The organism is Pseudomonas fluorescens (assembly GCF_902497775.2).
GTDB classification, from domain to species: domain Bacteria; phylum Pseudomonadota; class Gammaproteobacteria; order Pseudomonadales; family Pseudomonadaceae; genus Aquipseudomonas; species Aquipseudomonas putida_F.
This window is the reverse complement of the sequence record NZ_OZ024668.1, coordinates 3,907,520-3,961,571: the sequence shown is the minus strand read 5'-3', so window position 1 is coordinate 3,961,571 and position 54,052 is coordinate 3,907,520. Positions and strand designations below refer to the sequence as shown.

Annotated in this window: 58 protein-coding genes (2 of these 58 cut by a window edge); 25 read left to right on the top strand and 33 right to left on the bottom strand. The window is 62.5% G+C overall.

The window, feature by feature from the left end; genetic code table 11:
• Together F8N82_RS18180 and F8N82_RS18175 are read left to right on the top strand one after the other, a co-directional pair.
• Positions 1-531, top strand: the 3' portion of a protein-coding gene (locus F8N82_RS18180; protein ID WP_038996590.1) for a class II glutamine amidotransferase. 246 nt of this gene lie to the left of the window's left edge; the window shows 531 of its 777 coding nt (coding positions 247-777); the start codon falls outside the window, past its left edge; it ends in the stop codon at positions 529-531.
• 11 nt (positions 532-542) lie between these two features.
• Entirely contained in the window at positions 543-1,064 is a 522-nt protein-coding gene (locus tag F8N82_RS18175; RefSeq protein ID WP_038996588.1) for a DUF2937 family protein, read from the top strand.
• Here F8N82_RS18175 and F8N82_RS18170 read toward each other — a convergent pair.
• Positions 1,061-1,972, bottom strand: a complete 912-nt coding sequence (locus F8N82_RS18170) for a LysR family transcriptional regulator (protein ID WP_038996587.1) — start codon at positions 1,970-1,972, stop codon at positions 1,061-1,063. The genes F8N82_RS18175 and F8N82_RS18170 overlap by 4 nt on opposite strands.
• Before the next feature lie 142 nt (positions 1,973-2,114).
• Here F8N82_RS18170 and F8N82_RS18165 point away from each other — a divergent pair, with 142 nt between their 5' ends.
• From F8N82_RS18165 to F8N82_RS18150, 4 genes are read left to right on the top strand one after another with little or no spacing between them, the layout of a single operon-like run.
• Positions 2,115-3,401 (top strand): MFS transporter, encoded by a 1,287-nt coding sequence (locus F8N82_RS18165; protein ID WP_038996586.1) that lies wholly within the window; start codon positions 2,115-2,117, stop codon positions 3,399-3,401.
• A gap of 25 nt (positions 3,402-3,426) precedes the next feature.
• Positions 3,427-4,179 carry a 5-oxoprolinase subunit PxpA gene (locus F8N82_RS18160; protein WP_038996585.1) on the top strand — a complete coding sequence of 251 codons (753 nt, stop codon included), beginning with the start codon at positions 3,427-3,429 and terminating at the stop codon, positions 4,177-4,179.
• Positions 4,176-4,880 carry a 5-oxoprolinase subunit PxpB gene (gene pxpB / locus F8N82_RS18155; RefSeq protein ID WP_038996584.1) on the top strand — a complete coding sequence of 235 codons (705 nt, stop codon included), beginning with the start codon at positions 4,176-4,178 and terminating at the stop codon, positions 4,878-4,880. Before F8N82_RS18160 ends, pxpB begins: the two co-directional genes overlap by 4 nt.
• Positions 4,877-5,797 (top strand): biotin-dependent carboxyltransferase family protein, encoded by a 921-nt coding sequence (locus F8N82_RS18150; protein WP_038996583.1) that lies wholly within the window; start codon positions 4,877-4,879, stop codon positions 5,795-5,797. Before pxpB ends, F8N82_RS18150 begins: the two co-directional genes overlap by 4 nt.
• Positions 5,798-5,852: 55 nt before the next feature.
• Here the strand turns inward: F8N82_RS18150 and F8N82_RS18145 are convergent, their stop codons facing one another.
• The 3 genes from F8N82_RS18145 to F8N82_RS18135 all read right to left on the bottom strand — a co-directional run bounded on the left by F8N82_RS18145 (position 5,853) and on the right by F8N82_RS18135 (position 9,105).
• The gene (locus F8N82_RS18145) at positions 5,853-7,031 is read right to left on the bottom strand and encodes a vWA domain-containing protein (RefSeq protein ID WP_038996582.1); all 1,179 of its coding nucleotides are present in this window, start codon (positions 7,029-7,031) and stop codon (positions 5,853-5,855) included.
• A 16-nt stretch (positions 7,032-7,047) separates the two neighbouring features.
• Positions 7,048-7,893, bottom strand: a complete 846-nt coding sequence (locus tag F8N82_RS18140) for an AAA family ATPase (RefSeq protein WP_038996581.1) — start codon at positions 7,891-7,893, stop codon at positions 7,048-7,050.
• Between the two features lie 138 nt (positions 7,894-8,031).
• On the bottom strand, positions 8,032-9,105 hold the full coding sequence (locus F8N82_RS18135; RefSeq protein ID WP_038996580.1) for a DUF748 domain-containing protein: 1,074 nt from the start codon (positions 9,103-9,105) through the stop codon (positions 8,032-8,034).
• Positions 9,106-9,237: 132 nt separating this feature from the next.
• Between F8N82_RS18135 and cysK the strand changes: the two genes are divergently transcribed.
• The 3 genes from cysK (at position 9,238) to F8N82_RS18120 (ending at position 12,570) form a co-directional block, all read left to right on the top strand.
• Positions 9,238-10,212 carry a cysteine synthase A gene (cysK, locus tag F8N82_RS18130; RefSeq protein ID WP_038996579.1) on the top strand — a complete coding sequence of 325 codons (975 nt, stop codon included), beginning with the start codon at positions 9,238-9,240 and terminating at the stop codon, positions 10,210-10,212.
• A 162-nt stretch (positions 10,213-10,374) separates the two neighbouring features.
• Entirely contained in the window at positions 10,375-11,310 is a 936-nt protein-coding gene (locus tag F8N82_RS18125; protein ID WP_038996578.1) for an aspartyl/asparaginyl beta-hydroxylase domain-containing protein, read from the top strand.
• 369 nt (positions 11,311-11,679) lie between these two features.
• Positions 11,680-12,570: a DMT family transporter gene (locus F8N82_RS18120; RefSeq protein ID WP_038996576.1), complete on the top strand. Its 891-nt coding sequence runs from the start codon at positions 11,680-11,682 to the stop codon at positions 12,568-12,570.
• 39 nt (positions 12,571-12,609) lie between these two features.
• On the opposite strand, the gene F8N82_RS18115 is transcribed toward F8N82_RS18120, so the two are convergent.
• From F8N82_RS18115 to F8N82_RS18020, 20 genes are all read right to left on the bottom strand, one after another.
• On the bottom strand, positions 12,610-13,839 hold the full coding sequence (locus tag F8N82_RS18115; protein ID WP_038996575.1) for a hypothetical protein: 1,230 nt from the start codon (positions 13,837-13,839) through the stop codon (positions 12,610-12,612).
• A gap of 490 nt (positions 13,840-14,329) precedes the next feature.
• The gene (locus F8N82_RS18110) at positions 14,330-15,289 is read right to left on the bottom strand and encodes a PDR/VanB family oxidoreductase (protein WP_038996574.1); all 960 of its coding nucleotides are present in this window, start codon (positions 15,287-15,289) and stop codon (positions 14,330-14,332) included.
• Positions 15,290-15,292: 3 nt separating this feature from the next.
• Complete coding sequence (locus F8N82_RS18105; protein WP_038996573.1) at positions 15,293-15,730, bottom strand: Rid family hydrolase; 438 nt, start codon at positions 15,728-15,730, stop codon at positions 15,293-15,295.
• Positions 15,730-16,761, bottom strand: coding sequence for an aromatic ring-hydroxylating oxygenase subunit alpha (locus tag F8N82_RS18100; RefSeq protein WP_080764789.1), 1,032 nt, complete (start codon positions 16,759-16,761; stop codon positions 15,730-15,732). Before F8N82_RS18100 ends, F8N82_RS18105 begins: the two co-directional genes overlap by 1 nt.
• A 20-nt stretch (positions 16,762-16,781) precedes the next feature.
• On the bottom strand, positions 16,782-17,009 hold the full coding sequence (locus tag F8N82_RS18095; RefSeq protein WP_038996572.1) for a recombinase-like helix-turn-helix domain-containing protein: 228 nt from the start codon (positions 17,007-17,009) through the stop codon (positions 16,782-16,784).
• A 1-nt stretch (position 17,010) separates the two neighbouring features.
• On the bottom strand, positions 17,011-17,328 hold the full coding sequence (locus F8N82_RS18090) for a hypothetical protein (protein ID WP_038996571.1): 318 nt from the start codon (positions 17,326-17,328) through the stop codon (positions 17,011-17,013).
• A gap of 9 nt (positions 17,329-17,337) precedes the next feature.
• Positions 17,338-18,480 (bottom strand): FAD-dependent monooxygenase, encoded by a 1,143-nt coding sequence (locus F8N82_RS18085; protein ID WP_038996570.1) that lies wholly within the window; start codon positions 18,478-18,480, stop codon positions 17,338-17,340.
• 13 nt (positions 18,481-18,493) lie between these two features.
• A complete protein-coding gene (locus F8N82_RS18080; RefSeq protein ID WP_038996568.1) occupies positions 18,494-19,459 on the bottom strand; it encodes a VOC family protein in 966 nt (321 codons plus the stop codon).
• The gene (locus tag F8N82_RS18075; RefSeq protein WP_038996566.1) at positions 19,456-20,946 is read right to left on the bottom strand and encodes an aldehyde dehydrogenase; all 1,491 of its coding nucleotides are present in this window, start codon (positions 20,944-20,946) and stop codon (positions 19,456-19,458) included. The genes F8N82_RS18080 and F8N82_RS18075 overlap by 4 nt, the downstream gene beginning before the upstream one ends.
• A 10-nt stretch (positions 20,947-20,956) precedes the next feature.
• On the bottom strand, positions 20,957-21,760 hold the full coding sequence (locus tag F8N82_RS18070; RefSeq protein WP_038996565.1) for an aspartate dehydrogenase: 804 nt from the start codon (positions 21,758-21,760) through the stop codon (positions 20,957-20,959).
• Positions 21,761-21,770: 10 nt separating this feature from the next.
• On the bottom strand, positions 21,771-23,453 hold the full coding sequence (locus F8N82_RS18065) for a thiamine pyrophosphate-binding protein (protein ID WP_038996564.1): 1,683 nt from the start codon (positions 23,451-23,453) through the stop codon (positions 21,771-21,773).
• Positions 23,446-24,246 (bottom strand): SDR family oxidoreductase, encoded by an 801-nt coding sequence (locus F8N82_RS18060; RefSeq protein WP_038996563.1) that lies wholly within the window; start codon positions 24,244-24,246, stop codon positions 23,446-23,448. The genes F8N82_RS18065 and F8N82_RS18060 overlap by 8 nt, the downstream gene beginning before the upstream one ends.
• Before the next feature lies 1 nt (position 24,247).
• Positions 24,248-25,075, bottom strand: a complete 828-nt coding sequence (locus F8N82_RS18055; RefSeq protein ID WP_038996562.1) for an IclR family transcriptional regulator — start codon at positions 25,073-25,075, stop codon at positions 24,248-24,250.
• A complete protein-coding gene (locus F8N82_RS18050) occupies positions 25,072-25,941 on the bottom strand; it encodes an alpha/beta fold hydrolase (protein ID WP_038996561.1) in 870 nt (289 codons plus the stop codon). The genes F8N82_RS18055 and F8N82_RS18050 overlap by 4 nt, the downstream gene beginning before the upstream one ends.
• A gap of 4 nt (positions 25,942-25,945) precedes the next feature.
• Positions 25,946-26,485 carry a cupin domain-containing protein gene (locus tag F8N82_RS18045; RefSeq protein ID WP_038996560.1) on the bottom strand — a complete coding sequence of 180 codons (540 nt, stop codon included), beginning with the start codon at positions 26,483-26,485 and terminating at the stop codon, positions 25,946-25,948.
• Between the two features lie 14 nt (positions 26,486-26,499).
• The gene (locus F8N82_RS18040) at positions 26,500-27,264 is read right to left on the bottom strand and encodes an SDR family oxidoreductase (RefSeq protein ID WP_038999552.1); all 765 of its coding nucleotides are present in this window, start codon (positions 27,262-27,264) and stop codon (positions 26,500-26,502) included.
• Entirely contained in the window at positions 27,264-28,040 is a 777-nt protein-coding gene (locus tag F8N82_RS18035; RefSeq protein ID WP_038996559.1) for an ABC transporter permease, read from the bottom strand. Before F8N82_RS18035 ends, F8N82_RS18040 begins: the two co-directional genes overlap by 1 nt.
• Before the next feature lie 29 nt (positions 28,041-28,069).
• Positions 28,070-29,068 (bottom strand): ABC transporter substrate-binding protein, encoded by a 999-nt coding sequence (locus F8N82_RS18030; protein WP_038996557.1) that lies wholly within the window; start codon positions 29,066-29,068, stop codon positions 28,070-28,072.
• 39 nt (positions 29,069-29,107) lie between these two features.
• Positions 29,108-29,944 (bottom strand): ABC transporter ATP-binding protein, encoded by an 837-nt coding sequence (locus F8N82_RS18025; RefSeq protein ID WP_052251664.1) that lies wholly within the window; start codon positions 29,942-29,944, stop codon positions 29,108-29,110.
• 306 nt (positions 29,945-30,250) lie between these two features.
• Positions 30,251-31,135 carry a DMT family transporter gene (locus tag F8N82_RS18020; RefSeq protein ID WP_038996555.1) on the bottom strand — a complete coding sequence of 295 codons (885 nt, stop codon included), beginning with the start codon at positions 31,133-31,135 and terminating at the stop codon, positions 30,251-30,253.
• A gap of 188 nt (positions 31,136-31,323) precedes the next feature.
• Here F8N82_RS18020 and aceK point away from each other — a divergent pair, with 188 nt between their 5' ends.
• On the top strand, positions 31,324-33,045 hold the full coding sequence (aceK, locus tag F8N82_RS18015) for a bifunctional isocitrate dehydrogenase kinase/phosphatase (RefSeq protein ID WP_038996554.1): 1,722 nt from the start codon (positions 31,324-31,326) through the stop codon (positions 33,043-33,045).
• Positions 33,046-33,071: 26 nt separating this feature from the next.
• Here the strand turns inward: aceK and F8N82_RS18010 are convergent, their stop codons facing one another.
• Both F8N82_RS18010 and F8N82_RS18005 read right to left on the bottom strand, forming a co-directional pair.
• Positions 33,072-35,504: a hypothetical protein gene (locus F8N82_RS18010; protein ID WP_338918804.1), complete on the bottom strand. Its 2,433-nt coding sequence runs from the start codon at positions 35,502-35,504 to the stop codon at positions 33,072-33,074.
• A 75-nt stretch (positions 35,505-35,579) separates the two neighbouring features.
• Positions 35,580-36,449, bottom strand: coding sequence for a DUF6279 family lipoprotein (locus tag F8N82_RS18005; protein ID WP_038996552.1), 870 nt, complete (start codon positions 36,447-36,449; stop codon positions 35,580-35,582).
• Positions 36,450-36,594: 145 nt separating this feature from the next.
• Between F8N82_RS18005 and F8N82_RS18000 the strand changes: the two genes are divergently transcribed.
• On the top strand, positions 36,595-37,431 hold the full coding sequence (locus F8N82_RS18000) for a CvfB family protein (RefSeq protein ID WP_095161886.1): 837 nt from the start codon (positions 36,595-36,597) through the stop codon (positions 37,429-37,431).
• Here F8N82_RS18000 and F8N82_RS17995 read toward each other — a convergent pair whose 3' ends face one another.
• On the bottom strand, positions 37,432-37,812 hold the full coding sequence (locus tag F8N82_RS17995; protein WP_038996550.1) for a hypothetical protein: 381 nt from the start codon (positions 37,810-37,812) through the stop codon (positions 37,432-37,434).
• 436 nt (positions 37,813-38,248) lie between these two features.
• On the opposite strand from F8N82_RS17995, the gene F8N82_RS17990 reads away from it, so the two are divergent.
• From F8N82_RS17990 to def, 3 genes are all read left to right on the top strand, one after another.
• Complete coding sequence (locus F8N82_RS17990) at positions 38,249-38,428, top strand: CsbD family protein (RefSeq protein WP_038996549.1); 180 nt, start codon at positions 38,249-38,251, stop codon at positions 38,426-38,428.
• 167 nt (positions 38,429-38,595) lie between these two features.
• Entirely contained in the window at positions 38,596-39,582 is a 987-nt protein-coding gene (locus tag F8N82_RS17985; protein WP_038996548.1) for a YihY/virulence factor BrkB family protein, read from the top strand.
• On the top strand, positions 39,572-40,111 hold the full coding sequence (def, locus tag F8N82_RS17980) for a peptide deformylase (RefSeq protein WP_038996547.1): 540 nt from the start codon (positions 39,572-39,574) through the stop codon (positions 40,109-40,111). Before F8N82_RS17985 ends, def begins: the two co-directional genes overlap by 11 nt.
• Here the strand turns inward: def and F8N82_RS17975 are convergent.
• Positions 40,063-40,434, bottom strand: a complete 372-nt coding sequence (locus F8N82_RS17975; protein ID WP_095161888.1) for a GNAT family N-acetyltransferase — start codon at positions 40,432-40,434, stop codon at positions 40,063-40,065. The two genes, def and F8N82_RS17975, sit on opposite strands and share 49 nt — an antisense overlap.
• A gap of 365 nt (positions 40,435-40,799) precedes the next feature.
• On the opposite strand from F8N82_RS17975, the gene F8N82_RS17970 reads away from it, so the two are divergent.
• Together F8N82_RS17970 and F8N82_RS17965 are read left to right on the top strand one after the other, a co-directional pair.
• Positions 40,800-41,057 carry a DUF2790 domain-containing protein gene (locus tag F8N82_RS17970; protein ID WP_038996545.1) on the top strand — a complete coding sequence of 86 codons (258 nt, stop codon included), beginning with the start codon at positions 40,800-40,802 and terminating at the stop codon, positions 41,055-41,057.
• A 99-nt stretch (positions 41,058-41,156) separates the two neighbouring features.
• Positions 41,157-41,786 carry a lytic polysaccharide monooxygenase auxiliary activity family 9 protein gene (locus F8N82_RS17965; protein WP_038996544.1) on the top strand — a complete coding sequence of 210 codons (630 nt, stop codon included), beginning with the start codon at positions 41,157-41,159 and terminating at the stop codon, positions 41,784-41,786.
• Positions 41,787-41,792: 6 nt separating this feature from the next.
• Here the strand turns inward: F8N82_RS17965 and ada are convergent, their stop codons facing one another.
• From ada to F8N82_RS17950, 3 genes are all read right to left on the bottom strand, one after another.
• Complete coding sequence (gene ada / locus F8N82_RS17960; protein WP_038996543.1) at positions 41,793-42,854, bottom strand: bifunctional DNA-binding transcriptional regulator/O6-methylguanine-DNA methyltransferase Ada; 1,062 nt, start codon at positions 42,852-42,854, stop codon at positions 41,793-41,795.
• A gap of 76 nt (positions 42,855-42,930) precedes the next feature.
• Positions 42,931-43,560 (bottom strand): DNA-3-methyladenine glycosylase family protein, encoded by a 630-nt coding sequence (locus F8N82_RS17955; protein ID WP_052251566.1) that lies wholly within the window; start codon positions 43,558-43,560, stop codon positions 42,931-42,933.
• Positions 43,560-44,903 (bottom strand): PLP-dependent aminotransferase family protein, encoded by a 1,344-nt coding sequence (locus F8N82_RS17950; RefSeq protein ID WP_038996542.1) that lies wholly within the window; start codon positions 44,901-44,903, stop codon positions 43,560-43,562. The genes F8N82_RS17955 and F8N82_RS17950 overlap by 1 nt, the downstream gene beginning before the upstream one ends.
• A gap of 87 nt (positions 44,904-44,990) precedes the next feature.
• On the opposite strand from F8N82_RS17950, the gene F8N82_RS17945 reads away from it, so the two are divergent.
• The 8 genes from F8N82_RS17945 to F8N82_RS17910 all read left to right on the top strand — a co-directional run bounded on the left by F8N82_RS17945 (position 44,991) and on the right by F8N82_RS17910 (position 50,769).
• Entirely contained in the window at positions 44,991-45,947 is a 957-nt protein-coding gene (locus F8N82_RS17945) for a threonine dehydratase (protein WP_038996541.1), read from the top strand.
• Between the two features lie 122 nt (positions 45,948-46,069).
• The gene (locus tag F8N82_RS17940) at positions 46,070-46,729 is read left to right on the top strand and encodes a LysE family translocator (RefSeq protein WP_038996540.1); all 660 of its coding nucleotides are present in this window, start codon (positions 46,070-46,072) and stop codon (positions 46,727-46,729) included.
• Positions 46,730-47,027: 298 nt separating this feature from the next.
• Complete coding sequence (locus F8N82_RS17935) at positions 47,028-47,513, top strand: GyrI-like domain-containing protein (protein ID WP_038996539.1); 486 nt, start codon at positions 47,028-47,030, stop codon at positions 47,511-47,513.
• The gene (aac(6'), locus tag F8N82_RS17930; RefSeq protein ID WP_038996538.1) at positions 47,510-47,959 is read left to right on the top strand and encodes an aminoglycoside 6'-N-acetyltransferase; all 450 of its coding nucleotides are present in this window, start codon (positions 47,510-47,512) and stop codon (positions 47,957-47,959) included. The genes F8N82_RS17935 and aac(6') overlap by 4 nt, the downstream gene beginning before the upstream one ends.
• A gap of 213 nt (positions 47,960-48,172) precedes the next feature.
• Entirely contained in the window at positions 48,173-48,592 is a 420-nt protein-coding gene (locus F8N82_RS17925; RefSeq protein WP_038996537.1) for a YybH family protein, read from the top strand.
• A gap of 86 nt (positions 48,593-48,678) precedes the next feature.
• Positions 48,679-49,023, top strand: a complete 345-nt coding sequence (locus tag F8N82_RS17920) for a YciI family protein (RefSeq protein WP_038996536.1) — start codon at positions 48,679-48,681, stop codon at positions 49,021-49,023.
• Between the two features lie 19 nt (positions 49,024-49,042).
• Complete coding sequence (locus F8N82_RS17915; protein WP_038996535.1) at positions 49,043-49,534, top strand: SRPBCC family protein; 492 nt, start codon at positions 49,043-49,045, stop codon at positions 49,532-49,534.
• Positions 49,534-50,769 (top strand): RNA polymerase sigma factor, encoded by a 1,236-nt coding sequence (locus tag F8N82_RS17910; RefSeq protein WP_038996534.1) that lies wholly within the window; start codon positions 49,534-49,536, stop codon positions 50,767-50,769. Before F8N82_RS17915 ends, F8N82_RS17910 begins: the two co-directional genes overlap by 1 nt.
• 3 nt (positions 50,770-50,772) lie before the next feature.
• Here the strand turns inward: F8N82_RS17910 and F8N82_RS17905 are convergent, their stop codons facing one another.
• Both F8N82_RS17905 and F8N82_RS17900 read right to left on the bottom strand, forming a co-directional pair.
• Positions 50,773-51,243 carry a MaoC family dehydratase gene (locus F8N82_RS17905; RefSeq protein ID WP_038996533.1) on the bottom strand — a complete coding sequence of 157 codons (471 nt, stop codon included), beginning with the start codon at positions 51,241-51,243 and terminating at the stop codon, positions 50,773-50,775.
• 34 nt (positions 51,244-51,277) lie between these two features.
• Positions 51,278-52,222, bottom strand: a complete 945-nt coding sequence (locus tag F8N82_RS17900) for an alpha/beta hydrolase (RefSeq protein WP_038996532.1) — start codon at positions 52,220-52,222, stop codon at positions 51,278-51,280.
• 209 nt (positions 52,223-52,431) lie between these two features.
• On the opposite strand from F8N82_RS17900, the gene fadD2 reads away from it, so the two are divergent.
• A protein-coding gene (gene fadD2 / locus F8N82_RS17895) for a long-chain-fatty-acid--CoA ligase FadD2 (RefSeq protein ID WP_150776990.1) crosses the window boundary here: on the top strand, positions 52,432-54,052 show its 5' portion. The gene runs 68 nt beyond the window's last position; only the first 1,621 of its 1,689 coding nucleotides appear in the window; it begins with the start codon at positions 52,432-52,434; its stop codon lies beyond the right edge, outside the window.

The following is a 54,052-nucleotide window of genomic DNA, read 5'->3' as shown; positions in this document are numbered from 1 at the left end:
GTCGGCAAGGTCTGCCTGTCCAACACCCATCCGTTTGTGCGCGAGCTGTGGGGCCGCAACTGGTGCTTTGCGCACAACGGTCAGCTCGGCGAGTTCAAGGGCCAGGCGACGTTCTATCGGCCGATTGGCGACACCGACAGCGAAGCGGCCTTCTGCGACCTGCTCAACCGCGTGCGCGAAGCCTTCCCCGAGCCGGTGGAGGTCGAGCAGTTACTGCCGGTGCTGGTCGAGGCTTGCGCCGAATACCGTGGCAAGGGCGTGTTCAACTGCCTGTTCAGCGATGGCGACTGGCTGTTCTGCTTCTGTTCGACCAAGCTGGTTCACATTACCCGGCGGGCGCCGTTCGGCCCGGCACGGCTGAAGGACGTCGACATGATCGTCGACTTCCAGGCCGAAACCACCCCTAACGATGTGGTCACGGTGATCGCCACCGAGGCCCTCACCGAGAACGAAACCTGGCACCGCTACGCGCCTGGCCAGTGGGCCCTGTGGCGCCGTGGCGAATGCATCGCCGAAGGTCAGGCCAGCTAAGGATCAGCCCCATGTTCAGAAGTTACCTGCGCTTGCTGTTGTTTACCTGCGGTTTGCTGGTTGGGCTACAGGTACCGGGCTATATCGTCGATTATGGCCAGCGGGTCGAGGCGCACCTGCTCGAATCGCGCGAAGGCCTCAAGGGCTTTGAAGACACCGCCAAGCGCTTTTTCAATGGCGACCTGCAGGCCTTGGTGCGCCATTACCGCAGCAGCGACGATCCGGTGTTCACCAGCGATGCCAACAGCATCGAAAGCCTGTTGATCCGCAACCGTCAGTTCGAGCAGGAATGGCAGATTCTGCAAGGCCCGTGGCTGGCGAAAACCTGGCATGTGCTGGTGACCGCCAACCCGCAACTGCGCGAAGAAACCCTCAACGGCTACCGCTACCAGATCCTGCTCAACCCCGAGGCCCTGGCCTGGGGCCTGAGCTGCGCGCTGCTGCTGGCGCTGCTGGTCGAAAGCCTGCTGCTGTTGCTCGGCTGGGCGGCCCTCGGCGGGCGACGCAAGGCGGTGCAGGAGAGCTGGCGTTAAACCAGCACGATGCGCTGCGGCCCGGCATCGCGGGCGTAGCGCTCCAATACGTTGCGGCACAACTGCACCACTTCATCGACCAGCTCGACGCCGGTCTGCCAGGCCACCACCAGCTCCAGGCTCGGTGGTTGCCGGGCCAGCGGCAACAGAATCAGTTCGCCACGGGCCAGTTCCTCGCTGACCAGCGCCGGCGGCAGGGCGCCGATGCCAAAACCATCACGCAACAAGCGGGTGATCGCCGCCACCGAGTTCACGCAGTTCAGCCGTGGCGCGCCGACCCCTTCGGCCTGCAGCAGGCTGAGCACTTCCTGATGCGGCCGCGAGTTCTTCGAGAAGGTGACGATACGCTCGCGGGCCAGGTCCGCCAGCGAGGCGTAATCGCGGTTGTAGATCGACTGGCTGGCGACGATCCAGCCCATGGGGTAGCGCGCCAGGTCCAGGCTGCGGATGCTTTCCTGGCGCAACAGGTCGGTTTGCAGAATCACATCGAGAAAGCCTTTTTGCAGCTGTTCGCGCAAGTTCAGAGCAGTATCGGCGACCAGCTCGATTTCTACCTGCGGATAGCGCTCCATCAACTCCGACACCAGCGGGCTCATCCAGGTGTGGATCACCGTGTCCATCACGCCGATGCGAATGCGCCCGACCTTGGCCCGGTCGCTGTCCAGCGATTGCTTGAGGGCCTTGGCGGTGTCGAGCATCTGCTCGGCGTATTCCAGCACCTTGCTGCCTTCCGGGGTGAGGCTCACGCCCCGTGAGTCGCGCAGCAGCAACCTGACCCCGAGATCGGCCTCCAGCGCGGCGATGCGGCTGGAGATCGAGGCCTGAGTGGTGAAGAGTTTTTCGGCGGTCAGGCGAAAGCTCTTGAGCCGGGCGACCCAGACGAAGGTTTCGAGGAATTTGAGGTTCATGGCGCGCTCACTGATCAAGTTTTTCTTATGCCAGACAGCTGGTTTTTCTCGTTGGACGACAACCTGCGCCCGTCAAAAAATGATCCTCAGGCCGCGACACATGCTGTCGTCGTTAAAACAATACCAACAAGCTGAGGCAACCATGAACCCATCGGGCGTGCAGCACCAGGTCAAAGCCAGGTCAGTGGCGGGGCCATTCGACTGGTACCGCAACATTAACAAGCAGGAACGCCGGACCTTCTGGAGCTGCAAGATCGGCTATGGCCTGGATGGCATGGACACGCAGATGCTCAGCTTCGTCATCCCCACCCTGATCGCCCTGTGGGGCATCACCACCGCCGAGGCCGGGCTGATCCACACCAGCACCCTGATCGCCTCGGCCCTCGGTGGCTGGATCGCCGGTATCCTCTGCGACCGTATCGGCCGCGTGCGTACCCTGCAACTGACGGTGCTGTGGTTTGCCTTTTTCACCTTCCTCTGCGGCTTTGCCCAGAACTACGAACAGTTGCTGATCGCCCGCACCCTGATGGGCTTCGGCTTTGGCGGCGAATGGACCGCCGGCGCAGTGCTGATCGGCGAGGTGATCCGCGCCCAGGACCGTGGCAAGGCGGTGGGCATGGTGCAGTCCGGCTGGGCCATTGGCTGGGGCCTGACGGCGATCCTGTATGCCGTGCTGTTCTCGCTGTTGCCGCCGGAAGACGCCTGGCGCGCGCTGTTCCTGCTGGGCATCGTGCCGGCGGTGTTTGTGATTTTCGTCCGGCGCCTGGTCAAGGACCCGGAAATCTACCAGCAGGCCAAGGCCGCGGAAAAAACCGAAGCGCCGTCGCACTTCTATGAAATCTTCGCTCCGGGCATGCTCTTCACCACTATTCGCGCTTCGTTGCTGACCACCGGCGCCCTGGGCGGTTACTACGCCATCACCTCGTGGCTGCCGACCTTCCTCAAGAACGAGCGAGGCTTAAGCGTGCTGGGCACTGGCGGCTACCTGGCGATGGTGATCTTCGGCTCCTACATCGGCTATGTAATCAGCGCCTACCTGACCGACCTGCTGGGGCGCAAAAAGAACTTCATCCTGTTCGCCGTCGGCTCGTTCATCATTGTCCTGCTCTACACCCAACTGCCGGTCAGCGACGGCGTGATGCTCTGGCTGGGCTTCCCCCTGGGCTTCTTCGCCTCGGGGATCTTCAGCGGCATGGGCGCGTTTCTCACCGAACTGTTCCCCACCCGCATCCGCGGCTCGGGCCAGGGTTTTTGCTACAACATCGGCCGCGCCCTGGCGGCATTCTTCCCGCTGCTGATCGGTATGCTCAGCCAGAAGATTCCCCTGGGCCTGGGCATCGGCGGATTTGCCGCGGTGTCTTACGGAGTGGTAATTCTGGCAGCCCTGAGCCTGCCGGAAACCCGCGGCAAACAATTACAAGCCCATTGAGGCCGAGCCTGAAGGAGTGTCACTCGTGAGCCGCCTGTTATTGAATTGCGATATGGGTGAAAGTTTTGGCAGCTGGACCATGGGCCTGGATGCCCAGGTGATGCCCTATGTCGATTGCGCCAACATTGCCTGCGGCTTTCATGCCGGCGACCCGGGGATCATGCGCAAGACCGTGGCCCTGGCCGTGGCCAACCAGGTGCGCATCGGCGCCCACCCGGCCTACCAGGACCTGGCCGGCTTCGGCCGCCGCTCCATGGCCTGTAGCGCCGAAGAGATCCGCGACCTGCTGCATTACCAGATCGGCGCCCTGGACGGCATTTGCCGTACCCAGGGGACTCGCGTGGCCTACGTCAAACCCCACGGCGCGCTGTACAACGACATGATGGCCGACCCGCTCAAGCTGCGTGCCGTGCTTGAAGCCGTGGCCGCCTATGACCGGCAGTTGCCGCTGATGCTGATGGCCACCGCCGACAACAGCGCGGCCCAGGCCCTGGGCGATGAATATGGCGTGGCCCTGTGGTTCGAGGCCTTTGCCGACCGTGCCTATGACGCCAGCGGCCACCTGTTGTCGCGGCGCTTGCCGGGGGCGGTGCACCACGACCCGGCAGTCATTGTCGAGCAGGCCCTGCGCCTGGCCCGGGGCGAACCGCTGACCGCCAGCGATGGCAGCCCGTTGCTGCTGCAGGCCGATACCTTGTGTGTGCATGGCGACAACCACAGCTCGATCGCTGCGGTGCGGCAGATCCGTCAGGCCCTCGATGCCCAGGCGGTGCCATGAACTACCGCATTGAAGTGGTGGCCATCGACTGCCTGATGGTACGGCTGTTTGACCATATCGACGAAAGCAACATGCCGTGGCTGCTCGCCGCCAGCCAGCGCCTGCGCAGTGCGTTTGCCGGGCGCCTGGTTGACCTGGTGCCGTCCTATACCACGCTGATGGTGCATTTCGACTTGCTTGAGGTTTCACCAGCCGAGGCCCAGGCCTGCATCCGTGAAGCGCTCAGCGAGTTGCAGCCGGATGCCGGTAATGGCGGGCGCCAGCATGAGATCCCGGTATGGTACGACCTGAGCGTCGGCCCGGAGCTGAAACTGCTGGCCGAGCGTTGCAACACAACGGTGGCAGACATCATTCGCCGCCATAGCGAGCGTGAATATCAGGTGTTCGCCCTTGGCTTTGCCCCCGGCTTTGCCTTCATGGGCCTGGTCGAAGAGGCATTGGCCGCGCCGCGCCTGGCGACCCCGCGCAAACGCGTGGCGGCCGGTAGCGTGGGGATTGCCGAGCGCCAGACTGCCGCTTATCCGGCGGTTTCACCTGGCGGCTGGAACCTGATCGGGCGCACCCCGAGCAAACTCTTTGACCGTCAGCGCGAGGGCTACAGCCTGTTGCAACCGGGCGATCGGGTGCGCTTCGTGGCGGTTGAACGCGCCACTTTCATCAACCTGGGCGGCGACGATACCCCGCTGGAGGCACAGGCATGAGCCGCTTGTCGATCGAGGCCAGCACGCCGCTGTGCCTGTTGCAGGATGCCGGACGTTTTGGCGTGCGCCACCTGGGCGTGACCCAGGGCGGGGCGCTGGACTGGGTGTCGATGCGCTGGGCCAACTGGCTGCTGGGCAACTCGCCCGAGGCCGCCGTGGTTGAGGTCACCCTCGGTGGTTTCAGCCTGATTGCCGAGCAGGATTGCTGCCTGGCCCTGGCCGGCGCCGACCTCGACGCACGGCTCGATGGCCAGCCGCTCAAGCCCTGGCGCAGTTTCAGCATGAGCAAGGGCCAGCGCCTGCGCTTGAACTCGCCGTTGCATGGCGCCCGTGTGTACCTCGCAGTGCCGGGCGGCTTCAAGGCGCCGCAGGTACTGGGCAGTTGTGCCAGTGTGGTGCGCGAGGAGCTCGGCGGGCTGGATGGCCTGGGCTCGCCCCTGGCCAAGGGGCAGCAGCTGGAATATGCAGGCTCGGCACCTGCGCACAAAGAAGTACCGGAGGCGTTCTGGCCAGACTTTACCGATAGGTCGCCGCTTGATCTGCTACTGGGCGCGCAGATCGGCGATTTTAGTGGGCTTAGTCTTTTCGACGCCTTCAACCGCGACTGGACCCTCGACAGCCGCGCCGATCGCATGGGCATTCGCCTGTTGGGACCGGTATTGCAGTACCAGGGCCCGGCGATGATCTCCGAGGGGATTCCGTTGGGCGCGGTGCAGGTGCCGCCGGACGGGCAGCCGATTGTGCTGCTCAATGACCGCCAGACCATTGGTGGTTATCCGCGCCTGGGGGCGTTGACGCCGCTGGCGCTGGCGCGGATGGCGCAGCTGCTGCCGGGGAGTGTGGTGCGCTTCAGGCCGGTGGTGCAGGAGATGGCGTGGCTTGAGCAGCGGGCGTTTCTGCGGCGGTTTGGTGAATGATCGCGGGGCAAGCCCGCTCCTACAGGGGGTAGGAGCGGGCTTGCCCCACGATGCTTCACTTGGACAAAAACCGCATCCCTTCTTCCAACCCGCGCAAGGTCAGCGGAAACATCCGGTCCTCGACCAGCTCGCGAACGATATTGGTCGACGCCGTATAGCCCCAGGTGTCCTTGGGGTACGGGTTGATCCAGATGAGCTTCTTGTACTTCTCCATGAAGCGCTGCATCCACACGTATCCGGCTTCCTCGTTCCAGTGCTCGACGCTGCCGCCCGGCTGGGTAATCTCGTAGGGCGCCATGGCCGCGTCACCGACGAACACTACCTTGTAGTCGGCGCCGTACTTGTGCAGCAGGTCCAGGGTCGAGGTGCGCTCGCCGGTGCGGCGCAGGTTGTTCTTCCACACCGACTCGTAGACGAAGTTGTGGAAGTAGTAGTACTCCAGGTGCTTGAACTCGGTCTTGCAGGCCGAGAACAGCTCTTCGCAGGTCTTCACGTGGGCGTCCATCGAGCCGCCGATGTCGAACAACAGCAGCAACTTGACGTTGTTGCGCCGCTCCGGGCGCATCTGGATGTTGAGCAGACCGGCATCGCGCGCGGTGTGGTCGATGGTGCCGTCGATGTCCAGCTCTTCGGCCGCACCCTGACGGGCAAACTTGCGCAGCCGGCGCAGGGCCAGCTTGATGTTGCGTGTGCCCAGCTCGACCTGATCGTCGAGGTTCTTGTACTCGCGTTGGTCCCAGACCTTGACCGCCTTGCCCTGGCGCTTGCCGGCATCGCCGACGCGGATGCCCTCGGGGTTGAAGCCGCCCGAGCCGAATGGGCTGGTGCCGCCGGTGCCGATCCATCGGTTGCCACCGGCATGGCGTTCCTTTTGCTCTTCCAGGCGTTTCTTGAACTCTTCGATCAGCTTGTCGAGCCCGCCCAGGGACTGGATCTGTGCGCGCTCTTCGTCGCTCAGCGAACGCTCGAACTCCTTGCGCAGCCAGTCTTCGGGAATCAAGGCTTCCAGGTGCCGGTCGAGGTTTTCCAGGCCCTTGAAGTAGGCCGAAAACGCCCGGTCGAACTTGTCGAAATGGCGCTCGTCCTTGACCAGGATGGCCCGCGACAAGTAGTAGAACTCGTCCATGTCGGCAAAGGTCACGCGCTGCTTGAGGGCATTGAGCAAATCAAGCAGTTCGCGTACTGACACCGGCACCTTGGCCGCGCGCATTTCATTGAACAGATTGAGCAGCATGGCTATTGCTCCCGGCTCAGCGGTTACCGCGACGGCTCATGAAGGCCAGGCGCTCGAGCAACTGCACGTCCTGTTCGTTCTTGACCAAGGCCCCGGCCAGCGGCGGGATGGCCTTGGTTGGATCGCGCTCGCGCAGCACCGCTTCGCCGATGTTGTCGGCCATCAGCAGCTTGAGCCAGTCGACCAGCTCGGAGGTGGACGGCTTTTTCTTCAGGCCCGGTACTTTGCGCACGTCGAAGAACACGTCGAGCGCTTCGCTGACCAGGTCTTTCTTGATGTTCGGGTAATGCACATCGACGATCTGCTGCAGGGTGGTGCGGTCAGGGAAGGCAATGTAGTGGAAGAAGCAGCGGCGCAGGAAGGCGTCGGGCAGTTCCTTTTCGTTGTTCGAGGTAATGATGATGATCGGGCGCTGCTTGGCCTTGATCGTCTCGTCGGTCTCGTAAACGTAGAACTCCATCTTGTCCAGTTCCTGCAACAGGTCGTTGGGGAACTCGATGTCGGCCTTGTCGATTTCGTCGATCAGCAGAATGACCCGCTCTTCGGACTCGAAAGCCTCCCAGAGCTTGCCTTTCTTCAGGTAGTTGCGCACGTCATGCACTTTGTCGACACCCAGTTGCGAGTCGCGCAGGCGGCTGACCGCATCGTACTCGTAGAGGCCCTGGTGGGCCTTGGTGGTCGACTTGATGTGCCAGGTGATCAGCTTGGCGCCAAAGGATTCAGCCAGCTGTTCGGCGAGCATGGTCTTGCCGGTGCCCGGCTCGCCCTTGACCAGCAGCGGCCGCTCCAGGGTGATCGCCGCGTTGACCGCCAGTTTCAGGTCGTCTGTAGCGACATAAGCGCTGGTGCCTTCGAACTTCATGAACCGATCCTCTAACGTAGCGCCGGGGGTACATGGCCCCTGGCGGAAAAATTGTCATGCACGACTATAACGCGGGCTTCGGGCGAGTGGGAACGCAGACGGCCCATTCAGTCTCTGAATGGACCGTCACTCGGTGACTCAGTCAGCCTTGGGCGGCGTTTGCTCGTAACGTGCGTTGAAGGCCTGGACGAAGCCATTGCGCAGAATCTGCAAAAACGCCTCGAAGGCGCTGATATTGCTTTTGCGCACGCTGCCGCTGAGTTCCACGCGGGTGGCAAACTGGTTCTTGCCCTGGTTTTTCAGCACGGTTTCACTGCCGCCGACCAGCGCTTCCCAGATCGAGCGGAAAAAGCCCTTGTCCTGGCTTTCCACGTCTTGCTGCCAGTTGAACACATCGACATCGCGCAGTAGCGGTTTGATGTAGCCGGTAAGCCTGCCTTGTTGCGCTTGGGCCTCAATCACCAGGTCGCCGTGGCCGGCATTGAAGTCGAACTTGCCGTAGGCGCTGGCAAAGTCGTTGAGCCGGCGCAGTTCGATGCCGGTGGCGCGCAGGCGGAACTTGAAGTCGTCGAAGTCGCTGAAAGGGTCGAAGGTGGCACTGCTTTCGACGCTGGCATCGCCCAACAGGCGGGCCTTGCCGTCGAAGGTGGCATCGCGCCGGCCCTTGCGATCCTCGACGTTGGTCAGGTTGCGGATACTGGCGTTGAGTTGGGTAGCCTTGAGGTTGACCGGCGGCTTGGAGTTGAAGTTGCGAAAGCTCAAGGTGCCGTCGTCGATGCGCACTTCGTTGAGGGTAATCGGCAGCAGTTTTTCCAGCTGCTGGCGCCAGTCGGTGCCTTGACCTGTTTGCGAGGTCTGCTTGCTGGCGCCGTCGACGAAGTTCAGCTGTGGCTTGAGGAAGGTCACCTCGGCGACCACCGCCTGGTCATGCCACAGCGAATGCCAGCTGACCGACAGGTCGATCAACGGCGCTTCGAGAAAAGGTACCGGTACCTTGCCGGTGGTCTTGATGATGTTCAGGCCGTTGATCTTGTAGGCGCCGCGCCACAGCGCCAGGTCGACATCGGTGATCTGCCCGCGGTAGTCGCCCATGTCGGCCAGCTTGTCGTTGAGGTAGTTGCGCACGAGCACCGGTAGGGTCAGGTGCAGGGCCAGCAGTAACAGGGCGACAGTCAAAAGCCCCCACAAGGGCCAGCGGTAGCGGCGTTTCATCGGCGGCGGTTCCCGGCTAGGTAGTGATCGGTTGACCCCTGTCAGCCCCAGGGGTTCGCCGGTTGTGGACGCACTGGCATTGCAGGCTTACCCTTGAAGTTTTCCGCCTCGGTGCATAAAAGGACCCTCGCCATGAGCCGTATCTTTGCTGACAACGCGCATTCCATCGGCAATACGCCGCTGGTGCAGATCAACCGCATCGCCCCCCGCGGCGTCACCGTGCTGGCCAAGATCGAGGGGCGCAACCCCGGTTACTCGGTCAAGTGCCGGATCGGCGCAAACATGATCTGGGACGCCGAAAGCAGTGGCAAACTCAAACCGGGCATGACCATCGTCGAACCGACCTCGGGCAACACCGGCATCGGCCTGGCCTTCGTCGCCGCTGCCCGTGGTTACAAGCTGCTGCTGACCATGCCGGCGTCGATGAGCATCGAACGGCGCAAAGTACTCAAGGCCTTGGGCGCGGAACTGGTGCTTACCGAGCCTGCCAAAGGCATGAAAGGCGCGATCGAAAAGGCCAGTGAGATTGTTGCCAGCGACCCTTCGGCGTACTTCCTGCCCGGCCAGTTCGAGAACCCGGCCAACCCGGCGATCCACGAGAAAACCACCGGCCCGGAAATCTGGAATGACACCGACGGCGCAGTCGATGTGCTGGTGGCCGGTGTCGGCACCGGCGGCACCATTACCGGGGTGTCGCGCTACATCAAGCAGACCCAGGGCAAGGCGATCCTCTCGGTTGCAGTCGAGCCTATCGGCTCGCCAGTCATTACCCAGGCCCGTGCCGGTGAAGAGATCAAGCCCAGCCCGCACAAGATCCAGGGTATTGGCGCCGGTTTCGTGCCGAAGAACCTCGATATGTCGATGGTCGACCAGGTCGAGTTGGTCAGCGACGAGGAGTCCAAGGCCATGGCCCTGCGCCTGATGCAGGAGGAGGGCATCCTCTGCGGGATTTCCTCCGGCGCCGCCATGGCAGCGGCGGTGCGCCTGGCCGAGAAACCGGAGATGCAGGGCAAGACCATCGTCGTGATCCTGCCGGATTCCGGCGAGCGTTACCTGTCGAGCATGCTCTTCGCCGACCTGTTCACCGAGCAGGAAAACCAGCAGTAAACCACGGCGGCGCTGATCCGGCGCAATGTTCGGCGCCGCTGTTTGTTGCACAATCCTTAACACTGATTACCGGCCCCACAGGTTTTTACCGGGGCCGCTTCGGTTTATCATGCTCGATTAATCTGGCAGCGATAGCCTGATCGAAATTCCAAGGAGTGTTGCATGACCTTTTCCTTTGTCGCCAAGGCAGGTGTACTGCTGCTGTTTTTCGGCAGCACGCTGTATGTGCACCTGCGCGGCAAGGCGCGTTTGCCAATGTTGCGCCAGTTCGTCAACCATTCGGCGCTGTTCGCCCCTTATAACGCCCTGATGTATCTGTTTTCCGGTGTGCCGTCCAAGCCGTACCTGGACCGCAGCCGTTTCCCCGAGCTCGACGTGCTCAAGGACAACTGGGAGGTGATCCGCGAAGAGGCCATGCACCTGTTCGACGAGGGTTACATCCGCGCCGCCGAAAAAGACAACGACGCCGGTTTCGGTTCGTTCTTCAAGAAGGGCTGGAAGCGTTTTTACCTGAAGTGGTACGACAAGCCGCTGCCTTCGGCCGAGGCGCTGTGCCCCAAGACCGTCGAGCTGGTCAACAGCATCCCCAACGTCAAGGGCGCGATGTTCGCCTTGCTGCCCGGTGGCAGCCACCTGAACCCGCACCGTGACCCGTTCGCCGGTTCCCTGCGCTATCACCTGGGGCTGTCTACGCCCAACTCCGACGACTGCCGGATCTACGTCGATGGCCAGGTCTATGCCTGGCGTGACGGTGAAGACGTGATGTTCGACGAGACCTACGTGCACTGGGTCAAGAACGAAACCGAAACCACCCGGGTGATCCTCTTCTGCGACGTCGAGCGACCGCTCAACAGCCCGCTGATGACCCGCATCAACCGCAAGGTCAGTGCCTTCCTCGGCCGCGCTACCGCGCCGCAGAACACTGACGACGAGCGCGTCGGCGGGATCAACCAGGCCTATGCCTGGAGCAAGCGTTTCAGCAATGTCATCAGCAGCCGGGTCAAGCAGTTCAAGCGTGCCAATCCCAAGGCCTACCGGGTGTTGCGTCCGGTGCTGGCGGTGGTGGTTGCCTACCTGCTGTATCGCTGGTTGTTCTGACTGTTTGGGGCCGCTTTGCGGCCCATCGCCGGCACCGACTTGCCAGCCTGAAACAGGCTGGTCTATAGTCACCCCCACTTCACCTCACCGAAGACCTGCTCATGCCAGCTTCCTGCCCATCCACCGTATTCGCTACCGCGCCTGACGCGGTTGTCGTTGTGCGCGGGAGCCAGCAGCCGGCCATGATCAGTCACTACCCACCACCTGTCAGTAGCGTGGTCGTGTGCGTCGTCGCACCGCCAGCGGTGGTAGTGCTGGGCTAAGCGGTCAATCGCTGCGTCCCCACACACCTGCACCCTACTGAATACGGTTGGCTGCCCCTCGCGGGTAGCACCGTTCGGCTTATCTGCCCGAATACAGGTGGCATTCATGTCTGTTCTATCGAAACAATCCGTGGCCTCGGCGGCCACTACCAGCCTGTTCGTCCTGCTCTGGAGTAGCGGGGCGATCGTCTCCAAGCTGGGCCTGGCCCACGCCAGCCCGTTTGCCTTCCTGTTGCTGCGTTCGGCCCTGGCCCTGGCCGGCTTGCTGTTGCTCAGCCCGTTGCTCAAGCTGCACTGGCCGCGCACGCGCCCGGCGGTGCTGCAAGCCCTGGCTACCGGTTGCGTGCTGCTGGGCGCCTATCAGATTTTCTACCTGCTGGCGCTCAACACTCACGTTACCCCCGGGGTCATGGCCACGGTCATGGGCGTGCAACCGATCCTCACCGTGGTGCTGATGGAGCGCCAGCGTTCCTGGAGCCGGCTGTTCGGCCTGGGCCTGGGCTTGAGCGGTTTGATCATGGTGGTCTACCAGGGCATCAACCTCGGCGGTGTATCGCTGGCCGGGATGCTGTTTGCCTTGCTGGCGCTGATGAGCATGACCTTCGGTTCGATCATGCAAAAGCGCATCACCAGCAACCCCATGGGCACCCTGCCGCTGCAATACCTGGCCGGGCTGTTGATGTGTGCGGTGTTCGCGCCGTTTCAGCCGCTGCAGGTGGAGCTGACCGACAGCTTCATCGGCGCCTTGCTGTGGATGGGCCTGGTGGTGTCGTTGCTGGCGACCTTGCTGCTGTACCGGCTGATTGCCAAGGGCAACCTGGTCAATGTCACCAGCCTGTTCTACCTGGTGCCGGCGGTTACTGCGGTGATGGACTACCTGATCTTCGGCAACCGCCTGGCGGCACTGAGCCTGTTGGGCATGGGCCTGATCGTCGTTGGCCTGCTGTTCGTGTTCCGCAAGCCCGCTGCCGTGCAGGCGCAGCTGCAAGCTGACTAGCTGTACAAACCGCCCGGCAGCACGCCGGGCGGTTTGACCTCAGAAGTAGTAGCCGATGTTGATGTTGGTCCGGTAGTACCAGTCGTTGCTGCCGACCGAATTGGTGTTGGTCCAGCCTGTGCCGTTCTCGGCGCCGCCGAAGGGGTTGGCGTTCTTTGCCCAGGTAAAGTCGACCCAGGCCATGATCGGCATGGCCAGGAACTGCGCGCCCACGGTAAACATCTGCGAGTCATCCCAGCCGCTTTTGTCTTTCATCATGCGGCTGTAGTCGTTGTACACCTTGATCTTTTTCAACTGACCAAGGCCCGGGGTGAAGATGTCGTAGCCGACGTTGATCGAGCCGATGGTCGCCTTGGAGGCGATCAGGTAGGCCGGGGTCAGGCCGTTGCCGCCCATCAGTACCGAGTCGTTGCTGACGCCGTCGGGGTTCTTTGGATCGTACTCGTAACGAATCGCCTGACTGGTGACAGTCCAGTTGCCGGCGTTGACGATCGCATGCACGCCGCCTGCCCAGTAGTCGCCTTCGTCACGGGTGGTGGCGTTGTACAGCTCGGCCGCCGCCAGCGAGGCGCCTATTTCAGTCTTCCAGCCGTCACCGGTAAACGTGCGCGCTACCCGGGCGTTGACCTGGTTGCGCTTCTCGTTGTCCTGGCGCGACTGGGTGAAGGCCACGGCGTTATCGTCGAGATCGCTATAACGGCCGACTTCCGGCGAGTAGCGAATGCCGCTGGGCAGCATGCGCGGGAAGTAACCCAGTTGCAGGTCCCAGTCCTTGTCCTTGTAGCTGTATTTCAGGCCCGTGCCGGCGCTGACGCCATAGCCCATGAAAAACGGGATGTGGTAGCTCCAGCCAAACTGCGGGTAGGGTTCAAGACCAAAGGGTTTGAACGGCGCGCCCAGTTGCACGTTGGAATTGGCATTGAAGCGATAGCCGACATAACCACGGTCGATCGAGCGCTTGCCGTCGTCCTGGAACCAATAGCCGATGTCGCTGAACAGCTGCTTATGGGTGGCCTGGACATCCAGGCGGAAGGTATCGAACAGGAAGCGGCCGTTATTCTCGGTAGTATCCCAGTGTTCATCGCGGTAGTTGACCCGCAGTGCGCCGCCGATATCCAGCGAACTCTGGCCGTCGTCACTGCGCCAGGCAATGTGCGGGAAGGTTTTTTTCACCGCTGGCGTCTGGTCCGGTGCCGCAGGGCCGGGCTCGGAAGCGAAGCTTGTGGCGCTGCCGAGGATCAGGCCAAGGCTTATCACGTATTTGTTCATATCAATGCCCCGCAAGGTTGAGCAGTTTCTGTGGGCAACAGCTGTCCGCCGCCTTGAACAAGGCGTGAAGCGAAAGTCAGCGGTGGCGCATCGGTGGGTTTGTTATTGTTTTATAGGTGGTACGTTGTTTTTATATTTGAACTCGAGAGGAAAAAGCAGGAACTGTGCCAGTGCGGATAAACGGTTTGTTGTCAGATAAATATCATGCAAAACAATTATTTATATCTGAAACACATGAAGTTGTGCCGTGGGTGGAACAGGCCGGGATTTAAGTAACAGCAGTGGGCAATGGCAGTGCGGTTTAACTGCACAGCGCGCGTTGACAGTGCGTTGATTGTTTTATCAATGAATAAGTAATCGACTGTTTTGCCGCCGCCGGACCTGTGAGAGCGGCGGTGCGGCGGTCCGACTTGACCTGCGATGAGGCCCGGCAGCGGAGCAAAAAAAAGCCGGCACACCCGGTGCCGGCCAATTGCGCGTGTTGCAACAGTTACAGGTCCAGCACCATGCGCCGGCTCTTGCAGCCCGACACACAGACCATCATCGATGCGTTCGCCGCCCGTTCGGCCTTGGTCAGTACGCCATCGCGGTGGTCGATATCACCCTCCAGCACCCGGGTCTCGCACGAGCCGCACACGCCCTCGCGGCAGCTATATTCGATATCGCAGCCAGCTTCGAGCAGCACATCGAGCAGGTTCAAACCGGGCTCTACGTTCAGCGTCTTGCCGGACTTTTTCAGCTCGACGCTGTAGCTGTCCTGGGCATCTTGCGAAGGCGGCAATTCGGCGGCGGTGAAGCGTTCGATATGGGCATGGGGATAGCCCAGGCTTTGGCAGGTGCTTTCGAACGCATCGAGCATCGGCGTCGGGCCGCAGCAGTAGAAGTGCGTATCGCTGGGCTGCCCGGCTAGGTAGTGCGCCAGGTCCGGGACCGCGTTCTTCTCGTCGTTGAAGTGATACAGCACCTTGGCATCGACTCCGCTGAGCGCCTCCAGCAGCGCCGCTTCCTTGCGCGAGCGGGCGCAGTAGATCAACTCGGCGGATTTGCCCAGGGCCAGCAACTGGCGAAACATGCAGTAGATCGGCGTGATGCCGATGCCGCCGGCCACCAGCACGTTGTGGCTGGCGTGCGGGTCGAGGGCGAAGTTGTTGCGTGGCTGCGAGATGCTCAGTTGCGTGCCAACGCGCAGTTGCTCATGGACGAACGCCGAGCCGCCGCGGCTGTTGCGATCGCGCAGGATACCGACCACATAACGGCCCTGGTCGCTCGGCGAGTTGAGCAGCGAATAGCTGCGCACCAGGCCGTTGGGCAGGTGCAGGTCGATGTGCGAGCCGGCTTCGAACGGCGCGAATACGGTATCGCCCCAGGGGCGCAGTTCGACGCTGATGATGCCTTCGGCTTCGTGGCGCAGGGTGTGCACCAGCGCGGTGATGGTAGAGGAGTTGGACATCGGTCACCTCAATGGCGCAGTGCGCAAGTCAATGTCGAGCCGGGCGCTGGCTTCGATTTCCACCACCAGTTCCGGGAACACCAGGGCGCTCACTTGAACCAGAGTGGAGGTGGGGTAGCAGGCGAAACCTGCGAAGAAGTCGCGGCGGGCGCGACCGACTTCGTCCTTGTCGGCAATGTCGGTGAGGTACACCGTCAAGCGGTAGATATTGCCGATGTGCCCGCCTGCCGCTTCAACCAGGGCCCGGGCTTTGTTCAGCACTACCAGGGTCTGCGCGTAGGCATCCAGTGGCGCGCCGCGCTCGGCGGCCTGGCGGGTGGCGGGATGGCCGGTCATGCCGGACATTACCAGTTCGGTGCCAAGCAGCAGGGCGTTGGACCAACTGGCAGTGGCCAGTTCGGTCAACGCCTGGGCCTGGATACGTTGCACTGGCAGGCTCATCACAGCTGCTTCGCTTCGATCAGCGCCAGTTGCTCCTTGGCCTGGCCCTTGAGGTAGCGGCGCAGGCGCACCACACCCAGGTCATGCTGATAGAGGTTCTCACGCTGGTTGGCGTCGTATTCCATGAACTCCAGCAGTACCCGGTCCTGCTCCAGTACTGCCCAGTGGCGGGCTTCCAGGCGGTTCTTGTAGAGGAAGCGCCAGGTGTCGCGCTGCCAGCCGGTCAGCGGTCGCGCGCGCCAGTGGAACACCGCCGACAGGCTGCGGCTGCTCGGGGTGTAGCTGCCGATGATGGTGAAGTTGCCGCCCGGGCCGCCGGTCTTCGGGTAGGGGATTTCCAGGCGCAGCCAGTGGCAGCCGTTGTCGAGGAATTCGGTCCAGTCGAAGTTGACCCCGCGCTGGCCTTCCTTCTCGAAGAAGAAGCCCTGCTCGGTGTCGCGGGTGACGAATTTGGCGGTGGCTTCGCCTTCGCTCATCGAGTGCGACATCTTGTGCAGGTAGGTGCCGTGCATCGGGTCCATGACGTTGTCGAGCACGTAACGGTAGTCGCCTTGCCACTCGGTGTAGCAGAGGAAGCTGCTCCACTCGGGCGAAGTCAGCTGCTCGGGCAGCACCAGCTCCGGCGGGGTGTCCAGGTGCGGGTCGGTGGCGTTGAACAAAAAGATCGCCCCGGCCGCTTCGCGGGTGTGGAACATGCGCGTCGGGCGGCTGCCTTCGAGCTTGCAGCCCGGGCTGCCGGGGACCTTGGTCACGGTGCCGTCGCAGCGCACTTCGACGCCGTGGTACGGGCACTGCAGGCGGTCGCCCAGCACCGGGCCCTGGGACAGCGGCGCGCCACGGTGCGGGCAGTGGTCTTCCAGAGCATGCACGCTGCCATCGTTGTCGCGCCACAGGGCGATCTTGTAGCCCAGGCGGCGCACCGACACCGGCTTCTCGCCAAGCAGCTCCGAGGGCAATACAGGAAACCAGAGGTCTTTGAGGCCGTTGGCCAGGTGGTTCTCAACAGGATCGACGGTGAATTGCATATTCATCTTGTTTTACCTCCGGCGGGTCATGCGCCCAGCCGCGCCATCAGGGTTTTATAGGAGTCTTCGGTCCACTCGCCGCCGGTCAAGGGGCAGGGCGGCCCGGCCAGGTTCAGGTGCGCCAGCAGCTCGGGCAGCTGGGTCACGCCGTTGCCGTAGGCGCGTTCGATAGAATCGCCGAGCAACTCCTCGAACGGAGTGTTGGGCCGTTTGCGCGCCTGATGGGGCTCCAGGTACGGTTGCTTGTTGCTCATGTCATTGACCTCCATTGCGGACCCGTTCGCGGATCATTTCGCGGACCGGGACAAAGTCGTACGTCGGATAGCATTCGGTGCGGAACACGCCCCAGGCGGCGCGCTCCAGTTCCACATTGACCTTGCCGAGCAGGCTCGGCGGCAGGCGCAGGGTGACGATCTGGCCCAGGCCCATGGCCACGGTCCAGGACACCAGCTCAACGCCGGCGGGGGGGAAGCTGTCCCACCAGCCCATCGCTTTCATGTGCGCCTGGATCTGTTCCAGATTCTTTGACTGGTCGTGCTTGAGCACCACGGTCAGTTGCATCGTCTCGTTCATGGTCGGGCCTCAGGCGGCGCTGGCCGTGGGCACGGTCCAGGCGTCGTAGCCGTAGACCCAGTCGGCGTTGCCGCCGGCCTTGAGCCACTGGTTGCCGCGTGAGCCGATCTGGATCTGGCTGGTGCGCTCCAGGCGCGCCAGTTGGTAGCCCTGCAGGGCACTGGCAATCTGCGCCGGGCTGGTGATGCCCTGCAGATGACGAGCCAGCACCACGGCATCTTCGATGGCCTGGCCAGCACCCTGGGCCATGAACGGCATCATCGGGTGGCAGGCGTCGCCGAGCAGGGTGATGGCGCCTTCGGACCAGTACGGCAGCGGGTCACGCTCGTACAGTGCGGTTTTCAGCACCTCATCGCAGGCGTCGAGCAGCGCCCGGGCGTCGGCGTGGAAGTCCTGGTAATGGCTGCGCAACTCGGCGGCGTCACCGGCGGTGGTCCAGGATTCCAGGTGCCAGCTGTCCTGAGCGGTGGTGGCGAAGATGAAGATGTCGCGGCCCTGGTTCAGCGGGAAGGTAACGATCTGGCTCTGCGGGTTCGGCCCCCACCATTTGGTGAAAGCCTGGATGTTGGGTACATGCGCCACACGCTCGGTCGGGACCACGGCGCGGTAGGCGACCACCCCGGTGAAGCGCGGCTGCTCTTCACCGAACAGGGCGTTGCGCACCACCGAGTGAATGCCGTCGGCGCCGATCAGCAGGTCGGCACGATGGTGGCTGCCGTCCTTGAAGCGCAGCTCGACGCCGTCGGCATCCTGCAGCACCTGCTCGGCGCGCTTGGCGAACTGCACGTTCTGCAACGGGAACACATCGGCCAGGGCCGTCAGCAGGTCGGCGCGGTGGATGGTCAGCTGCGGTGCGCCGTACTGGCTTTCAGCGGCGTCGGCCATCTCCAGGCGCGAGGTCTCTTCGCCCGTGTCCCACATGCGGCTGATGCGATGGGTAGGGCGCGCAGCCGGAATGCGCACGGCCGGGCCCACGCCGAGGCCGTCGAGGGCGCGCACGGCGTTGGGGGTGAGGTTGATGTCGGCACCGACCCGCAGGAAGGCTTTGGACTGTTCGAAAACCGTGACCTGGTGACCGGCCTGGCGCAGGGCGATGGCGGCGGTGAGGCCGCCGATGCCGGCACCGTTGATGGCGATGTTCAACGAAGACATGGACAACTCCTGCTCAGGGTTTGGGTTTGTCGGTAAGGAACTTGCCTTGCGGCGCCTCGACATGCTGCTGGCGCCGGGTATTGCCATCGATACCGCCGGCAATCGCCCACTCGGCAAACACCGTCGGGCCCGGCTCGAACTCCCGGGGCTGCCATTCGCCGGTCAGTTGGTCTTCGTCGGCGTAGTACTCGACCAGGGCGCCGGCCGGGTTCTTGAAGTACCAGAAGAACGCCGACGACACCGGGTGGCGGCCCGGGCCGATTTCGGTGGCCCAGCCGCTGCGCGAGATGTGCATGCCGCCGCCGAACACTTCGTGCAGGTCGCGCACGGTGAAGGCCACGTGATTCAGACCGGCGCGGGGTGCCGGCAGCTGGAGCATGAACAGGTCGTGGTGGCCGCCTTCCTCGGCGGTGCGCAAGAACGCGCCGCGGTTGGGGTAGCGGTCCGAGGCCTGGAAGCCGAAGCGTTCGTGGTAGAAGGCTTCGCAGGCATTCACATCCTTGACGAAGAACACCACGTGGCCGACTTCGATCGGCGTGGCGCGCTCGTAGACCGGCGCCGGTTTGTTGATCCGGCCCTTGGTCTGCCAGGTGTTGTGGCCGCTGCACTCGATATCCAGCGCGCGCTTGCGGGTCACCTGCAGGCGGATCGCCAGGCCGTTGGGATCGGTGCAGCCGATGCGCCCGTTGCCCTCGACAAAGCCCGGGTCGTTGGCGATGCGCTGGCTGTACAGGGCCAGGTCCGCTGCGCTTTCAACGCCCCAGACCACTTCGCGTACCGTCGAGCCCGCTTCGATGGCCGCTGGCAGGCCGGCCTTGTGGATGTCGGCCAGCACCACCCGGCAGCCATTGAGGGTTTCGAAGATCACCTCGTCGGCCTGTTCGCTGACCTTGTTCAGGCCCCAGTCGCTGAAGAAGCGCACGCAGGTGTCGAGGTCTTCGACGCCGTAGGTGACTTCATCGATGCCCAATACGCTCATGGCCTTGCCTCCGCACCGGCCCAGGCCAGTGGCTGTTCGTTCATGCCCCAGTAGAGGCTTTTCTGTTCCATGTACTGCAGGATCCCCAGACGGCCTTTCTCGCGACCGAGGCCGCTGTCACGCCAGCCGCCGAATGGGGTGGATATGGAGAACTGCTTGTAGGTGTTGATCCACACCGTGCCGGCCTGGATCTTGCGGCCCAGGGCCCAGGCGCGCTTGTAGTCGCGGCTCCAGATCCCGGCGGCAAGGGCATAGAGGCTGTCGTTGGCCTGCTCGATCAGTTGCTCTTCGCTGTCGAACGGCAGGGTCACCAGCACCGGGCCGAAGATTTCTTCCTGGCAGGTCTGCTGGCTGTTGCTCAGGCCTTCGAGGATGGTCGGCGGGTAGAAGTAGCCTTGATCAAAGAGGCCGCCAGTTGGGCGTTGACCGCCGAGCAGCAGGCGGCCACCTTCGGCCAGGCCCAGGGCCACATAGCGCTCTACCGACTCGCGGTGCCCGGCGCTGATCAGCGGGCCCATTTGCGTCGACTCGTCGGCCGGGTCGCCCAGGCGCAAACGCGCAGCACCGGCCACCAGGCGCTGCATGAACGACTCATACAGGGCGCGGGCGACGAACAACCGCGAGCCGGCAATGCAGGCCTCGCCCGAGGAGCTGAAAATGCCGTACAACACTCCGGCCACGGCGTGATCGAGGTCGGCGTCGTCGAGGACGATGGTCGGCGACTTGCCACCCAGCTCCAGCGACACCGGCATCATCTTGTCGGCGGCGATGTGGGCGATGTGCTTGCCGGTTCTGGTCCCGCCGGTGAACGACACACGCTTGATCAGCGGGTGTTGGGTCAGGGCGTCACCGAGCAGCGAACCCTTGCCCGGCAGCACGCTGATCAGGCCCTTGGGCAAGCCTGCGTCTTCGCAGATCTGCGCCAGTTGCAGGGCCAGCAGCGGGGTGATTTGCGCCGGTTTGATCACCACCGCGTTGCCGGCGGCCAGGGCCGGGGCTACCTTTTGCGCTTCGCTGGCAATCGGCGAGTTCCACGGGGTGATGGCCGCGACCACGCCCATCGGCTCGTAGACGCTCATGCTGACGAAGTCGCCGCGCGATGGTGTGATGGTTTCTTCCAGGGTTTCGCAGGCGGCGGCGAAAAACTGAAAAGTGCCGGCGGCGCTGGCCACCAGGGCGCGGGTTTCGCTGATCGGCTTGCCGTTGTCCTGGCGCTGCAATTGCGCCAGTTCTTCACCGCGCTGGCGGATCAGCTCGGCGATACGGTACAGCACAGCGGCACGTTCGTGCGGCTTGCGCTGGGCCCAGCCGCTGCTGAGAAAGGCCTGGTGAGCGCCTTGCACGGCGTCTTCGACATCCTCGAGGCTGGCGGCGTTGAGCCAGGCCACCGGCTCGCCGGTGGCCGGGTAGCGCGTGGCGTAACGCTCACCGCCGCCCAGGCGCCAGGTGCCGGCGATGCAGATAGGTAGAGTCTGTTCCAGAGTCATCGACGTTCCCCTAGATGGATATGGCATGGGCGTGGTTACCCAGGGCGCGGACCACGCTGTAGACGGTCAGCGCCGAGGTCTTCGGGTTGGCTTGCAGCGGCTTGCCGCGCAGGCTCATCTCGAAACCGCCGAAGGCACCACGGGCTTCGAAGTGGTGGACGTTCTCTTCGCTGAGCGGGTCGGCGATCAGCGTCACCCGCGTGCGGTCCAGGCCCAGTCCTGCCAACGACAAGGTGGCGGCGACGTTGGCGTTCTTCGGGTACAGGCGCGCCGCTTCGCGGGCGCTGCCTTCGAAGATCACCGTGGCCTGGTCGATGGCATCCAGGTCGCAGACTTGCTCGGCCGGGGTGTTCTTCCAGGCCCTGGCCGGTTTGCGTCCGATGTAGTCGACCGAGTCGAGGCCGCCGACCTTGGCCGCCGACAGCGCATCGATACCGCCGATGGCGCCGGGCAGCAGCTCGATACGGGTGTTGCCCCGGGCGGCGGCCGCCTCCAGGCGCTCGACCAGGCCCAGCTCGGACAAGGCGCCGACCGAGACGATCAGGCAGGCGATGCCGCGCTCAAGTGCCGGCAGCACGTGTTCCTCGATCGCCTTGTGTCCGGCGCATTCCACCAGCAAGTCCGGGCGGGCGTCGGCGGGCAGGGCGGTGAGCACCTGCGGCGGGCGCTTGAAGCTGGCCAGGCGCTGTTGCACCAGGGCTTCGGAACCGGCCGAGGCAATCACATGCTCGACCCGCAGTTGCGCATCGTTCTCCAGCAGTTCCAGCACCGCGACGCCAATGGCGCCGCAGCCGATCATGGTGATATTGAGCATGCGCAAGTCCTCAGGCCGTGGCTTTCTGGGCTTTGGTTTCGCTGTTGGGCGGCCCGGCGAACTGGGTGGCAAAGCCGCCGACGCTGAGCATGTCGACTTCCAGCAAAAACGGCCCGCCCTGGCTCAGGGCGTTGTCGAGCACCGGGCCGAAGTCCTTCAGGTCGCTGACCAGGCCATGGCGCAGGCCGATGGACTCGGCCAGCTTGGTGTAGTCCGGAGTGTGCAGTTCGACATAGGCGTGGCGGGCGCCGTAGATGGCGTCCTGGATATTGCGGATCACCCCGTAGCGCTGGTCGTTCATCAGCAGGATCACCACGTTGGCTTTCTCCTGTACCAGGGTCGCCAGCTCGCCAAGGTTGAGGATGAAACCGCCGTCACCAGCGAGGGCGAAGACCTTGCGCTGCGGGTCGCTTTCCGCTGCCGCCACGGCCGCGCCAATGCCCATGGCCAGGCCCTGGCCGATGCCACCACCGAGGGCGTGGACGCCGGCCAGCGGGTGGTAGAGGTTGAGCAAGCGGTTGCCCCAGATGCTGTTGGACAGGGTCACATCGCGCACCCAGGAAAAATTGCGCCCGGTCAGCCCCTGCAGCTGTTCGACCATCGCTGAGTACGGGCCAAGGTCGGCCACCAGTTGCGCGCGCGATTGCGTGCGTACGGCTTTGAGTTCGTCGATAAAGTTCGGGTCGATGTTCAAGCGGCCTTCAAGGCGGTCGGCCAGGCCATCGAGGGCCAGGGCCGAGTCGCCGCAGATGAACAGTTCGCTGGAGTAGCTGCGCCCTTCGATGGCCGGGTTGGCATCGATGCGCAGGGTGGTGCGCGGCAGCTTCAGGGCGTACTTGAAGGTCTCGTTGCTGCGCAGGCGCGAACCGGCGACCACCAGTGCATCGCAGGTTTGCAGGAAGCCTTCGACCAGCTTGTTCTGCGAGAAGGCCCCCAGGCAACGTTCGTCGTCTTCGTTGACCACGCCGCGACCCTGGGTCGAGGTGATCACACCGACGCCCATGTCCAGCAGGCGCTTGACCTGCGCACCGGCATGGCGCGCGCCGCCACCGAGCCAGAGCAGCGGGCGGGTGGCGCTGGCCAGGCGTTCGGCGACCAGGTCGAGGGCTTCCGGAGCCGGCACGGCGACCGGGACCGGCAGCGGCGACAGGTCGCTCGGCATGGGGATGAAGGTCGACTGGATATCGATCGGGATCTCGACGCTGACCGGGCCGGTCGGGGCGGTAAGGGCGGTCTGCACGGCGAGCTTGAGGGTGCTCAGCGCGGTCTCGACACTGCGTACACGAAAGGCCGCCTTGGACACCGCCTTGAGCATGGTCAGCTGATCGCGGGCTTCGTGGATATAGGCGAAATCCTGGTCCAGATAAGGCGTTTCGATCTGCCCGGTAATGTGCAGCAGCGGCGTGCCGGCGGTCAGTGCTTCGACCAGGGCACCGGCGGCGTTGCCAGCGGCGGTACCGGTGGAGGTCAGGCACACACCCAGGCCGCCGGTGGTCCGCGCATAGGCATCGGCCATATTGGTCGCGCCGGCTTCACCTCGGGCCATGACGAAGCGGATGTTGCCGCGCACGGCGAAGGCATCGAGGATCGGCATGTTGTGGATCGAGATCACGCCGAATGCAGCCTTGACCTCGCATTGTTCGAGGAACGCGGTGATGGCAGCGCCAACGGTGACAGTGTTTTCATTACGCATGGCGGGACAGGCCTCCAGAAACATCGATATGGCTGCCAGTGGTGTAAGCCGACAGGGGCGAAGCCAGGAACAGGATCGCTTGGGCTGCTTCTTTGGGCAGGCCCAGGCGACCCAGGGGAATGTGTTTGCGTTGCGCCAGTTGCGCGGTCCATTGCGCCCAGTCCAGATCGCGCTCTTCGCGGGCCTCGAAGCGCCGGCGCCACTGGCCGGACTCGACCAGGCCAATGAGGATGCCGTTGACCCGGATGCCCTGTTCGGCGAACTCGGTAGCCATCGAGCGCACCAGGTTCTTCAGGCCCGCACGTGCCGCCGAGGTGGCGACCATGTGCGGCTCCGGCTGGCTGGCCAGCAGCGAGTTGACGCAGACGATCGAGGCGCCGGCCTGGCCCTGCAACTGCGCCAGGAAGGCGCGCACCGGGTAGATCACCGAGAAGAACTTCAGCTGCAGCTCTTCGCTCCAGGCCTCGTCGCTGGTGTCGGCAAAGGTCGACACCCGGCCTTGGCCGGCGTTGTTGATCAACACCCGGGCCGGGCCCAGCGCGGCCAGGCTGGCGGCGGCGAAGGCCTGCACCGATTGGGCATCGAGCACGTCGCAGACCTGGGCCAGCAAACGGGCCTCGGGGAAGCGTTCACGCAAGCGTGCTTCGGCGCTGTCCAACCGCTGTTGATCGCGACCGCAGAAGGCCACCGCGGCGCCGGCTTCGAGCAGTTGCTCGACGCAGGCCAGGCCAATCCCGGAGGAGCCGCCGGTGACGATGGCGGTGCGCCCGTGCAGTTGATAGAGGTTGCTCATGTCAGTCCCTCATCAGCGCGGTGACGCGGCCGTTGCCTGCGTGCGGGGTGTAGTTGAGCAGGCGCGACAGCTCGTCGGCGCTGCCGCGGACATGGCCGAGCAAACCGTCGAAATTGATGTGCGCAACCTGCACCGTGGGAATGGTCACGCCCATGGCGGCGACCACCCGGCCACTGTGATCGCGCACCGGGGCGGCGATGGTCGAGATCGACGACTCGAAGAAACCTTCGCCGCTGACATAGCCGCGCTGGCGGTCGCTCTGCACCAGGTCGAACAGCTCCAGCACGGTTTTCGGTGTGCACGGCGAGTGTTGCTCCAGGTGCTCTTCGGGGTACAGCTCGCGCAGCTCGGCCAGGCTCAGGTCTTCGAGCAGGATGCGCCCCAGTACCGTGGCGTGGGCCGGCAGGCGGGTGCCGACGTTGACCGCGCTGGAGAACACCGATGGCGGCGAAACCTTGGCCACGTAGACAATCGAGCGACCGTCACGCACCACCAGGTTGCTTGGGTAGTTGAGGTGATCGCACAGCCGTGCCAGCAGCGGTTGACCGAGCTCGGTCAGCTCCAGCGAGGCGAGGTATTCGAAGCCCAGGCGCAGCACCGACATGCCTAAGCGGTATTCATTGCCGCTGCGGGTGACGAAGCCCATGGTTTCCAGGGTGGTCAGCAGGCGGAAGATGGTCGAGCGCGGCAGCTCCAGGCGCCGCGCCAGTTCCGGCGCGGTGAGGGTGCGGTTTTGCCGGCTGAATTCACAGAGCAGCAACAGGCCGCGCTCAAGGCCGGGGACGATGTACTTGTCCTGGTTGTCTTTCAACAGATCCGAATCATTCATAGCGCAGTACCTGTCAGTGAGGCTTCGAGGGCCCGGGCAAGCAGGCTTGCCACGGCCTCGGGTTGTTCAATCGGGCTGGCATGGCCGGCTCCGGCAATCAACGCAAACGCTGCACCCAGGGCCTTGGCCAGTGCCTGGCAGTCCTCGGGGCGGGTGATGCTGTCGGCGCCGCCGCAATGCACTTCGCAGGGCACGGTCAGGGCGGCGTAGCGCAGCAGGTCGTCGCCACACAGCAGCTCGATGGCCTGGCGATAACCCTGGGGCTGCAGCCGCGCCATGTTCCATTGCACCCAGGCCAGGGCCTCGGCGTTGGCCGCAGGCGAAAGCATGTGCGCGCTGCGCTGGCGGGCCATCTGGGCGATGCCCAGTTGTTCGAGGTTGTGCAGGCGCTGGCTGCGCACCTGTTGCGCCTGCTCGGCACGCGCCGGGTCGCCATAGCCGCGGGCCGGGCTGATCAACACCAGGCGGCGCAGCCGTTGCGGATGCTGGTAGGCCAAGGCCGCGGCGCTGAGGGCACCGAGGGAATGGCCGACCAGCAGGCAGTCGTCGATGTGCAGCGCGTCGAGCAATTGCAGCAGGCGCCGGGCATAGTCCGCCGCCTGCGGCGCAGGGGCGGCCAGCGGGCTGGAGTCGCCATAGCCCGGCGCATCCCAGGCAATCACCCGGGCGTGCTGGCTCAGTTGCAGCGCCACCTGCAGCCAGGACGCGGCGCCCGAGCCGATGCCATGCAACAGCACGATGGCAGGCCCTTGGCCGGCTTCGCGGATCGCCTGGGCGCCATCTGCCAGTTGCATCAGGCGCTGGGGGAAGCGTTGCTGCAACTGGGCCTCAGAGCCGGCGAGCGAGTGGTCGGTGGCGTGCAACATGGGCTTAACCGCGCTTGATCGAGGCCAGCGGGTGCGCTGGCGGGTAGGTCGGGGTGACCGGCTTTTTCGCACCGAGCATCACGCACATCAGCGCGTCCTCATCGCCGATGTTGATCTCTTCGCGGTACACGCCCGGCGGTACCGAAATCAGGTCGCGGTCGGTGAGCACGGTTTCGAAGCGCTCGCCATCTTTCTCGATGATCACCTTGAGCTTGCCGCGCAATACGAAGAACACCTCCTCGACGTCGGTATGGATGTGCGGCGGGCCTTCATGGCCGGCCGGGATGACCATGGTCGAGAAGGTGAAGTGCTCCGAGGGGATGGTGTTCATGTCGCTGTTGACCCCGGTGCCACCGGTGCCGACGTAGCGCATTTGCGCGCGGCGGAACTTGGGGTCGAAGTCGGCCTGGAACTTCAGCGCGTCCCAGTCGTACTTGCGGGTTTCATAGCGGGCGATGCGGGTCTGCATCCAGCCAGCCAGGTCCGCGCCTGCGGGTTGTTCCCAGGTTTTCGGGGCGTCGTTTTGTACGGATAGGTCGGTCATGGGTTTCTCCTTGCTCAAGGCATGACGAACCCGCCGTTGACCGGCAGGGTTTGTCCAGTGATGAAACGCGACAGGTCGGACAGGGCAAACAGCACGGCGCCACTGACGTCTTCTGGCAGTTGCGGGCGCTGAATCGCCCGTTGTTCGGTGTACAGGCGGTGGCGCGCCTCGGGCACATAGGCGGTGGCTTCAACCAGCACCAGGCCGGGGGCGATGGCATTGACGGTGATGTTGTCGCTGCCAAGCTCGCGGGCCAGGCTGCGGGTCATGGCGATGATTGCGCCCTTGCTGGCGACATACGCCAGCAGGTTCGGCGCGCCCCACAGCGGGGTGTCGGAGGCCAGGTTGATCACCGCGCCCTTGCCGCTGGCGCGCAGGGCTGGCAGGCAGGCGCGGGTCATCAGCCAGGTGCCGCGCACGTTGACCTGCATGACCTGGTCCCAGGTGTCGATGTCCAGTTGCTCGCAGGTCTTGCCGCCGGAGTTGGTGATCGAGGCGTTGTTGACCAGGCCGTCGAGGCCGCCGAGCACGGCAACCGCCTCGGCGACGCAGGCATTGATCGATTCCGGGTTGCCCAGGTCGAGGGTCACGCCGGTCACCTGCAAGCCTTGTTCACGCAGCTCGCAAGCCGCCTGCAGCACGCGCTCCTGGAGAATGTCGGCGATCACCACCCGGGCGCCGGCCTGGCCGATGGCCTGGGCGAAGGCATAGCCCAGGCCGCGGGCACCACCGGTGACCAGCACGCGGCGGCCTTCGAGCATGGAGTTGAATGGGCTCATCATTGGGTACTCAACATGGCTTTGGGCAGGTAGTGCAGGACGCGTTTCTCGGCCCAGACCACCGCGCCGTAGGCCAGCACGCCGATCAGGGTGAGCATGACGATGGCGACGAAGACTCCGGCGGTGTTGCCCTGGCCTTCAGCGTCCACCAGGAGGAAGCCCAGGCCCTGGTTACCGCCGACCAGTTCGCCGACGGTGACGCCGATCACCGCCAGGGTCGACGCGATGCGCAGGCCGGAGAACAGCGCGGCCATGGCCGAGGGGAACTCCACCAGGCGGAAGATCTGCCAGCGGCTGGCGTTCATGGTGCGCACCAGGTTGATCATGTCCGGGTCCACGGTGCGGATCGCCGAGAGCACGTTGATCATCACCGGGAAGAACACGATGAGGATGGCGATGAGGATCTTCGGGTAGATGGTGTAGCCCAGCCACATCACGAACAGTGGCGCGAAGGCGACTTTCGGAGCGATCTGCAGGGCCAGGATGTACGGCGAAAGCATGGCTTCGGCCGACGGCGACAGGCCCAGCGACACGCCGATGGCCACACCGAGCAGGGCGCCGAGGCCAAAGCCGACGATGATCTCGAAGGCGGTGATCAGGGTGTGTTGCAACAGGCTGCTGGACTGCCACATCACTACGCTTTCCTGGGCCACGCGGCTCAGTTGCGGCATGACGAACTCGGGCATGCCGAGCAAGCCGGGGCCCCACTGCCAGAGCAGCAGGAACAGGATCAGCAGGGCGACGCTGCCGAGCACGGAGGTGTTGAGGTTTCTCATCGGGCTAATACCTTGTTATGCATCCAGGCTTATTGCGCGGCCGTGGTGGTTTCGATGAACTGGTTGCTGTAGAGCTCGTCGAGCTTGGGTTCCTTGGCGACGATGCCTTCGCTGACATAGAACTTGCGCACCGCGTCCAGGCGCGCCGGGTCGATGCGCCCGAGCACGGTCTGGTTGGCGTAGACGTGCTCGACGTAGAGGCGAAAGGTTTTTTCCAGCGCCGCTTCCTTGCCGGCGTAGGCCGGTACCGCCTTGGCGAAGGTGGCGGCGGCAGCTTTCGGGTCCTGGATGATGTCGCGCATGCCCTGCAGGGTGGCCTGGACCACGCCGCCGACCACTTGCGGCTGGTTTTTGATTGCGTCGTCCGAGGCCAGGATCGCCTGGGCCATGCTCTCGAAGATCTGGCTCTGCGGGATCAGGCTGATCTTCAGTCCCGCCTCTTCGGCATTGACCACCCAGTCCGGCACCCCGGCCATGGCCTGGGCCTTGTTGGCCGAAAACAGCTGCCACACGCCCGACGGGCCGGCGGCCTGGATGTCGACGTCGGTCTTGCTCAGGCCGGCCTTGCGCAGCGAGGCGAGCAGGGCGTAGTAGGTGGTGTCGGAGTAGGACATCACGGTCAGGGTCTTGCCCTTGAGGTCCTTGACCGACTGGATGTTCTCGTTGGCGTTGGTGGCGATCATGGTCACCCCGCCGGCACCGAGCACCGCTACCGCACGCACCGGAATACCGTTGGCACGGACCACGATCGGAGTGTCACCGATAGCGCCGCCGAGCATGGCGTTGCCGGCACCGATCTGCTTGGCGACATCGACCCCGCCTTTGGCGGCGATGAAGGTCAGGTCCAGGTCCCTGGCACGGTAGTAGCCCTTTTCCTTGGCAATGATCCACGGCGCGAAGGCCGGCGAGTTGGGCGGCGCGGGCAGCAGGTAGGTGACCTTGGTCGGCTCTGCCTGGGCAGTGAGCGCCAGGCCGAGGCCCAGGGCGATGACCGAAGTCTGTGCCAGGCGTTGCAGGGACTTGAACATGCGTACTCCTGAATCGGTTGATGGGCCGGTGGCCGTTGATCAATGCAGTTCGGTGTCTTCGCCGACTTTCAGCAGTTCCATCAGGCGCCCGGCCAGCGGGCCGATTTCCGGCAGCTTGCGGCGCTCCAGCGGGTTGTCACGAAACGGCAGGTCGACAGTAATTTCTTCGATGATGGTGCCGGGGCGGGCGCTCATGACCAGCAGGCGGTCGGACATGGCAATCGCCTCGACCAGGTCGTGGGTGATGAACAGCGCGGTTTTGTTTTCTTCGAACAGCATCCGCGCCAGGTCCTGTTGCAGGATCATCTTGGTCTGCGCATCGAGGGCCGAGAACGGCTCGTCGAGGAACAGCACCTGCGGGTCGATGGCCAGGGTCCGGGCCAGGGCGGCGCGCTGGCGCATGCCGCCCGACAGCTGGAACGGGTAGTGGTCGGCAAAGCCTTGCAGGTGGCAGCGATTGAGCAGATCTTCGGCAATCGGCTGGCGCTTGGCGGCGGGCATGCCCTGGATTTCCAGGCCCAGCTCGACGTTGCGGCGGATGCTGCGCCAGGGCATCAGCAGGTCCTTCTGCAACATGAAGGCGACCTTGCGCACCGGGCCGACCACCGCCTCGCCGCCGACGAACACTTCGCCTTCGCTGGGGCGGTAGAGGCCCGAGCCCATGTTGAGGATGGTGCTTTTGCCGCAACCGGATGGGCCGATGATCGACACCACCTCGCCGCGGCGGATCTTGAAATTCACCTCGCGAATGGCAAAGGGCGCCTCGGCCTTGCCCTTGGCCGGGAAACATTTACCGACGTTACGAAATTCGATTTCGGTCGGCTCCAGGTCTTCCTTGGAGTGCGGTGTATTCCATTGAGAGGGGATTGCGTACATCTCTTTCACAGCCATTGGGGAAGCTCTCTGGTCTGTTTTATAGGTGATACGCGGTTTAGTGCATGAACAATGCCAAATGTGTATTGGCTCTGTTTAATTTAAAAAGTGCTTATTTATTAGTTAGTTATTGAATTAAGGTGAAATCTTGTTTGTTTTATATATGAAACAAGGTTTTCTATATGGCACGAAATTGCACAACAACTGCGCGTGGCAATTGCTGGTGTAATGAAAAGAGGCTTTTTTCGGTAACGGCAGTGAAAGGCTGGTTTCATGGGTGAAACCAGAACATCTGCAGGGTGGGAGCTGTCAGGCGCGAGCCGGCTTGAGCACCAGCCACAACGCCACGGCAATCAGCAGCCCGCCATACAGGTGCGCCATCGACAGCGGCTCATCCAGCAGCCAGGCACCCCACAGCACGCCAAAGGCCGGGATCATGAAGGTCACGGTGCTGGATTTGACCGGGCCGATCTCGCTGATCAGGCGGAAATAAAGGATGTAGGCAAAGGCGGTACACACCAGCCCCAGGCCCAGCAACGATGCCCACACCTGCCAGCCGCCCCAGCTTGCCGGCGGCTGGCTCAGCACGCTGTAGCCGAACAACGGTAACAGCAGCAAGGTCGCGCCCATCATGCTGCCCAGCGCTGACAGCCGGCTGTCGAGACCGCCTTGCTGGTCGAGCCAGCGCCGGGCGAGAAAACCGGCCAGGCCGTAACAGGCGGTCGCCGCCAGGCACGAGAGGGCGCCTTGCAGCAGCTTGGCGTCAAACGCCACCGGCCCCGCGCCACTGAGAATGCCCACCCCGAACAAACCGAGAAAGATGCCGCTAAGCTTGGCGACGGTCATCGGCTCGCGGAAGAACAGCGCGCCAATCAGCACGCCCATCAATGGCGTGGTGGCGTTGAAGATCGCCGAGTAGCCGGCTGGCAGCACCTGGGCGGCGACTGAATAGAGGGTGGCGGGTATCCCCGAGTTGATCATGCCCAGCACCAGGCAGGCCTTGAGCTTGCCGTTGAAGTCCCAGCGCACCCGCAACAGGGCGAGAATCACCAGCAGGCCGAGGCAGGCGATGGAGACGCGGAAAAACGCCGTCGGCAGGGTGCCGAGCACCGGCGCAATGATGCGCATGAACAGAAAGCTCGCCCCCCAGACAGCAGCAAGAATCAACAGGCGGGATATGGCAATGGGGCTCATGGGGCTCTCCGGGTCCTTTGGGGGCAGGGCGCGAGTTTACGTTACATCGCAGGCTGCGCTCTCTCCCTTTCTTGCGCTTGAATTTCGGCGCTCGGCGAGTTTGGCCGATACACCCGCGCCAACAGGCTTTCCCTGCCCGTGGCGACTGGCTAAGCTCAGGCTTTGACATTCCCGCAGAGGTCTGACGTATGCCCCAGCAATGGCCGGCCGCCGATATCGCCCGGATGATCCTCGATGGCTTCGACGATTACCGCGAGCATTTCCGGCAGATCACCGATGGCGCCCGCGAGCGATTCGAGCAGGCCCAGTGGCAACAGACTCAAAGCGCCTCGGCTGCGCGGATCAATCTGTATGAGGAAAAGGTCAGCGAGGTCAGCGGCTGGCTGCGTCAGGCTTTCGAGGACGAGGTGCTGCTCGACGTCTCGCTGTGGCCGCTGGTCAAGAGCGCCTATATAGGCCTGATCGACCCGCGCCTGGACGATGAGTTGTCGGAGACCTGGTACAACTCGATCTTCTGCAGCCTGTTCAGCCATGACCTGATCAGTGATGGCTGCATGTTCATCCACACCACCCGGCCCTCGCTGCGCAGCCACGAGCGGGCGGCACAAACCCGCACCTACCGGCCCGAAAGCAGCCTCAGCGCCTTGCTCGCGCAGGTCTTCGCCGACTACCGCTTCGATGTGCCGTATGCGGACCTTGCCGGCGACCTGGCGCGCCTGGAAGCGCAGCTGCGCGAGAACCTGCCGGACTGGGTGTGCAAGGACCCGGCCCTGGCCGTCGAGCTGTTTTCTTCGGTGCTGTACCGCAACAAGGGCGCTTACCTGGTCGGGCGCCTGTACACCCAGGACGAGCAATGGCCGCTGGTGATCCCGCTGTTGCACCGCGAAGGCCACGGCATCGAGATCGATGCACTGATCACCGACGAAGCCGAAGTGTCGATCATCTTCTCCTTCACCCGTTCCTACTTCATGGTCGATGTGCCGGTGCCGGCCGAGTTCGTCGGCTTTCTCAAGCGCATCCTGCCGGGCAAGCACATCGCCGAGCTGTACACCTCGATCGGCTTCTACAAACACGGCAAGTCGGAGTTCTACCGGGCGCTGATCAACCACCTGGCCGGCACCGATGACCGTTTCATCATGGCCCCGGGTGTGCGCGGCATGGTCATGAGCGTGTTTACCCTGCCGGGCTTCAACACCGTATTCAAGATCATCAAGGACCGCTTCTCGCCGTCGAAGAACGTCGACCGCGCCACGGTGATCGAAAAGTACCGCCTGGTAAAAAGTGTCGACCGTGTCGGACGCATGGCCGATACCCAGGAGTTCTCCGACTTTCGCTTCCCGTTGAGCAAGTTCGAGCCTGAGTGCCTGGCCGAGCTAGTGGAAGTGGCGCCGTCCACCGTCGAAGTGCATGGCGACACCGTGCTGATCCGCCACTGCTGGACCGAGCGGCGCATGACCCCGCTCAACCTCTACCTGGAAAACGCCAACGACGCCCAGGTGCGTGAAGCCCTGGAAGATTACGGCCTGGCCATCAAGCAACTGGCGGCGGCGAATATCTTCCCGGGTGACATGCTGTTGAAGAACTTTGGTGTTACCCGCCACGGGCGGGTGGTGTTCTACGACTACGACGAGATCTGCTTTCTGACCGAGGTCAACTTCCGTTACATCCCGCCGCCGCGCACGCCGGAGGACGAGATGGCCTCCGAGCCCTGGTATTCGATCGGCCCGCTGGATGTGTTCCCCGAAGAGTTTCCGCCGTTTCTGTTCGCCGATAGCGGCCAGCGCCGGCTGTTCAACCAGTTGCATGGCGAGTTGTACGACGCCGATTACTGGAAGAGCCTGCAGGCGGCGATTCGCGGCGGCAAGGTGATCGACGTGTTCCCGTATCGGCGCAAGTGCCGGGAGGGTTGAAGTCAGATCGGCCTTGGCCCTGTTTGTTATGACGATAACCTGGAAAACAGCAAGTCGGCGGTAGCAGGGTCGAAGTGGGCCCGCCAGATGGGCATGACCTTTTCACCTGCTTGGGCCTGTTGCTGCTGATACGACAGGCCGTGCCGGTCCTGATCCAGGCGTTTCAGGTGGCCGGCTCGCCACTCAGAAGGTTGGCTGTTTGCGGCGGGATAATGAAAATGCGCAGTCCAAAGCCGATTGTTCTTGTGCTTGTCGAGGATGTAGAAAACGCTGAGGAAAGAGGCGTTATTACCACTGCCTTCACGTATTCCGCTTTCTGCCGGTTGCACGGTGACCTCATTATTTTTTAACAACCAGGCTAGCCGGGGAATGTTCAGAATCTGCTTGTTCTTGTAAGCAGTGGTCAACAATCGGTTGGCCAGTTGCATGAGTGATCGGGCCTCGCTGTGGAGTTGCCCGATCAGTTGCTGATGGCTGAAACTTGTGTCGCTCTGCAAATTGAGTACAAGCAGGTCAAGCGCTTTGGCCTTGGCCTCGAGAAACTCATGAACATTGCTCGGGGGCTCGCAGGCCGCGCTTCTTTGCTCGGCCTCTTGCCTGACCGATTGCAGTGTTTCCAGCAATGTCGTCGCTTGTGCGCTGAGCTTGTGGTAATCAACGGATGGCTTGGGGAGCGGGCTGGATACCTTTGCAGGTGCTGTCAGGTTCGAAGATGACGCTGGCGAAGAAGGGGTAACAGCAGTTTTTTTTCGGACGATCTTTTTAACCATTGGCTGCTGGGAGGGGGCTTCTGTCTTCGAAGGGGGACGCAGATTATGTGGTGGAACAAACGTATAGTCGACGGTTGTATCGGTCTTCCCCAAATGCCGGGTGCCGTCCAGACTTGCTCGTCCCCGAGTGATGTATGTCTCGGTCAGTGTCATGAAGTATTGAATGTCGGTAAGGATAGCGTCGCGGTACTCTTCCATAGAGGGTGTTAGGGGCTGCAGGGCTTGCACATAGATCCGAGAGTCCTGCAACTTCGTGTGCAGTTCGCTCAGCAGGTCTAGCGGGAGCTTGGTTGGCGGATTCGTCATCTCTGTCAGTGCGACGATGGTCTCGACAAGCTGATCGGCCACGGCTTCTGAAGGCACTCTTGCAGTGGGGCACGTGATCGTGTGAGCGGCGGGATCGGAACCGTGGATGTATTCAAGATCCAGCAAGTTAAAACGATTGAATACTGCATTCGCTCTGATTATGTCAGGGGAGATGACCGAATGCTCACGGTGGTGTGCATACTGATTTTTGAGCCTTTGCAAGTAATCGGGATCTGCGTGGGCGCGGAGTTTCTCGAGTGCGCCGATGGTCGTTCTCAGTTTATCCAGAACCTGTGAGGCCCTTATCGCCACGGGCAATTGCTTTTGGTAGCTGGCGAGCTCGTTTTTCAATTGCCTGCGACTTGACTCCAAATCTAGATCTTGAGATCGCGGGTGGCGTAGGTTTTCGTTGGTGTTCAATCGTTCAAACAGGAAAAGCAGGGTGTTCAGGTGAATGCTTTCAGTTTCGAAATAGCGATATTGGTAATCTGTTGGCTGTGCCGAGGGTTCCATAAGTGCGGCGTATAATTTTTGCGTGTTGTCTATCAGGGGGATGGCCTTTTCAATCAAATCGTTTTGCTTGTCGAGCAGTGGAGTCTGTTCGCTTTGCTTCTCGGGCAGTGGGAGATTCTGTTTACTGCGCAGGTCCCCGGTTAGACGATTTATGAGTTTGTTATACACGTCGATCATCTTTTCGTTGTGCTTCAGCTCGTCACGTATTGCGTCCTTGTCGGGGGCTGCACTAACGAGGGCTTCTGTGGGGGGGGCTTCGCTCTGAACGCTTTCTGAGCATTCGCTATTGGATGTGACTGCAACAACGAAAGCTTGCGCGGCAGCAGGCCCGGACTTCCTGGTTTTCGGCATGTCAGCGTGATGCTCGATCCAGGTGCGGAGGGTTGCGGCTTCCTTGGTATTTTCACATTGTTGCGCCAATGCAAAAATCAGTACACGCACTACGTCTGGGGACGTTAGCGAGCACTCGGGCTGTGCTTGGGCAAAGCGTGAAAGTTCAGCAACGTCGATCTGCAGAGCCTGGGTTGGATGCTGGGATGTTGGGGGCTTCAAGTTGTCGACCTGCGTCCTTAGATCTGTGTTGAAGGTCTCTGGCTTCCCATGACCGGTCAAAACCCGGAAGGTGTTCTCCACCGCCGATTGAAGATCTGCTCGCTCGCAGGCATCCAGACTTTGTTTGAGGTAGGTCGCAAAGTCTTCGGGCTTGTAGCTGGCTGCCGGAGATGCCAACGGTCCCAGGTATGGAAAACGGGACGTAGAAAATTCGTCTCGGGCCGCTTCCAGAGTATTGATTGTCAGTTGTCCAGGCGCTGCTGGCTGCGTTTGCCTGGCGGGCAGTTGGGGGGCAGAAGGGGTCAATGTGACGGGCATGTGGGTTTTCCGGGCAGGCTCCCTGTCCATGCTGCACCGGCAAAGGGGGCTAGCGATTGCACATTGCGCTCATCGCTAACCCTTCAAACACTTTAATTCACTGAAACTCTGCCGCACCTGCGCAAGCTTTTGCTCCAGGTGCTGGCGCTGCTGCTCGCTGCTCTGCGCCATGACATCCACCAGCAAGCGCCGCGCCTCCTGCTCGGTGCGCTGAAAGGCTATCCGATACTCCGGGGTCCACAGGCTTTCGCGTTTTTTCAGGAGGATTTCCAGCCGCGGCTCGAAGGCGTCGCTATGGCGCTGGTCCATGGCCGCGCTGAACTGGGCCTGCCAATGGGCACGGTTGGCGATCCACTGGCGGTTCTGCTCGCCCAGGCCCTGGGACCAGGTCATGACTCGAAGCTTCTGCTGCGGACTGAGCTCGCCGAGCCAGGTGCTCAGGCGTTTCTCCATGCGTTCGGCACGGCGTTCGATCTGCCGCGCCAGCGGGGTGTTGACGTACTTGGCCTGGCGCTCGCTAATGTCGTCGGCAAAGGCCTCGCGCATTTCCCGCACTTGCTCATCATCCATGCTGCGCAACAGTTCGGCGGCCGACGGAGTGACCTGGTCGGCGACCTTGGCAATCGCCTGCCGGGCTTCCTGGGTGCGTAGCTGCAACTGTTGGTCGGTGACTTCGTTGCTGGCAACCATCGCCTTGATTTCATCCAGCCAGGTCAGGTAGCCGGGCAACTGGGTGCGACAATGCCAGGCCAGTTGCTGCTTGAGCCGGTCATTGAGCCAGGTTTTCTGCTGGCGGTTCATGCTCAGGTAGTCGTTCAGCGACCACGGCACCAGCATGTCGAGGTTGCGGTAGGCCAGGTCGATCCGGTTGCAGGCGACCACCAGCAAGGCCGATATCACCAGCAACAGAACGGTGCGCAGGTACTTGGACAGGCAGGCGTGCATGAGCGAATCCTTGCGAAGGCTTGCTTGTCTTTATAGAACAGGCCAAGCCTGCTCGGTTCATTTTGCTGACAGGCCGTCATCGGCAACCGGGCGCAATCGCCGCTTGCGGTGTAGAATGCTCCGCTCGCAACGAGGATTTCCGGAAATGGCTTTAGTTGGGCGTTACAACACTTTGCAAGTGGTCAAGCACACAGACTTCGGTCTGTACCTGGACGGCGGGGCGGACGGCGAAATTCTGCTGCCAAACCGTTACATCCCCAAGGACACGCCCACCGAGGTCGAAGACTGGCTGAACGTCTTCGTCTACCTCGACAGCGAAGACAAGCTGATCGCCACCACGGAAAAAACCAAGTTGCAGGTTGGCGATTTCGCCAGCCTCAAGGTCAAGGAAATCAACAGCATCGGCATCTTCCTCGATTGGGGCCTGCCCAAAGACCTGCTGATGCCGTACTCCGAAGAAAAGCGCCAGATGAAGGCCGGCGAGTACTGCGTGGTGCACGCCTATCTCGACAAGCGCACCCGCCGCATCACCGCGACTGCGCGCCTGGACCGGTACCTGGACAAGGTGCCGGCGAGCTACACGGTTGGCCAGGAAGTCGATTTGCTGGTGGTCGAAGAAACCCCGATGGGCTTCAAGGCGATCATCAACAACAAGCACTGGGGCCTGATTCACAAGAATGAGGTGTTCAAGTTCCTGCGTTCGGGCAAGCAGGAGAAGGGCTACATCAAGGAGCTGCGCAGCGACGGCAAGATTGCCCTGAGCCTGCAGCCCATCGGTCAGGACCTGGCCAACAGCCTGCCCGACAAGATCCTCGCCAAGCTCAAGGACGCCAACGGCGTGTTGCCGGTGAGCGACAAGAGCGACCCGCAATTGATCAGCGACCTGTTCGGGGTCAGCAAGGGCAACTTCAAGAAGGCCATCGGTGCCTTGTACAAGGATGGCCGCATCGTCATCCACGCTGACCGCATCGAACTGGCCTGATCAGACCTGCTTGAAGCCTGCGAAACTCAGGTTTTCTCCGCCTGGGCGCAGGTCTTTGAGCAGCGAATCGCGATCGGCACTCAGCGCCAGGCTGATGGTCGAGCGACGCTTGCCCGGGTGGCGGACTTCCATTTTTTCCTGATGCGCCTGCAGGTAGTTCACCGGTACCTTCAAGTGCTGCAACTCGTCGGTTTCAGGGGTGTGCAGCAGCAGGTTGACCCAGTCGGGCTGGCCTTTGCGCAGCAGCTTCACCGGCACATCGAACCACCACAGGCTGCGCTTGGTGTCGAGCACGGCAAACAGGGTGTTGTCGCTGTTGAGTACCGGTCGTTCCAGTTCCTGGTTGCGGCGGGCAATGGCGGTGGGTTTGTCGAGTTTCATGCAGGTTCCTACGGGTGACGCTTGAAAGGTCGCTTATTGTGCTAGCAACTCAATGAAACATAAAGCGATGTTGCTTCTCTCGGCCAAAGACGAGTCTTTTTGGGCGTGAGGCTTCTCAATCATTGGCACCTGACCTGATAAAAATGCCAGCTGTGTGAAACACAGAAACTTTTACTGTTGACAGGCAGTTAACTGCAATCCGGTGAGGAGTTTCCAATGAAAATTTTGATAGTCGATCCCTCTAGGGCTCGGCGCCAGGCTGTAATAAAAATTTATATCAAGCGGGTTTCGCAGATTCAGTCATCGCTGAAGCGACAGACGGGAGGGAGGGGGAGAAGCTATCTATCCTGAGAATTAATTGAAACTCTCCTGATAGGCCACGGGTCCACAGACAGTCGACTCTGACAGCGTTTATTTCCCCTTCAGGAGAACACCCATGAGTGGCACTAAAGATAAAGTCAAAGGCATGGCCAATGAGGCTGTTGGCAACATCAAGCAAGGCGTCGGCAAAGCCACCGACAATGAGCGTCTGCGCGCCGAGGGCGAGTTGCAAGAGCGCAAGGGCGAAGCCCAGCAAGTGGTCGGCAAGGTCAAGGATGCCGTGAAGAAGCCTTGATCGCGGTGAGCTTGGGTAGGACAACGGCCATCCTTGGGTGGTCGTTGTCATTTGTGCAACATTCAATCGAAACTTTGAGGTGATCGTCGATTAGACTTCAGGACGTACCTGTCAGATGAGTGTGTGAGGAACCCGCCCATGACCTTCGAGCGGCGAAAGGAGACGCTATGATTTTTCCCGACCTGCGCGGCTTGCCGTTGCACCGTGTGCTGGTGCGCACGGTCAAGGAGTTTCTCGATGACGAGATGTCCACCTACGCCTCGGCGCTGGCCTACCAGATGCTGTTTTCGCTGTTTCCCTTCCTGCTGTTCCTGATCGCCCTGATCGGTTTTCTGCACTTGCCGGACTTTTTCTCCTGGCTGCGCCTGCAGTCGGAACTGGTATTGCCACCCCAGGCGCTGGAGCAGGTGAACCCGGTGATCGACCAGTTGCAGCAGTCCAAGGGCGGATTGCTCTCGGTCGGTATCGTTATCGCCCTGTGGACCGCCTCCGCCGGTGTGCGACTGATGATGAGCGCAATGAACGCGGCCTATGACGTGGTCGAAGGGCGCCCGGTGTGGAAGCGCATCCCGCTGTCGGTGATCTACACCGTCGGCATCGCCGGCATGCTTCTGGCGGCCGCGGCGCTGATGGTGCTCGGGCCGCAGGTGATGGAGTGGATTGCCTCGCAGATCGGCATGCAGGAGTTCATCGTCACCCTGTGGACGGTGTTGCGCTGGCCGGCGATCATCATTCTGATGATGGTCGCGGTGGCGCTGATCTACTACGTGATGCCTGATGTGAAGCAGAAGTTTCGCTTTATTACCCCAGGTTCGGTGCTGGCGGTGGTGGTGTGGATCATCGCTTCTTTGGGTTTTGGTTATTACGTCAAGACCTTCGCCGACTACAACGCCATGTACGGCAGTATCGGGGCGATCATTGTCCTGCTGTTGTACTTCTATATTTCCGCGGCGGTATTGCTGCTAGGCGCGGAGATGAATGCGGTGATCGAACATATGTCCGAGGAAGGCAAGGATCCCGGCGAAAAAGACTTTGATGGCGTGGCCCACGAGCATGATAAAAAGCATGTATCCGGGCTGGGCCGCGATCACTCCCTTGATCATGAAACCACGCCTGCCAGCGAACCCTTGAGTCGAAGCCAGCATGATTCATGACATCCTGAAAATGGGCGATGAGCGCTTGCTGCGCATCGCCCCGCCGGTGCCGCCGCAGCTGATCGGCAGCGCCGAGCTTGAGCGGCTGATCGCCGATATGTTCGAAACCATGGAACACGTCGGCGGCGTTGGCCTGGCCGCGCCGCAGATCGGTATCGACCTGCAACTGGTGATCTTCGGTTTCGAGCGCAGTGAGCGTTACCCGGATGCCGAGGCGGTGCCGCGTACTATTTTGCTCAATCCGCTGATCACGCCGCTGGGCACCGAGGTCGAGGACGGCTGGGAGGGCTGCCTGTCGGTGCCGGGCCTGCGTGGCGTGGTGCCGCGCTACCAGCGCATTCGCTACGAAGGCATCGACCCGCAGGGGCAGCCCATCGTGCGCAACGCCGAAGGCTTTCATGCACGAGTGGTGCAGCATGAGTGCGATCACCTGATCGGCCGCCTGTATCCCTCGCGCATCCACGACTTCAGCCGCTTCGGTTATACCGAGGTGCTGTTCCCCGGGCTGGACCCGGCCAGCGACGACTGAACCCGTACCATCGCCACCAGGGGCTTGCTGCGCTGGTAGCGTTCCAGGCGCTCGGCCAAAGGCACGGGCAGGGCGTGGGTGGTGCTGAACGCCTGCCGGGCGTAGAAGCTCGTCAGGTCCGGATGGCAGAACAGCCAGATACTCCCTTGCATTTCACCCGCTGGCGCGGCGATCAGTTGGCGGGCGACCTGCTGGCCGCGCCAGGCAGGTGCAACGAACAGCCCGGTCAGCCAGTGGCCGCCCGGCACCTCGCTCAAGCACAAGGCTGCAATGATTTCCTCGGCCCTGGCGACCCAAAGCTGGCCCTGGGCAGCCGCGCGCATGGGCGATCCATGGTTTCGATAGAATTTATTCAGCAAGGGCCGCTCGGGCGCAAGCAATGGGCAGTAGCGTAAACGGGTCACGGTGTTGATCTGGAAAAGGCTCTACCCCGGGCTTTTACACGGGAAGGCGAGACGTGTCCAGGGTGGTGTCTCGGGGTTATTGTTGCACAGGCGGTAACAGTGATTGTCCGGCTTCGCGATTTAACCGCCCGAAGTACCTTGTAAACTAATCACATCCCACAGAAAAGTTGTAGTGGGGTCGGGTCTTCGTGTTATGTCCCATTGTTTGATATAACAACTTCTCCGCGCCCTTATTGGCAAATGAAGTCAATCGATTAGTTTGATTGCTTTGCAGGCCTATTGTCATGAAACGTTTACTTGCACTTGCCCTGGTTGCCGTGTCGTCGTTCGCCCTGGCGGATGAAATCAATACCGCTGCTGCGCAACCGGTAGTTGAGCAGTATGACTACAGCACCAACCTGGATATTGCTAAAGTCATCAGTTTGTCGACCATTCCCAATGTCTGTGAAGTGGTACCGGCAACCATGACCTACGAAGACCATCAAGGTCAGCGTCACACCATCGAATACCGCGCCATGGGCGACGGCTGCAGCAACGGCTGATACCGTTCGGCGCCTCTGGGTTGCGCATTGCAGGGGGTGAGCTAGGGTCAAACGTGTCCAGGGTGGACAGGTTTTCCTATCTCACATGGAGTGAATGCAATGAACAGCCCCGAAAAGAGTCTGCGTCACGGTCGCGTCATCACCCCCACCAGTCGTGGTTCCAAGGCCATTGAACTCAAGTTGCTGAGTGCACATGATGTCAATGAAATGGAAGGTGGCAAGAACTTCCCCGATACAGTCGCCGGGCCGGTGCCTGCGCCTTTTCAGCAAGATGAGCAAAGTACTACGCCGCCGGCAGATGGCTATATTCTCAGTGGCGGTCGGCAGGATCAGCGTGATTGTGTCAACTTTACCAATGCCGAGATGAGCGCAAAACTCGGCCATGCGTTTAGCTGGCCATTGTTGAACGTGGCGGCTGGGCAGACTTTCAAAGTGGAATGGACTTATACGGCCGAGCATGTCACCCGCGGTTATCGCTGGTTTATTACCAAGGATGGCTGGGACGAGAACAAGCGCATCACCCGCGCCCAACTCGAATCGGCCCCCTTTGCTGAAGACCTGTATCCGTACGTGCCGTTCTGGTCACACCCCGACGAGCTCAAGGTAAAAACCCATCACGAGGTCAAATTGCCAACCAGCAAGCGTGGTCATCACGTGATCGTGCTGTTGTGGCTGGTCGCCAACACCGGCAACGCCTTCTATCAGGCCTTCGACGTCAACTTCCAGTAACCCGCCTCACTGGCTCTCGCGCGCCAGCAGCTCACGCTTGCGCTCCACGCCCCAACGGTAACCCGAAAGGTTGCCATCGCTGCGCACCACCCGGTGACACGGGATGGCCACAGCCAGGGCGTTGGCCGCGCAGGCCTGGGCCACGGCGCGCACTGCCCTGGGAGAGCCAATGCGCTGCGCGATCTCGGCATAGCTGGCAGTACTGCCGGCCGGGATCGCCCGCAGTGCCTGCCAGACCCGTTCCTGGAACGCCGTGCCGCGCAGGTCCAGCGGCAGGTCCAGGCCGATGCCTGGAGCCTCGATAAAGCCCACGACCCTGGCCACCAGGGTCTCGAATCCGGCATCGCCGCCGATCAGGTTGGCCTTGGGAAATTTGTCCTGAAGGTCATTGAGCAACGTCTGCGGATCGTCACCGAGCAGGATTGCGCAAATCCCCCGTTCACTCTGGGCCACCAGAATCGCCCCCAACGTGCACTGGCCGATGGCAAAGCGGATGTCGGTGTTGGCGCCGCCGTCGCGATAGGCGCCCGGGGTCATGCCCAGACGCGCATTGCTTGATTCGTAGAAGCGGCTATTGGAATTGAACCCGGCCTCGTACAACGCGTCGGTCACCGTTGCCGATTGCTGCAACTGCGTGCGCACCTTGCGCGCGCGGTGGGCCGAGGCGTAGGCCTTGGGCGTCAGCCCGGTCACGGCCTTGAACACCCGGTGAAAGTGGAACGGGCTCATCTGCAGGTGTTCAGCCAACTGGTTCAGGCTCGGCGCCGGATCGGCGCTTTCGATCAAGGCACAGGCGCGAGTCACCTGGGCCCGGTGCTGTTCGGCGACATGGGTCTGGTCGGCGCCCCGGCGCTTGCTCGGCCGGTAGCCGGCGGCCTCGGCCTGTTCGGCGGTGTCGAAGAATTCGACGTTGTCGATGCGCGGCAGGCGCGAGGTACTGCTTGGCCGGCAATACACGCCGGTGGTACGCACGGCATAGACGAAGGCCTGGTCAGCGGCCGGGTCGCGGGCCAGTATGGCCTGCCAGCGCGGGTCGGATTCGCTGATCCGTGGTTTGCCTGTACTCATGACGGGGTGCTCCTGGCGTTGATCGATGGGTTCAGGCTACGGCGTCGGCTCCCAGGAAAAACTCCGGGTCTTGCGTTCAAACTCGCCTGGCCGGTACCCGCCACAGGTACCAGGCGGCCACGGTGCGGTAGGGGCTCCAGTGCTTGCCCAGGTCGATCATCTGCCGGCGCGTCGGCTGAGTTTCCAGGCCTTGCAGGCGGCGGTAGCCCTCGCGCACACCGAAGTCGTCGGCCGGCAGGATGTCCATGCGCTGCAGGGTGTAGATCAGCAGCATCTCCACGGTCCAGCGGCCTACGCCGCGCAGGCTGACCAGGCGCTCGATCAGCGCTTCGTCTTCCAGTACCACGGCTTGTTGATACTCCGGCACCAGCCCTTCGACCCGCGCCTGGGCGATGCCCTGGATGGTTGCCAGTTTGCTTGCCGAGAAGCCGCAAGCGCGCAATTGCTCCGGGCTGGTCGCCAGCACCTGCTCGGGGCTGGGAAACGCGCTGCCCGGGTACAACGCCAGGAAGCGCGCGAGAATTGCATCACCGGCCTTGGCATGCAGTTGCTGGTAGGCGATGGCCCGTACCAGTGCCTGATACGGGTCGCGGGAGGGTTTGGGTTGATGCAGGCAAGGGCCAACCGCCTCGATGTGCGCGGCCCACTGCGGGTCCAGTGCGGCAAGGTAGGTTTGTGCCTCTGTATACAACGCGTGCGTGCTCATCAGGCCTCCAGCGCCTTGATCACTTGTTCCAGTGCGTGCTTGAGTTCGGCACGGCTGCCAGCGGCCGACAGACTGATGCGGATCGCCGCCAGGTCATGCTGTTTTACCGCGAACACCTCGCCTGGCACCACCGCCACGCCATTGGCCCGGCAGGCCAAGGTCAGGCGGGCAGCGTTGAGCCCGGCCTTGACCCAGATGTGTGGCGAAGGCTGGCGGTGATTGACCAGGTGCTTGCCCAGAATCCTGCAGGCCAGGCGCCAACGCTGGCGGACTTCCTCGCGTTGCCAGGCCAGACGCTTTTGTGCGGTGCCGTCGGCAATCCAGCGACAGGCGATCTGCAGGTTCAGTGGCGATATCTGCCAGTGAGTGGCTTGGGCATGGGGGTCGATCTGCTCCAGCAATGCCGGATCAGCCACGATCCAGCCCAGGCGCAGGCCGGCGCCAACGGTTTTCGACAGGCTGCTGATCAACAGGCCACGGTGCCCGAGCAGCGGCCACAGCGGCGGCTGGTCAGTCAGTGCGCCGTAGACATCATCTTCGATCACCAGTAAGTCATGGCGCTTGACCACCTCGGCAATCGCCTGCTGGCGGGCGCTGCCCATGCACGCGCCGGTAGGGTTGTGCAGGCTTGGGGTCAGCACCATGACGCGGGCGCCAGTGGCACGGGCGACCCGATCAAGGTCATCCGGGACAATGCCCTGATCGTCCAGGGCGATGCCATGCAGTGGCAGGCGCAATTGCCGGCAGGCGGCCTTGATACCGGGCGCGGTGAGGGCTTCGACCAGCACCGCGTCGCCCGGCTGGGACAACGATAGCAACACGGTGAACAAGCCCTGCTGGGCGCCGCCGCACAGCAGCAGTTGGTGGTCGCTCAGTTGCAAGCCGCGATTGCCCAGCCAGGCGGCGCCGTGTATGCGGCCGCGCAGCAACTCTTCGGCGCTCAGGTAGTGATCCAGGCAGCCAGCCAGCCTCTCCTGCAGCAGCGCCTGCAAGGTGTTTTCGCTGTCACGGTTGGCCGGGTCGATCACCGGCACGTTGGTCGACAGGTCGATCAGGCTCGATTGCACGTCACGCTGCTTGAGGCGAAACAGCGTGGCCTCTTTGCTGCCAGCCAGCACATAGGTGCCACGCCCGACTTCACCGGACACCAGGTGCCGCGCCGCCGCCTCGCGGTAGGCCTGCTGGGTGGTGCTGGGGTTCAGCCCCAGGTTCCAGGCCAGGCGCCGTTGTGGCGGCAGACGCTCGCCGACCTTCAGCTCGCCGCGCTCGATGGCGGTGGCAATCGCATCGACCAGGGCCAGGTAGCGCGGCTGGGCATCCTCGGTAAGGGTAGGGGTCCACATTTATTGTTGGCCATGCAATATAGGAATTTACCCATACAATGCGCGGCGACTAGGATCAGGTCAAATCCGATCCTGCCGAGGTGCTCCATGTTTGACCTACCTGCCCTGCGCGAAGCTGCCCGCCTGGTTCATGCCAGCGTACCCGCCACTGCGCAATATGCCTGGCCACGCCTGGCCGAGCGGCTGGGGTGCGAGGTCTGGGTCAAGCATGAAAACCACGCCCCGACCGGCGCTTTCAAGGTGCGCGGCGGGCTGATGTATGTGCAGTGGTTGCTGGGGCAAAAGCCGACGGTGCGCGGCCTGGTCACCGCGACCCGTGGCAACCACGGCCAAAGCATGGCCCTGGCTGCGCGCAATGCCGGGTTGCCGATCATCATCGTGGTGCCTGAGGGCAACTCGCTGGAGAAGAACGCGGCAATGCGTGCCCTTGGCGCGCAACTGGTCGAGCACGGCGCCGATTTTGACCAGTCCCGCGAAGAGGCCGCACGCCTGGCCCAGTTACACGGTTACGAGAGTGTCCCGCCGTTTCACCCCGAGTTGATCCGCGGCGTCGCCACCTATGCGCTGGAGCTGCTGGAGGCGGTGCATGCGCTCGATTGCGTGTATGTGCCGATCGGCATGGGCTCGGGGATTTGCGGCCTGATCCAGGCGCGCAACCTGCTTGGCCTGCGTACCGAGATCGTTGGCGTGGTGTCCAGCGCTGCCGATGCTTTTGCCCAGAGCCTGGAGCAGGGGCGCATCGTCACCACCGCCACGGCCAATACCTTTGCCGACGGCATGGCCTGCCGCATGCCGTTGCCCGAAGCCTTCGAAATCATCCGTCAGCACGCCGCGCGCATCGTGCGCGTCAGCGACGAAGAAGTGGCCCAGGCCATGCGCATCTACCACGAAGACACCCACAATACCGCCGAAGGCGCAGGTGCTGCCGGGCTCGCCGCACTGATCCTGGAGCGCGAGCGCCAGCAGGGGCGTAAGGTGGCGGTGATTCTTAGTGGGGCGAATGTTGATCGGCAGCGGTATGCGCAGGTATTGGCGGGTGATTGAAAAATCCTGAATTGGTCGGCTGATAAAAATGACAATCCTGAGTAAAGGCAGTTTCTTCCAATACAGCCCAGCAGAAAACCGTTTTAATAGCGCCTGCCTTCAACCGCGGTTACGGAACGTCGATGCCTTTTTCAAACGGATTTCTGCTGAGTTTGTCGCTGTGCCTGGATATCGGCATTGCCAATATCGCCATGATCACCCTGGCCATGCAGCGGGGTTTTTTGCAGGGTTTCTGGCTGGGGCTGGGTACCTGTGTCGGTGACCTGTTGTATGCCATTGCGGCATTGGCCGGGATGACCGTGCTGCTGCAATTTGAAACAGTGCGCTGGGTGCTGTGGCTCGGCGGGTCGGTGTTGCTGGTGTGGTTTGCCATCAAGATGCTGCTGGCGGCGCTGCGCGGCAACGCGCACCTGGAGACGCGTGGCGAGGTGGTGATCGAGTCGGGCTGGCGCGAGTTCATGCGCGGGATCTTCCTGGCCATGTCCTCGCCCAGCGCCATCCTCTGGTTCGCTGCAGTCGGCGGGGTGCTGATTTCCCGTTCAGGGGGCGGCAGTCTGCTTGAGGCCGGGCTGTTTCTTAGCGGTTTTTTTGCCGCCGGACTGATCTGGTGCCTGTCGTTGTGCGGCCTTGCCAGCCATGGCGGGCGGTTGTTGGGCGACCGCTTGCTGACCTGGTCGTACCTGCTGTCGGCAGGTATCTTCTGTTATTTTGCCGGCTACGTGATCCTTTCCGGCTACCGCGAGTTCATCCTCGCCGTGCCTGCGGCCACCCCGGGTCTATAATGATTCCAGACACCGGTGCGCAGGTGCCGTCAGGCAGGAGGATCTTCGATGAAAGGTCTGGATGCGAAAAAGATGACGAAGAAAAAACCATTGAAAACCGCCAAGGAAAAACACGCCGCCAAACGCGCGAAACGCTCCGGCGACAATTTTCTTCCGCAATAAGGCCAAGGGCCCCGCAAGGGGCTCTTTTCGATTGGGGCGGGCCCCCGAGCAGATTCCGCGAATGGATAATTGCCGCTACTCTATCGGTCGGCACGGATGGACTGTGCCCATTCCCCTGGCGAACGAGGCAAAGGACATGACTCTGCAGACTCCCCCGATCAAACCCGCGCGTTTTGAAGACCGGCTTGCTTTCACGGTTGCAGGACTTGGTGAGCGCTATAGCCAGGCCACCCTCCAGCAGATCCCCACCCTCTGGCAACGCTTCGAGCAGCACATAGGCCGAGTACCCGGTCAGGTGGGCGGGGAAACCTACGGGGTGTGTTGCAACGGTGATGGCAAAGGCAATTTCGACTATATCGCCGGGGTTGAAGTGCAGGGCACTGACCTGCTGCCTGCCGATTTCCGGCATGTCGAACTCAAGGCCCGGCGTTATGCGGTGTTTGAGCACCACGGTAGCCTCGACAATCTCAAAGCCACCTTTCAGGCTATCTGGCAGGACTGGGTGCCGGTGTCCGGCGAAACCGTTGCCAACGTGCCTGAGTTCGAGCGTTATGGCCGGGACTTCAACCCCAGCGACAGCCACAGCGTGATGGAAATATGGCTACCTCTGGAAAGCAAATGATCGAAATCTGCACCGATGTACAGCAAGACGGTTGGCTTGAACTGCGCCAGGCGCTTTGGCCCGACTGCCCACTGGAGGACCACCGTCAGTCAGTGAGCGAAATCGTCGAACAGCCCCAGCGCCTGGTTGCCTTCCTGGCCCGCGACCACGCCGGGCGGGCCTTGGGTTTTGCCGAAGTCTCGATCCGCACTGATTACGTCAATGGCAGCAACAGCTCGCCGGTGGCCTTTCTCGAAGGCGTATTTGTCGCGCCCCAGGCCCGAGGCCAGGGCGTCGCGGGGCGGCTGATTGTGGCGGTCGAACAGTGGGCCGTCAGCCAGGGTTGCAGCGAGCTGGCCTCGGATGCCGCCCTGGACAACCACAGCAGTCATGCCATGCATGCGGCGCTGGGGTTCAGTGAAACCGAGCGGGTGGTGTACTTTCTCAAGCCCTTGGCCAAGGGCTGATTTTTCTGGTTCTTCGCGGATGTGATCCTAGGGTTGGGTTTTTGAGGCTGCTAGCTTATCGATTAGGTGTGGCGCGGCTGCTGGCAGCGGCGCCACAGCGAATGGATAAGCTCGCAAATCAGTTTCCCCAGCCTGTCGATTTCAACCACTGCCATTCGACCATCTGTGAACGCGCCGAGTTGTTCGGCGCCTGATCGCGCAGAGGACACGACCATGAACAGTGCCGCCGAGACCGAAATCCGCCAACTCATCGAACAATGGCTTCCCGCAGTGCGCTCGCGCGATGTCGAGGCCATTATCGCGCCTTACGCCGAGAACATTCGCGCCTTCGATGCGATCCAGCAATTGCAGTTCCAGGGCAAGGCCGCCTATCGCGCCCACTGGCAGGCCTGCATGGATCACTGCCCCGGCGAGATGGTCTTCGAAATCGAGCAATTGCAGATCCAGGCCACCCCGGAACTCGCCCTGGCCCACTGGCTCAACCGCTGCGGCCCGAACAAAGAGGAAAGCTGCTACATGCGCGCCACCGTTGGCTACCAGCGCATCGACGGGCAGTGGAAGGTCATTCACGAGCACTGGTCGGCGCCGTTCGACATGGAGTCCGGTGCCGCGCTGTTCTCGCTCAAGCCTTGAGCTGAAAACCCCGAGCGTTATGCCGAATCGCGCTTTCTAAGGCGGTGCGATCTGCCGCCATAGTATCCCCAACTGTGGAGACGACAATGAAATACCTGTGCCTGGTCTACTGTGATGAAAGTCTGCTGCACAGCCTGCCGCAGAGCCCGGCCGACGCCGAGTGCATGGCCTATGCCGAATCGATCCAGGGCAGCGGCCGGATGCTCGCCGCCGAAGCGCTCAAACCGGTGCAGACCGCGACCACCGTGCGCGTGCGCGGCGGGCAGATGAGCTTGACTGACGGCCCGTTCGCTGAAACCAAGGAGCAACTGGCCGGCTTCTACCTGGTCGATGCGCGTGACCTCAACGAGGCTTTGAACATTGCCCGGGGCATTCCCGCTGCGCGGGTCGGCAGTGTCGAGGTGCGGCCGATCCGCGAGTTGCACCCCTGAAACCACGGAGAACAACACGATGAGCCTTCTACACCCCGAGCAGCCCAAGGCGCAGCATGAGCTGTCGTTGACGCGCCTGATCGACGCACCGCGCAGCAAGGTGTTTCGAGCCTGGACCGAGCCGCAACTGCTTGCCCAGTGGTGGGGGCCCAACGGCATGACTACGCCCGAATGCGAAATGCAGCTGTGGGTGGGAGGCTTGTTTCGTACCGTGATGCGTGCCCCCGACGGCAGCGAGTATCCGAATCAGGGTGTGTTTCTGGAGATTGTACCGCCGGCGCGGATCGTCTTCACCGATGCCTTCGGGCCGGGGTGGGTGCCGTCGAACAAGGCCTTCATGACCGCCGTGGTGACCTTTGACGATGTTCACGGCAAAACCCAGTACAGCGCCCGTGCCTGGCACTGGAGTGCCGCCGATTGCCAGGCCCATGAAGAGATGGGTTTTCACCGGGGGTGGAGTGAGAGCCTGGATCGCCTGGTAGCGCTGGTGACCACGCAGATGCCGGACTGATGGCCGCGCTTGCCCAGGTACGGGAGCAACTGGAGGCGGTGTACCGTCAGGAGTCGCGGCGCATCCTGGCGACACTGATTCGCCTGCTGGGCGACTTCGATCTGGCCGAAGAGGCCATGCACGAGGCGTTTTTCATTGCCGTGGAACGCTGGCAGCGCGACGGCATTCCGGCAAGCCCCAGGGCCTGGCTGGTGTCCACCGGGCGTTTCAAGGCGATCGATGGCCTGCGCCGGCGCGCGCGTTTCGACCGCTCCCAGACGCAGTTGATGCAGGCGCTGGAGTCGCTTGAGGAGCTTCAGGTGAATGACGAAGAGCTGGAGGACGACCGCCTGCGCCTGATCTTCACCTGCTGTCACCCGGCGCTGGCCGCCGATGCCCAGGTGCCGCTGACCTTGCGTGAAGTCTGTGACCTGACCACCGAAGAAATCGCCCGCGCGTTTTTACACAGCCCGGCGACCATCGCCCAGCGCATCGTGCGGGCCAAGGCCAAGATCCGTGATGCGCGAATCCCTTATCAGGTGCCGTCACTGGCCGAATTGCCGGAGCGTCTCGACAGTGTGCTGCGGGTGATCTACCTGGTGTTCAACGAAGGCTACTCGGCGTCGTCAGGTGAGCGCCTGATGCGCCATGACCTGAGTGATGAAGCAATCCGCCTGGGGCGCTTGCTCCAGCAATTGCTGCCCGATCCGGAGGTGCTCGGCCTGCTGGCGTTGATGCTTTTGCAGACCTCGCGGCAACAGGCGCGCAGCGATGCCCAGGGCGAGCTGGTGCTGCTCGATGATCAGGACCGCAGCCTATGGAGCCCTGAGCTGATTGCCGAAGGCTGCCAGTTGGTGCAGCAGGCGCTGCGCAGTCAGCAGTTCGGCATCTATAGCTTGCAGGCAGCGATTGCCGCCGTGCATGCGCAAGCGGCCAGTGCCCAGGCAACGGACTGGGAAGAGATTGTTGGTTTGTACGATGTGCTGTTGCAGCACTGGCCGTCGCCGGTGGTCGAGCTTAACCGCGCGGCCGCCCTGGCCCGGCGCGATGGCGCCGAGGCGGGGTTGGCGGCGGTGGAAGCGATTCTGGCCCGCGGCCAGTTGCAGGACTATCACCTGGCCCACTCGGCCCGCGCCGAATTGTGCCGCCAGCTAGGCCGGCTGGATCAAGCCCGCGAAGCCTATCGCAGAGCCCTTGCGCTGACCCGCCAGGGCCCGGAGCGGCGATTTATCGAGCGCCGCCTGGCCCAGTTGTGAGGTTCAGCCGATGGTGATCGGTGGCGGGCTGACCAGCTCGACGGTCTGCTGCTTGCGCGGGGCGAGGATTTCGGCCTCGCCGTCGACCACCAGCTCGTCGTTCTGGTTGAACACGCGGGTGGCGATGCGCACCTTGAACTTCGGCAGTTTCTCGAGGATTTCCAGGCGCACGGTCAGGGTATCGCCGAACTTGACCGGCTTCTGGAAGCTCATGGTCTGGCCCAGGTAGATGGTGCCCGGGCCAGGCAGCTCGCAGGCCACCGCGGCGCTGATCAGTGCACCACTGAACATACCGTGGGCGATACGCTCCCTGAACATGCTCTTGGCCGCGAACTCGGCATCCAGGTGCACCGGGTTGTGGTCACCGGACATCGCCGCGAACAGTTGAATGTCTCGTTCTTCGACGGTCTTGCTGTAGCTGGCGGTCTGGCCGACTTCGAGGGCTTCGTACGGGGTGTTGGTGACCTGGGTCATGCTTGGCTTTCCTTCTGTCGTGCGGGGCGGCCGGTCATTCGCTGCGGGCGGGGCGGCCAATGGCCAGGGCCTGCTCCAGCCAGTCGAGAATGGCGGCCGTGACCTCGTCACGGTTGATTTCGTTGAGCAGCTCGTGCCGCGCCTGAGGGTAGAGCTGTAACTGCACATGCTGATTGCCGGCCAGGCGCAAGGCACCGGCCAGATCTTTGAGACGCTTGCCGGCACTGACCGGATCACATTCACCGCCCATCACCAGGATCGGCAGGTTCGGATCGATTTGCGCCAGGTTACGCGGCTGGCTGATTTGCTCCAGGCCCATCAGCAAGTCGATCCACAAACGGTTGCTGCAGCGAAAGCCGCACATCGGGTCGGTAGCATACTTGTCGACTTCGCCGTTGTCGCGGCTGAGCCAGTCGAAGGCCGTGCGGTTGGGCTTGAAGGCCTTGTTGAACGAGCCAAACGACAGCCACTCGATCAGCGCGCTATGGCCCAGCGGGCCCTGGCGCCAGGCTTCGAAGCGGGCGATCAGGCAGGCCGTGCGGTACAGGGCCGGGGGCTGGAAGTTCGAACCGCTGAGAATTGCGCCCTGCAGGCTGGCACTGTGGTGCATCAGGTAGGCCTGGGCGATGTAGCTGCCCATGCTGTGGCCAAACAGGAACACCGGCGTGCCCGGAAACTGCTGGCCGATGTGCTGGCTGAGCAAGCCCAGGTCATTGATCACGCTGTTCCAGCCATTGTGCCGGGCGAACAGGCCTAAAGTGCCAAGTTCGGCGGTGCGTCCATGGCCGCGCTGGTCATGGGCGAACAGGGCGTAGCCGGCACTGCTCAGGGCTTCACCCAGGCGTTGATAGCGCCCGGCATGCTCGGCCATGCCGTGGGCCAGCAGCACCACCGCCTTGATCGGCGTGGCCGGCAGCCATTGATAAACGTAGAGGCTGCAGTGATCACTGGCTGGGAGCCAGAACGCATCGTGGTGCATGGCGGGTCCTTGTGCACGCAAGTCGGTAAGTCAGCTCAGTGTATAACCCAGGCACACAATCGCAGGGTCATCAGCAATAAGATTCACAATGTTAATGACAGCGCTTGGCGTATTTGCCACCTGCGACATACCTGCTAACGTCGGCAAAGCACCTTCTTCGCCACGCTGGCAAGGGGGCCGGAACGGCTCAGGTATGAGGACAAGAATAAATGCAAGCTGATTTCTGGAATGACAAGCGCCCGGCAGGCGTTCCTTCGCAAATTGACATAAATGCTTACAAGTCAGTGGTCGAAGTGTTCGAACGCTCCTGCAAGAAATTCGCTGACCGCCCGGCGTTCAGCAATCTCGGGGTGACCCTGAGCTTCGCCGAACTCGAACGCTATTGCGCAGCCTTTGCCGCGTACCTTCAGCAGCACACCGACCTGGTGCCGGGCGATCGCATCGCGGTGCAGATGCCCAACGTGCTGCAGTACCCCATCGCCGTGTTCGGTGCTATGCGCGCCGGGCTGATCGTGGTCAACACCAACCCGCTGTATACCGCCCGCGAGATGCGTCACCAGTTCAAGGATTCCGGTGCCAGGGCGCTGGTGTACCTGAACATGTTCGGCAAGCTGGTGCAGGAGGTGCTGCCCGACACCGGCATCGAATTCCTCATCGAGGCGAAGATGGGGGACATGCTGCCGACGGCCAAGGGCTGGCTGGTCAATACCATCGTCAGCAAGGTCAAGAAGATGGTCCCGGACTACCGCCTGCCACAGGCGGTACCTTTCAAGAGCGCCTTGGCCCAGGGCCGTGGCCAGTCGCTCAAGCCGGTATCGCTGAGCCTCGACGACATCGCCGTGCTGCAGTACACCGGCGGTACCACGGGCCTGGCCAAGGGCGCGATGCTGACCCACGGCAACCTGGTGGCGAACATGCTCCAGGTGCTGGCCTGCTTCTCCCAGCACGGGCCGGACGGCCAGCGAATGATCAAGGAAGGGCAGGAGGTGATGATCGCACCGCTGCCGCTCTACCATATCTATGCCTTTACCGCGAACTGCATGTGCATGGTGGTCACCGGTAACCACAACGTGTTGATCACCAATCCGCGGGATATCCCGGGCTTCGTCAAGGAACTGAAAAAGTGGAAGTTTTCCGGCTTGGTCGGCCTTAACACCCTGTTCGTGGCGTTGATGAACCACCCCGATTTCAAGAACCTCGATTTCTCGGCGCTGAAGGTCACCAACTCCGGCGGCACGGCGCTGGTCACCGCCACCGCCGACCGTTGGGAAAGCCTGACGGGGTGTCGTATCGTCGAAGGCTACGGGCTGACCGAAACCTCGCCGGTAGCCAGTACCAATCCGTATGGCCAACTGGCACGCCTGGGTACCGTGGGCATTCCGCTGCCGGGCACGGCGTTCAAGGTCATTGACGATGACGGTGTCGAGCAGCCGTTTGGCGAGCGTGGCGAGCTATGCATCAAAGGCCCGCAGGTGATGAAGGGCTACTGGCAGCACCCCGAGGCCACCGCCGAGGTGCTCGACAGCGAAGGCTGGTTCAAGACCGGCGACATCGCGGTGATCGACCAGGATGGCTTCACCCGCATCGTTGACCGCAAGAAGGACATGATCATCGTCTCGGGCTTCAACGTGTACCCGAACGAAATCGAAGAGGTGGTGATGGGCCATCCGCAGGTAGCCAATTGCGCGGTAATCGGCATCCCCGACGAACGTTCGGGCGAGGCGGTGAAGTTGTTCGTGGTGGCGCGTGAGGGCGGGGTGAGCCTTGAAGAGCTGAAGGCCTACTGCAAGGCCAACTTCACGGGCTACAAGGTGCCCAAGCACATTGTGC

What these genes read in the sequence shown, in the direction of transcription:
- F8N82_RS18175 (WP_038996588.1), top strand. Translation starts at nt 543, where the DNA reads ATGTTCAGAAGTTACCTGCGCTTGCTGTTGTTTACCTGCGGTTTGCTG.
- F8N82_RS18170 (WP_038996587.1), bottom strand. Translation starts at nt 1,972, where the DNA reads ATGAACCTCAAATTCCTCGAAACCTTCGTCTGGGTCGCCCGGCTCAAG.
- F8N82_RS18165 (WP_038996586.1), top strand. Translation starts at nt 2,115, where the DNA reads ATGAACCCATCGGGCGTGCAGCACCAGGTCAAAGCCAGGTCAGTGGCG.
- pxpB (WP_038996584.1), top strand. Translation starts at nt 4,176, where the DNA reads ATGAACTACCGCATTGAAGTGGTGGCCATCGACTGCCTGATGGTACGG.
- F8N82_RS18150 (WP_038996583.1), top strand. Translation starts at nt 4,877, where the DNA reads ATGAGCCGCTTGTCGATCGAGGCCAGCACGCCGCTGTGCCTGTTGCAG.
- F8N82_RS18145 (WP_038996582.1), bottom strand. Translation starts at nt 7,031, where the DNA reads ATGCTGCTCAATCTGTTCAATGAAATGCGCGCGGCCAAGGTGCCGGTG.
- F8N82_RS18140 (WP_038996581.1), bottom strand. Translation starts at nt 7,893, where the DNA reads ATGAAGTTCGAAGGCACCAGCGCTTATGTCGCTACAGACGACCTGAAA.
- F8N82_RS18135 (WP_038996580.1), bottom strand. Translation starts at nt 9,105, where the DNA reads ATGAAACGCCGCTACCGCTGGCCCTTGTGGGGGCTTTTGACTGTCGCC.
- cysK (WP_038996579.1), top strand. Translation starts at nt 9,238, where the DNA reads ATGAGCCGTATCTTTGCTGACAACGCGCATTCCATCGGCAATACGCCG.
- F8N82_RS18125 (WP_038996578.1), top strand. Translation starts at nt 10,375, where the DNA reads ATGACCTTTTCCTTTGTCGCCAAGGCAGGTGTACTGCTGCTGTTTTTC.
- F8N82_RS18120 (WP_038996576.1), top strand. Translation starts at nt 11,680, where the DNA reads ATGTCTGTTCTATCGAAACAATCCGTGGCCTCGGCGGCCACTACCAGC.
- F8N82_RS18115 (WP_038996575.1), bottom strand. Translation starts at nt 13,839, where the DNA reads ATGAACAAATACGTGATAAGCCTTGGCCTGATCCTCGGCAGCGCCACA.
- F8N82_RS18110 (WP_038996574.1), bottom strand. Translation starts at nt 15,289, where the DNA reads ATGTCCAACTCCTCTACCATCACCGCGCTGGTGCACACCCTGCGCCAC.
- F8N82_RS18105 (WP_038996573.1), bottom strand. Translation starts at nt 15,730, where the DNA reads ATGAGCCTGCCAGTGCAACGTATCCAGGCCCAGGCGTTGACCGAACTG.
- F8N82_RS18100 (WP_080764789.1), bottom strand. Translation starts at nt 16,761, where the DNA reads ATGAATATGCAATTCACCGTCGATCCTGTTGAGAACCACCTGGCCAAC.
- F8N82_RS18095 (WP_038996572.1), bottom strand. Translation starts at nt 17,009, where the DNA reads ATGAGCAACAAGCAACCGTACCTGGAGCCCCATCAGGCGCGCAAACGG.
- F8N82_RS18090 (WP_038996571.1), bottom strand. Translation starts at nt 17,328, where the DNA reads ATGAACGAGACGATGCAACTGACCGTGGTGCTCAAGCACGACCAGTCA.
- F8N82_RS18085 (WP_038996570.1), bottom strand. Translation starts at nt 18,480, where the DNA reads ATGTCTTCGTTGAACATCGCCATCAACGGTGCCGGCATCGGCGGCCTC.
- F8N82_RS18080 (WP_038996568.1), bottom strand. Translation starts at nt 19,459, where the DNA reads ATGAGCGTATTGGGCATCGATGAAGTCACCTACGGCGTCGAAGACCTC.
- F8N82_RS18075 (WP_038996566.1), bottom strand. Translation starts at nt 20,946, where the DNA reads ATGACTCTGGAACAGACTCTACCTATCTGCATCGCCGGCACCTGGCGC.
- F8N82_RS18070 (WP_038996565.1), bottom strand. Translation starts at nt 21,760, where the DNA reads ATGCTCAATATCACCATGATCGGCTGCGGCGCCATTGGCGTCGCGGTG.
- F8N82_RS18065 (WP_038996564.1), bottom strand. Translation starts at nt 23,453, where the DNA reads ATGCGTAATGAAAACACTGTCACCGTTGGCGCTGCCATCACCGCGTTC.
- F8N82_RS18060 (WP_038996563.1), bottom strand. Translation starts at nt 24,246, where the DNA reads ATGAGCAACCTCTATCAACTGCACGGGCGCACCGCCATCGTCACCGGC.
- F8N82_RS18055 (WP_038996562.1), bottom strand. Translation starts at nt 25,075, where the DNA reads ATGAATGATTCGGATCTGTTGAAAGACAACCAGGACAAGTACATCGTC.
- F8N82_RS18050 (WP_038996561.1), bottom strand. Translation starts at nt 25,941, where the DNA reads ATGTTGCACGCCACCGACCACTCGCTCGCCGGCTCTGAGGCCCAGTTG.
- F8N82_RS18045 (WP_038996560.1), bottom strand. Translation starts at nt 26,485, where the DNA reads ATGACCGACCTATCCGTACAAAACGACGCCCCGAAAACCTGGGAACAA.
- F8N82_RS18040 (WP_038999552.1), bottom strand. Translation starts at nt 27,264, where the DNA reads ATGAGCCCATTCAACTCCATGCTCGAAGGCCGCCGCGTGCTGGTCACC.
- F8N82_RS18035 (WP_038996559.1), bottom strand. Translation starts at nt 28,040, where the DNA reads ATGAGAAACCTCAACACCTCCGTGCTCGGCAGCGTCGCCCTGCTGATC.
- F8N82_RS18030 (WP_038996557.1), bottom strand. Translation starts at nt 29,068, where the DNA reads ATGTTCAAGTCCCTGCAACGCCTGGCACAGACTTCGGTCATCGCCCTG.
- F8N82_RS18025 (WP_052251664.1), bottom strand. Translation starts at nt 29,944, where the DNA reads ATGTACGCAATCCCCTCTCAATGGAATACACCGCACTCCAAGGAAGAC.
- F8N82_RS18020 (WP_038996555.1), bottom strand. Translation starts at nt 31,135, where the DNA reads ATGAGCCCCATTGCCATATCCCGCCTGTTGATTCTTGCTGCTGTCTGG.
- aceK (WP_038996554.1), top strand. Translation starts at nt 31,324, where the DNA reads ATGCCCCAGCAATGGCCGGCCGCCGATATCGCCCGGATGATCCTCGAT.
- F8N82_RS18010 (WP_338918804.1), bottom strand. Translation starts at nt 35,504, where the DNA reads ATGCCCGTCACATTGACCCCTTCTGCCCCCCAACTGCCCGCCAGGCAA.
- F8N82_RS18005 (WP_038996552.1), bottom strand. Translation starts at nt 36,449, where the DNA reads ATGCACGCCTGCCTGTCCAAGTACCTGCGCACCGTTCTGTTGCTGGTG.
- F8N82_RS18000 (WP_095161886.1), top strand. Translation starts at nt 36,595, where the DNA reads ATGGCTTTAGTTGGGCGTTACAACACTTTGCAAGTGGTCAAGCACACA.
- F8N82_RS17995 (WP_038996550.1), bottom strand. Translation starts at nt 37,812, where the DNA reads ATGAAACTCGACAAACCCACCGCCATTGCCCGCCGCAACCAGGAACTG.
- F8N82_RS17990 (WP_038996549.1), top strand. Translation starts at nt 38,249, where the DNA reads ATGAGTGGCACTAAAGATAAAGTCAAAGGCATGGCCAATGAGGCTGTT.
- F8N82_RS17985 (WP_038996548.1), top strand. Translation starts at nt 38,596, where the DNA reads ATGATTTTTCCCGACCTGCGCGGCTTGCCGTTGCACCGTGTGCTGGTG.
- def (WP_038996547.1), top strand. Translation starts at nt 39,572, where the DNA reads ATGATTCATGACATCCTGAAAATGGGCGATGAGCGCTTGCTGCGCATC.
- F8N82_RS17975 (WP_095161888.1), bottom strand. Translation starts at nt 40,434, where the DNA reads ATGCGCGCGGCTGCCCAGGGCCAGCTTTGGGTCGCCAGGGCCGAGGAA.
- F8N82_RS17970 (WP_038996545.1), top strand. Translation starts at nt 40,800, where the DNA reads ATGAAACGTTTACTTGCACTTGCCCTGGTTGCCGTGTCGTCGTTCGCC.
- F8N82_RS17965 (WP_038996544.1), top strand. Translation starts at nt 41,157, where the DNA reads ATGAACAGCCCCGAAAAGAGTCTGCGTCACGGTCGCGTCATCACCCCC.
- ada (WP_038996543.1), bottom strand. Translation starts at nt 42,854, where the DNA reads ATGAGTACAGGCAAACCACGGATCAGCGAATCCGACCCGCGCTGGCAG.
- F8N82_RS17955 (WP_052251566.1), bottom strand. Translation starts at nt 43,560, where the DNA reads ATGAGCACGCACGCGTTGTATACAGAGGCACAAACCTACCTTGCCGCA.
- F8N82_RS17950 (WP_038996542.1), bottom strand. Translation starts at nt 44,903, where the DNA reads ATGTGGACCCCTACCCTTACCGAGGATGCCCAGCCGCGCTACCTGGCC.
- F8N82_RS17945 (WP_038996541.1), top strand. Translation starts at nt 44,991, where the DNA reads ATGTTTGACCTACCTGCCCTGCGCGAAGCTGCCCGCCTGGTTCATGCC.
- F8N82_RS17940 (WP_038996540.1), top strand. Translation starts at nt 46,070, where the DNA reads ATGCCTTTTTCAAACGGATTTCTGCTGAGTTTGTCGCTGTGCCTGGAT.
- F8N82_RS17935 (WP_038996539.1), top strand. Translation starts at nt 47,028, where the DNA reads ATGACTCTGCAGACTCCCCCGATCAAACCCGCGCGTTTTGAAGACCGG.
- F8N82_RS17925 (WP_038996537.1), top strand. Translation starts at nt 48,173, where the DNA reads ATGAACAGTGCCGCCGAGACCGAAATCCGCCAACTCATCGAACAATGG.
- F8N82_RS17920 (WP_038996536.1), top strand. Translation starts at nt 48,679, where the DNA reads ATGAAATACCTGTGCCTGGTCTACTGTGATGAAAGTCTGCTGCACAGC.
- F8N82_RS17915 (WP_038996535.1), top strand. Translation starts at nt 49,043, where the DNA reads ATGAGCCTTCTACACCCCGAGCAGCCCAAGGCGCAGCATGAGCTGTCG.
- F8N82_RS17910 (WP_038996534.1), top strand. Translation starts at nt 49,534, where the DNA reads ATGGCCGCGCTTGCCCAGGTACGGGAGCAACTGGAGGCGGTGTACCGT.
- F8N82_RS17905 (WP_038996533.1), bottom strand. Translation starts at nt 51,243, where the DNA reads ATGACCCAGGTCACCAACACCCCGTACGAAGCCCTCGAAGTCGGCCAG.
- F8N82_RS17900 (WP_038996532.1), bottom strand. Translation starts at nt 52,222, where the DNA reads ATGCACCACGATGCGTTCTGGCTCCCAGCCAGTGATCACTGCAGCCTC.